We start from the raw sequence: 56145 nt of genomic DNA, 5'->3' as shown, positions 1-56145 counted from the left end.
GCGTTGCCTGGCAATCGCGCAAGGCCAAGCTCAAGAAGCGCATTCGCGATATGGCGGCCCAGCTGATCAAGGTCGCCGCTGCCCGAGCCATGCGCCAGGGCACCGTTCTGGCACCGCCTGACGGGCTCTATGACGAGTTTGCCGCGCGCTTCCCCTATGAGGAGACCGAAGATCAGCTCGCGGCGATCGAGGCTGTGATCGCCGATCTTTCGGCCGGCACGCCAATGGATCGGCTTGTCTGCGGCGATGTCGGCTTCGGCAAGACAGAGGTGGCGCTACGCGCCGCTTTCGTCGCAGTGATGAGCGGCAAGCAGGTGGCGGTGGTGGTTCCAACGACGCTGCTGTCGCGGCAGCATTTCAAGACCTTCACCGCCCGCTTCGCCGGCCTGCCGGTCCGCGTCGAACAGGCCTCGCGCCTCGTCTCGGCCAAGGATCTCGCCGAGACCAAGAAGGGCATCAAGGAAGGGCAGGTCGACATCGTCGTCGGCACGCATGCCTTGCTCGGCAAGGGGATCGAATTCAAGGATCTCGGCCTGCTCGTCATCGACGAGGAGCAGCATTTCGGCGTCAAGCACAAGGAACGGCTGAAGGAACTGAAAGCCGATGTCCATGTGCTGACGCTTTCGGCGACGCCGATCCCGCGCACGCTGCAACTCGCCCTGACCGGCGTTCGCGAGCTGTCGTTGATCACGACGCCCCCGGTCGACCGCATGGCGGTGCGCACCTTCATTTCGCCCTTCGACGCGCTGGCGGTGCGCGAGGCGCTGCTGCGCGAGCGCTATCGCGGCGGCCAGAGCTTCTATGTCTGCCCGCGCCTCGCCGATCTTGCCGAGCGCAAGGAGTTCCTCGACAAGTTCGTGCCAGAGGTGAAGGTCGCCATCGCGCATGGCCAGATGCCGGCGACGGAGCTCGACGACATCATGAACGCCTTCTATGAGGGCGCCTATGACGTGCTGCTCTCGACGACGATCGTCGAATCCGGCCTCGATATCCCGACCGCAAATACCCTCATCGTCCATCGCGCCGACATGTTCGGCCTTGCCCAGCTCTATCAGTTACGCGGGCGCGTCGGCCGTTCCAAGACCCGCGCTTACGCGCTGTTCACGGTGCCCGCCGAGAAGAAACTGACGCCGATGGCCGATCGACGGCTGAAGGTGCTGCAATCGCTCGATACGCTCGGCGCCGGTTTCCAGCTCGCCAGCCATGACCTTGATCTCCGCGGCGCCGGCAACCTGCTCGGCGAGGAGCAATCGGGCCACATCAAGGAAGTCGGCTACGAGCTTTACCAGCAGATGCTTGAGGAGGCTGTCGCGGCGCTGCGCCAGGGCGGCGAAGACGAGGCGGAGGCGGACGGCCGCTGGTCGCCACAGATCACGGTCGGCACGCCTGTCATGCTGCCGGAGAGCTACGTTCCCGACCTGCCGTTGCGTCTCAGCCTCTATCGACGCCTCGGCGATCTCGACGAGCCCGAACAGATCGATTCTTTCGGCGCCGAGCTGATCGACCGTTTCGGTCCGCTGCCGGACGAGGTCGAGCACCTCTTGAAGATCGTCTACATCAAGGCGCTCTGCCGCAAGGCGAATGTCGAGAAGGTCGATGCCGGCCCCAAGGGCATCGTCATCTCGTTCCGCAACTCAACCTTCTCCAATCCGGCCGGGCTCATCCGCTATATCGGCGAGCAGGGAAGCCTCGCGAAGGTTCGTCCCGACCAGAAGATCGTGCTCATCCGCGACTGGGAAGACCCCGAGAAGCGCCTGAAAGGCACGGCAGTGGTGCTGACGCAGCTGGCGCGTCTTGCGGCCGGTGACGGCAAGAAGGCTGCGTAGCGGCAAAGACCATCGCCAGATTCGGGCAACGAGACGACAGCCTCACCGGTTACTGGCGCCGTTTGGCATGCCCGGTTGCGGCCCTGATACGGTAGGCTCCGTCAGCATCGGCGTCCGCTGGTGCGCTTGCCTGCGGGGTTACGGTCTTGAAACAGCGGCATCCAGTCGGGAAGGTCCGCGCGAAACGCGGCGCGGCAGAGACGTTCGGATTTCACCTGAAGCGTGCCTTCATCGATGGTGTGGTGATCGTTGTTCCCATCGCCACGATCGTCCTGCTGACGCTGAGCGTCGTCCACCGCCTTGAGGATGCGACCCATCCCTTGGTCGGCCGCGTCGTGCACCCGTTGATTGTCGCGATTGCGGCCCTGGTGTTGATCGTGCTTGCCTTCGGCCTTCTCGTCCGCTCAGCGCCCGGTCGCTGGGTCCAACGCCGGATGGAGGCGTGGATCTTCGAGCGCGTGCCCGGCTACAAGCTGGCCAAGGCTTTTGCCTCCGATCAGATTCTCGGCGAGGGAGATGGAAGGACAATCCGACCGGCTCTCGCGACCATCGAGGACGGGCAATGCCCGGCCTTCGTCATGGACGAACTCGCTGATGGAAGGCTGCTGGTCTTCGTGCCCGGATCGCCGGCGCCGATGGCTGGCGCGCTCTATATCTTCACCGCTGAGAAGGTGGAGATTCTCGACATTCCCCTGATGCCGTTCGTCCAGGCGATCTCGTCCTGGGGACTTGGCATGGCCGATCTGCTCCAAGGCGCGTCCTTGGCAAAGCAGTCGATCGAGCCGCCAGTCGCGTCCAGCTGATGCGCTTCGGGTTCCATGACGGCGGCGGTCATTTCGCCGGAGCGGCATACCAGGTCGACAGCGTATAGCCATTGACCGATTGCGTCTTCGGATGGTCGACGCGGGCCCAGCGGGCGACCCATTGATCGGGCAGGTAATAGAGCGGCACGACATAGTGACCGGAGATCAGAACGCGGTCGAGCGCGCGCACGGCTGCGACAAAGTCTTCCTGGCTCTCGGCCGCAAGCACGGCCGCCAGCATCGCGTCGATGGCTGGGCTTTTTGCTCCGACATAGTTGAACGAGGCGGGCACATCGACATTGGTGCTCGACCAGCGATTGCCCTGCTCATTGCCGGGCGAGAGCGAGGCCGGCCACGACGTCATGATCATGTCGAAATCGAAATCCTGCACACGGCGCTGATATTGGGTTGAGTCGACCGTTCGCACCGTGGCCTTGATGCCGATCCGCTGTAGCGTCCGTGCAAAGGCGAGCGCGACGCGCTCCTGATTGCGGTCCTGCAGCAGGATTTCGAAGCCGAGCGGCTGGCCGGTCTTCTCGTCGATCAGCGCATTGCCGTCGAGCTTGTAGCCGGCCGCCTGCAGCAGATCGAGCGCGCTTCGCATCACCTTCCGGTCGCCGCCGGAGCCGTCTGAGACGGTGGGCTGGTAGGTGCCGTCCATGACATCGGGCTCTACGGCATCCGGGAAGGGAGCGAGCAGGGCTTTCTCGGTCGGTGACGCCGGCACGCCGACGGAGGAGAGGATCGAATCCTGGAAGAAGCTGGCATCCCGGCTATAGGCGCCCGAGAACAGGTTCTTGTTGACCCATTCGAAGTCGAACAGCATTGCGAGCGCCTTGCGGACGCGAATATCGGCGAAGGCTGGTCGCCGCGTGTTCATGGCAAAGCCCAGCATGCCCTTCGGCAGCCCGTTCTTGACGGTTTCCTTGACGACGCGACCGTCCGTGACGGCGGCGAAGTTGTAGCCTTCCAGCCAGCGCGCCGGATCGGCCTCGGGATTGATGTCGTAGAGGCCCTTCTTGAAGGCTTCGAACATGGCATTGCCGTCGCGATAATAGTCGATGCGGATCTCGTCGAAATTGTCGAAACCGCGCTTTGCGGGCAGATCCTTGCCCCAATAGTTCGGATCACGCTTCAGGACGAAACGCTCGCCGGGCTTGATGTCCGCCATCACATAGGGCCCGCTGCCGATCATCGGCTTCAGCGTCGATTGGTCGAAGGTCTCGGGATCGATGGCATGTTTCGGCAGGATCGGCATCAGGCCGATCAGCATCGGCAGCTCACGATTCTCGCCATCCTTGAAGGTAAACTTGACGCCGCGCTCGCCGATCTTCTCGGCCTTCTCGACCTGGCCGTACCAGGTCTTGTAGATCGGGCGGCCCTTCTCCTTGAGGATGTCGAGCGAAAACAAGACATCATCGACGGTCACTGGCTGGCCGTCGGAGAACTTCGCCTTCGGATTGATCGTGAAACTGATCGAAGTCCGATCCTCCGGCATCTCAACCGAATCGGCGAGCAGCCCGTAGAGGCTGAAGGCCTCGTCGCGATTGCGGACCAGGAGGCTTTCGAAGACGTTGTTGCCGAGCGAAGCGTCCCAAATGCCACGCGATGTCGTCGTAGCGCTCTTCACGATGAAGGGGTTGAGGCTGTCGTAAGTGCCGACAAAGGCATAGGTGATCGTGCCGCCTTTGGGCGCGGCCGGGTCGGCATAGGGAAAGTGGTCGAAATCGGCCGGCAGCGCCGGTTCGCCATGCATGGCGATGCCATGCATCGGTGCGGCAAGGACAGTGCCGCCGGCGAACCCAGTCATGACGAGCGCAGCCAGCGCGATCATCGGTCCGAGGGCGCGATTCAACATCGACTCAACCTCCCACTCATCCGGCTTATCACCGGCGGGGGCAAAAAAGCTCAGCCAGCCGGACTTGGCAACCGCTTGGCGCTGGAAAAACAACAGATGAGCGGCTAATGATGCCCCGCCACCCGCACGTCACCGTGTCGCCTCAATTGCTGGTCATCCAGCCCCGATCAGTGTCGCCGGAGACGGGGCAAGCATCGCCCTTCGCCTGTGGCAGCGCAAGGCAGACGAAAACTCAAGGACACGCTCGATGTCGTATCGTTGGAATATTGGTTCGGTTCGCGCGCCTCTTCTGGCGGCTGCCGCGCTGATGATGATCGGCGCCGCGCCGATGGCCTATGCACAGGATGCGCCGGCTCCGAAGACGCCGGTCGCCAAGCCGGCCGCGCCTGCAGCCGCTCCTGCAGCAGCCGATGCTGGCGCGGGTGCGCCGCCAACCTCGCCCTGGATCAAGGAATGCGGTCAGGACCCGCAGTCCAAGAAGAAGCTCTGCATCACCTCGCAGGAACTTCGCGCCGAGACGAATCAGTTCATCGCCTCGCTGCAGCTGCGCAAGCTCGAGGGCGATCCGAAGATGGCGCTCACGGCCATCGTGCTCACCGGCCAGCTGATCCAGCCGGGTCTCTTGATCCAGGTCGACCAGAACAAGGCCGTGCCGCTCAAATACGTGATCTGCGACCCGACCGTTTGCTATGCGCAGGCCGAGATCGACGACAGCTTCATCAGCTTGCTGAAGAAGGGCAACAAGGTCGCTGCGATCACGATGAACCCGCAGGGCAAGCCGATGGTGTTCCCCTTCGGGCTGAGCGGTTTCACCAAGACCTTTGATGGCGAAGGCCTCGACCGCGCTGCCGGCAAGGCGCGTCGCGACGCGCTGCAGGAGCAGCTGCAGAAGAACGCCGAGGATAACCGTCAGAAGCTCATCGAGCAGCAGAACAAGGAACGCGGCACCGAGACGCCGCCGGCCCAGTAGTCACGGGGTTCGATAGCAACTCACGAACGGCGCGCTTCGGGCGCGCCGTTTTCGTTTTCAGTGCTTTTCAGCGATCAGCGATCAGTTGAGCCCGCGGCGATGGGAGACATAAATGTCGCCCTGCCGTTCGCCGAAATAATCCGGAAGCTGCGGATGACGCAGCGGTTCGTCGGAACGGTCGACGAGCAGGTTCTGCTCCGAGACATAGGCGACGTATTCGCTTTCGTCGTTCTCGGCGAGCAGGTGATAGAACGGCTGGTCCTTCGACGGACGCACCTCTTCCGGGATCGACAGCCACCATTCCTCGGTGTTGTCGAAGATCGGGTCGACATCGAAAACCACGCCACGAAACGAGAAGTGGCGGTGGCGGACGATCTGACCGATCTGGAACTTTGCTTCGCGTGAATGACCCATGACGTGACCCTGAACTGACCGGTCAGCCAAAAGCCATGCCATGCCCCGCCAAGTCAAGGCGGCGCATGGTCGCCGTCAAAGATGCGGCGCGAGCGCCTGGCGCATGGCGAAGCGCTTGAGAGCGGGAAGGCGGTCGAGCGCGAAAAGGCCGATGCCCCGCGCCGCCTGCGCCGGCAGGAAGCTCGTCAGCAAGGTGCGATTGAGGGCGTCGACGGCCGTCGTGCGGGAGAGGACGTCGCCCGAGCGTCGTCGGTCGTAGTCTGCGAGCGCGTCGGGTGCCCCTGGGTCGACCCGATGCGCTGCGGCGACGGACGCAAAGACGGCTGCATCGCGCAGACTGAGATTGAGCCCCTGAGCGCCGATCGGCGGGAAGACATGCGCCGCCTCGCCGATGAGGGCGATCCTTCGGGCCGCGAATTGGCGGGCCATCTGGCCGGTCAGCGGGAAACGCTGCCGCGCGCCGTCGATCTCGATATCTCCGACGAGAAAGCGTGACTTCTCCTCGAATACGCGCGCCAGTTCCATGTCGGAAACGGCTGCGAGTCGTTCGGCTTCTTCAGGCTTCACCACGCAGACGACCGCCGAGCGCTTGCCTGGCAGCGGCACCAGCGTGAACGGCCCGGTCTCGGTGTGGAATTCGGTCGAGACATCGTCGTGCGACAGGCTGTGGCGGATGTTCACGACGAGCGCGGTCTGTGGATAGGACCAGCGGCGAACCGCGATCCCCGCGGCCTCGCGCGCTGGCGAATTGCGGCCATCGGCGGCGCCGACGAGGCGCGCTTCGATCCGGCCAGCGTCGCCGACGTCGATGATCACCCGATCCTCGCCCGGCGCGATCTCGCGGGCGAAACCATCCAGCCGAAGGACGCCGGCGGCCTCCGCCTCGGATTCGAGCGCGGCTATGAGCGCGGCATTCGGCACATTGTAGCCGAAGGCCGGGCGGCCGATTTCGCTGGCGTGGAATTCGACCAGCGGCGCGCGCACAAGTCGGCGCGTCGCATCGACGATGCGCATCGTCGCAAGCGGCGCAACCGTGTCGGAGAGCGACGCCCACACGCCGGCTTCCTCGAGAATATCGACCGAAACGCCGAGCATTGCGACAGTGCGCTTGTCGTTCGGCAGAGCGCGCGGGGCAACCAGCGCCACAGAGAGGCCGCGGCTGCGCGCCAGGAGCGCCGCGACGAGGCCGGCAGGACCTGCACCGACAACGGCGATATCGGCGAGATCAGTCACGGTTCAACCTCCTGCGCGATGCCTGCGGTGGCGCGTTGCACACGCCGCCGCCACAGATGGACGACGGCCACGCCGAGTAGCATCGATACCAGAAACAGGATGATGGCAGGCGACGCAAACACAAGATCGGCGACAGCAGGGCCGGGACACAGCCCGGAAAGCCCCCATCCAACGCCGAAAAGCGCCGCGCCGATCGCTAACTGCCCCTCGATCCGCTTTGTATGAGGCTGCGAGAACGACAATGCCGCCAGTGGGCGACGACGACGATGGCCGATCCGCACCGCCATCATCGTGACGATCACGGCCGCCGCCATCACGAAGGCGAGGCTCGGATCCCAGCCGCCCGAGCCGATGCGCGACACATCGAGGAACGCCTTGACCTTCTCTGGATAGATCATCCCCGAAACCGCCAGTCCGAGGCCGAAGACCGTGCCCGAGACGAGCGCGGCGGCATGAAACAGGACGCTGCGGCGGCGGTCCCGGTCTGTCATGGCCATTGCTTCGCGAACAGGACGGTCAGCACGGCCGTTGTCATGAAGATCGCAACCGCGAGAAACGACCTGACCGAAAGATTGGCGAGACCGACAACGCCATGACCCGATGTGCAGCCCCGCGCCAGCGCTGTCCCAACGCCCACGAGAAAGCCCGCGACGGCGATCAGCGCCGGTGGCAGACCGAGCTTCGGCAGGGCGCCCGACATATCCGAGATGAGATCGGGCCCGAATTCCAGTCCGATTGCTGCACCGAGCGGGAGGCCGACCAGGAACAGCAGGCGCCAGGGCAGATCAGCGAGCGCGCCGAAGATCAGACTGCCGAAGATATTGGAGACGCCCGCGACGCGACCGTTGATGATCCAAAGCAGTCCCGCGCCGAGCCCGATCAGGGCACCGCCAATGGTCGCGGAAACGGGCGAGAATCCGATCATCAAATGCTCCGGACGGTTGCGCTTGAAATTGAACACCGAAGCGCGGTGCCGCAACCCGGGGCGATGTCGCAGGCGACAGGACGCCGCACTCTTCGCCGTCCTGCTCTTGCCAGCCCGGCGAGGAGACCCTATCGACAATTCTGCCCGCGCCGCAACGGGACCGGCCATCCGCCGGGTGGCGGCGGGCGAGGGCGCGAACCGGCCTGTCCGGTCCAGCGTGGGGAAAGCGGAAGCGATGATCAAGGCCTGGCCGCGGACGAGCAGCTGGATCGTCCATATGCTGACGACGAGCGGCGCGGCGTTTTCGCTGCTGGCGGCGATCGCGGCCGGACGTGGCGACTTCGTCGAGACCTTCCTTTGGCTCGGCGCGGCGCTTTTCGTCGATGGGATCGATGGGCCGCTGGCGCGCCTGGTCCGCGTCGAGGAACGCGTGCCGTGGTTCGATGGCGCGATCCTTGATCTCGTCATCGACTATTCGACTTATGTGTTCATTCCCGCCCTGATCCTTGCGCGCTCCGATATCCTGCCGCCGCAGCTGGCCGTTCCCGGCGCGGTGCTGGTCGTCGTGGTGGGCGCGATCTATTTCGCCGATACGCGCATGAAGACGGCCGACTACGGCTTTCGCGGCTTTCCGGCTGTTTGGAACATGGTGGTCTTCGTGCTGATGGCCTTCGCTTTGCCGCAAGCTGCCGCGGCGGCCGTCATCGTTCTGTTCGCTGTCCTCACTTTCGCGCCGATCGAATTCGTGCACCCGTTCCGCGTCAAGCGGCTGCGGCCGCTGACGCTTGCCGTGACCTTCGCCTGGGCGCTGCTTTCGGTCCTGACCGTGATTGCCGGTTTCAAGCCCGGAAGCCTCGTCCTCGCCGCGCTTGGCGTGACCACAACCTATCTGACGGTCATCGGCGCCCTGCTGCAGGCGACGCGGCCGCGCGTGGTCGGGCCTTGAGTTCGGAGCGGGAACAAACAGCCGGCATGCGGATTGCGACGGTCAACATCCGCCGGCAATCCGCCGCCGGAATTCTCTTTCACGGGGCGAGGGCGACACGATGAATCTGGATCTCCTGTTCGAGGCGAGCGCCTGGGCGAGCCTGCTGACGCTGACCGCCATGGAGATCGTCCTCGGCATCGACAACATCGTGTTCATCTCGGTGCTGGTGAGCCGCCTGCCGGCCGCTGAAGGCAAGCGGGCGCGGCAGATCGGCCTCGCGCTCGCACTCGTCTTCCGCATCGCGCTGCTGCTGATCCTCTCCTGGCTGATCGGATTGACCGAACCGGTCATCACCATCCTCGGCAAAGGCCTGTCCTGGCGCGACCTCATCCTGCTCGCGGGCGGCCTGTTCCTTATCTACAAGGCGACGCACGAGATTCATCAGGGCGTCGAAGGGCATGGAGAGGACGGCTCGAAGCCCGTCACGGCCGGCTTCACGGCGGTCATCGCGCAGATCATCGTCATCGATATGGTGTTCTCGGTCGATTCGATCGTGACCGCGATCGGCATGGCCGAGCATGTCGAGATCATGATTGCCGCTGTCGTGATCGCGATGGGCGTCATGTATCTCGCATCCGGCGCCATCGCCGGCTTCATCGAGCGGCACCCGACCACCAAGATGCTCGCACTGGCCTTCCTGCTGATGATCGGCATCGCGCTGGTCGCCGATGGCGTCGGCTTCCATATCCCGCGCGGCTACATCTATACGGCCATGGCGTTCTCGGCTTTCGTCGAAATTCTCAACGTCTCGGCGCGCCGGAAACGAAGCCACTGAATCGGTTCAGATCGCGTCGGCCGGTGATTGCCAGCCGACGCGACTGCCTGTAGAAAAGGCAGATCTCGAAAGGATCGGCGAATCCGTCAGCAGCGGACTTCAGCCCCGGTCGCGCAAGCGGCTGTTTCCGCACACCGCCGGCAGATTTCAGATGGCACTTTCGTTCGCTTCGGCACGCCTCATCATGGGGCTGTTCTTCATCTATTCCTTCGCGCTTTCGAATTGGCTCATTCGCATTCCCGATGTCCAGCATCGGCTTGATCTCGCGCCGGGCGCGCTGGCACTTTGTCTGCTCGGCCTGCCATTCGGACTTGTCTGCTCGATGGTGTTCGCGGGTCCGCTCGTGGAAAAGTTCGGTCCGCGGCGGGCGATCCGCTATGGCTTCGTGTTCTACGCCTTGCCGTTGATGCTGCCGGGCTTCGCGTTCTCTCCGGTCATGCTGTTCATCGCGCTGATGCTCGTCGGGCTTGGCATGGGGCCGCTCGAAGTCGGCATGAACGTCGCGGCCGATCGCATCGGCGCGGCCATCGGGCGCACGGTGATGTCGCGCTGCCACGGTTTCTGGAGCGTTGGCCTGATGGCGGGCGGCGCTGCCGGAACGGCCGCCGCGACCTTTGGATTGCCGCCGGGCGAGCATATTGCAGTTGTGATCGTCCTTGTGCTCATCGCCAGCCAGTTGACCGCCCTGCGCCTGCCGGCTCTTGGCGCGCTGCCTTCAGCCGAGCCTGGCGAGAAGGGACCCGTCTTCGCGCTGCCGCCGCGCAACATTATTGCGCTCTGCTTCTTCGCGTTCGGCATGCTGCTGGTCGAAGGCGCGATCACCGACTGGAGCGCGATCTATTTGCGCGATGTGTTTGGGCAAACGCCGCCGGTGACCGGTTTTGCCTTCACCGCCTTCGGCTTCCTGATGGCGGCCGGCCGCCTCGCCGGCGACTGGCTCTCGACGCGGTTCGGGGCGGCCATGATGGCGCGCGTCTGCTGCTCCGTCGGCCTTGCCGGCTTGCTCGCCATGATCCTCGCCGCTGATCCTGCTCTGGTGATCATCGGCGCGGCCGCCGCAGGCTTCGGCGTGTCGATCATATTCCCGCTCGCCGTCACCGCTGCTGCGTCGCGTGACGGCTCACCCGCCGTCAACGTCGCCGCGCTGTCGCTGCTGGCCTTCTCCGGCTTCATGGTCGGGCCCGTCGTGATCGGCTTCGTAGCCGAGGCCTTCGGCCTCAGGCTTGGCCTTTCAACGCTGCTCATCGCAGCCGGCGCGAGCCTGCTACTTTCCGGCGAGGTCCGGGTTCGCCCGAAGAAGGATCCGCCGCCGCTGCCGGCCGCAAAGGGCGGCATAGCGGCCATCTGAAACGCCTAGCCCGATCATCCCAGCCTCCCGAGACGAGCCATGTCTGACAGCCGCCGCATCATGGCGATCTTCTTTATTCAGTCGATTGTCCTCGGAAGCTGGTTTCCGCGCATTCCCGAGATCCAGGCAGCGCTCGGCCTCGGCCCGGCGCAACTGGCTCTGGCGCTGCTTGGCATGCCCATCGGTCTCCTGATGACGCTGCCATTTGCTGGTCGCGTCGTCGCGAAGATCGGCGCGCGGGCAGCGATCATCGGCGGCTTCGCGGTGTTCCTGCTGCTGTCGCCGTTGCCAGCCTTCGCGTGGAACCTGCCCAGCCTTTTCTTCGCGCTCCTGATTGTCGGAACGGCCGTCTCGGGTCTTGAGCTCGGCATGAATGTCGCTGCCGACGCGATCGAACATGCCGCCGGCCGCAAGATCATGAGCACCTGTCACGGCTTCTGGAGCCTTGGCCAGATGGTCGGCAGCCTGATCGGCGTTGCCTTCGCGGCGCTCGCCGTCGAGGTCAACGCCTCGCTCGGCCTTGTCTCGCTGGTGCTGCTCGTTCCGGCGCTCTGGCTCGGCTTCACGCTGCCGCGGCTACCGGATGCGGCAGCGCATCCGGCGGAGCCACGCCGCAACTGGTCAGGGCCATCGAAGGCGCTGATCGGGCTTTGCGTCTTCGTGTTTGGCATCGCGATGGCCGAAGGCGCGGCGGCCGACTGGTCGGCGGTGTTCCTGCGCGACATCATCGGCACGCCACTTGCCCAGGCCGGTTTCGGCTACACTGCCTATGCGTTCGCAATCGCCGCCGGACGGTTCCTCGGCGACCGGCTTTCGACGCGATTCGGTCCGGTGATGCTGGCGCGCTTCTGCGGCGCCGTGACGATCATCGGGATCGGCATCGTCGTCACGAGTACCGGTGCATCCCAGGCGATGATCGGCCTCGCAGCGCTTGGCTTCGGCTGCTCGGTCGGCTTCCCGCTCGGGGTCACCGCGGCGGCGCGGCTCGGCGATCGGCTTGCGGCGCCGAACGTCGCGCTGCTGTCGCTGTTCGCGCTGTTCGGGTTCCTGGTCGGCGCGCCGATGATCGGCTTTGTGGCGCAGCATCTCGATCTGCGTTTTGGTCTCGCCATGCTGCTGCCGCCGCTCCTGCTCAGCCTTGCCCTGGCCGGCGGCTTGCGTCCGCGCCGCACGACTGGTGAACTTGCACCCGCCGCCGCCTGACGGCGGGATCATCGGAGGAGAATCTTCATGACCCGAGCGATCCGCATCCATGCACAAGGCGGCCCCGAGGCGCTTCGCTTCGAAGCCATTGAGGTCGGTGCTCCGGGCCCGGGCGAGGTTCGCCTTCGCCACACTGCGATCGGCCTCAATTTCATCGATGTCTATCATCGCTCGGGCCTCTACCCGCCGCCGCAGCCGCTGCCCTTCGTGCCGGGCAGCGAGGGTGTCGGCGTCGTGGAGGCGGTGGGCGAGGGCGTCGCGGATATCACGGTCGGCGACCGCGTCGGTTATGCCGGCCCCACCGGCGCCTATAGCGAGGTGAGGCTCGCCCCCGTCGAGCGGATGGTGCCGATCCCCGAAGGTATCGATGATGCCGTGGCCGCGTCAGTGCTCCTGAAGGGCCTCACGGCCCGCTACCTGCTGCGGCAGACCTATGTCGTCACACCGCAGACCGTCCTGCTGTTCCACGCCGCGGCCGGCGGCGTCGGCTCGATCGCTTGCCAGTGGGCCGCGGCGCTTGGCGCGACGGTCATCGGCACGGCGGGATCTGCCGAGAAGGTCGAGCGCGCCCTTTCGCTCGGCTGCGACCATGTGATCAATTATCGCGAAGAGGACTTCGTCCAGCGCGTCGCGGCGATCACGGAGGGCGCCAAATGCGACGTCGTCTATGATTCGGTCGGCAAGGATACGTTCATCGGCTCGCTTGACTGCCTGAAGCCGCGAGGCATGCTGGTGTCGTTCGGCAACTCGTCAGGCGCCGTGCCGCCCTTCGAGATGAACCTCTTGCAACGCAAGGGCTCGCTTTACGCGACGCGGCCGACGCTCGGGCATTATGTCGCGAAGCGATCCGAGCTCCTCGAAGCGGCTTCCGATCTCTTCGGGATGATCCTTTCAGGCAAGGTCCGCATCGACGCGCCAGAGCGCTTTCCGCTGGCCGACGCGGCAGCAGCGCAGACCGCGCTCGAGGGCCGCCACACGCAGGGTTCGGTCGTCCTCATTCCGAAGCATTGATCGCGCGAGCGGACATTCTGCCGCCATTGCGTGCAGCGCCGGATTGATTGTACGATTTGATTAAGGCTTGTGCAGCTTCAGCTGCGCGGGCCCAGGCAATCCTTGCAGGGAGTTCGAATGGGCCGCCTCACGACGCATGTTCTCGATACGGCGGCGGGCCGACCGGCGGCTGGCCTCAAGATCGAGCTCTATCGCCTTGATTCCGAAAGGGTCCTGGTTCATTCGGCCGTGACCAATTCCGACGGGCGGGTCGACGGTCCACTCCTCGAAGGCGACGCCTTTTCGGCGGGGGTCTATGAACTCGTCTTCCATGCCGGAGACTATCTGAAGCAAGGTGCAATCGACCTGCCGGAGCCGGCATTCCTCGACGTCGTCCCGATCCGCTTCGGGATCGCGGAGCCCGGCCAGCATTATCATGTGCCGCTGCTGATCTCGCCCTTCGGCTATTCAACCTATCGCGGCAGCTGACCCCATGCGCGACACCATTCGATTCATCCGCCGTGGTGGCATTGTCGAGGTCGGCGATTTCGACCCGATGACGATGCTCCTCGACCATCTTCGCCTTGACGAAGGCGCCAAGGGGACCAAGGAAGGCTGCGGCGAGGGCGATTGCGGTGCCTGCACGGTCGCAATCGGCCGCTGCCGCAATGGCGAGGTCGTCTACGAGCCCGTGAATGCCTGCATCCAGCTTCTCGGCATGGTGGATGGCACCGAGGTGGTCGCAATCGAGGACCTGGCCGACGGCGACACGCTGCATCCGATTCAGCAGGCGATGGTCGACCGGCATGGCTCGCAATGCGGCTTTTGCACGCCCGGCTTCGTCATGAGCCTGTTTGCGCTGTTCCATGCCAGCGAGGGCCCGGTGACGCGTGGCGAGATCAATGACTGGATCGCCGGCAATCTTTGCCGCTGTACCGGTTATCGGCCGATCGTCGATGCGGGCCTCGAGGCCTCGACCGCGCCCCGCGCTGACAAATTCCACCGGGCGAGCGCCGATACCGCCGGAATTCTGCAGTTCCTTGCCGACGATCGGGACCTCTTTATCGGCGACGAAGAGCGGTTCTTCGCTGCCCCGGCCTCCGTCGATGCGCTGGCGGCGCTCTATCAGAGACATCCGACGGCGGTGATCGTCGCCGGCGCCACCGATGTCGGCCTTTGGATTACCAAGCAGCTCCGCGACATTCCCAAGATCATCCATATCGGCCGCGTCGCCGGGATGAACCGCATCGAGGACACCGGCCGCGAGATCCTGATCGGTGCCACCGCGACTTATGCGACCGCCGAGCCCTATATGCGCGCTATCGATCCCGATCTCGGCGAGCTCTTCCGCCGCATCGGCTCCAAGCAGGTTCGCGCCAGCGGCACGGTCGGCGGCAATGTCGCCAATGGTTCGCCGATCGGCGACACGCCGCCGGCGCTGATCGCGCTCGGGGCGACCATGGAGCTCCGGCGCGGCGATCGGGCGCGGGTCATTCCGCTGGAGGATTTCTTCATCGATTACGGCAAGCAGAACCGCGCCTCCGGCGAATTCGTCACCGGATTGCTGGTGCCTAGGCTGCGCGAAGATCAGGTGTTCCGCTGCTACAAGGTAACGAAGCGCTTCGACCAGGACATCTCGGCCGTCATGGGTGCCTTCCGCTTCACGCTCGACGCCGACGGCCTCGTTCGCGAGGCCCGGATCGCCTATGGCGGCATGGCGGGGACGCCCAAGCGGGCGAAAGGCGCCGAAGCAGCGCTGAATGGCTCGGCGATCCGCGATTCCGCGGCATGGTCGAATGCCTTTGCGGCGCTGCGCGAGGATTACGCGCCGCTCGACGATCACCGCGCCAGCGCCGCGTACCGCGCCGAGATCGCGCATGCCCTGCTCGGAAAGGCGCTTCTGGAAGCGGCCGGGACATCGACGGCGCGGACCCGCCTTGTCGGTCGCCGCGAGGAGATCGTTCATGCCGCCGAGTGACACCATGATCCCCGACGCCGAACTGCAGGTCGTTCGCAAACCGCTGCCGCATGACAGCGCGCCGCGCCATGTCACAGGCTCTGCCGCCTATATCGACGACATCCGCGAGCCCTCGGGCACGCTGCATATCGCGCCCGGCTATGCGCCGATCGCTGCGGGCCGCATCACGGCGCTCGATCTTTCTGCTGTTCGTGCCGCTCCGGGCGTAATTGCCGTAATGACTGCCGAGGACATTCCGGGCGCCAACGACATCTCGCCGAAGCTTCTCGGCGATGATCCGGCCTTGGCCGGCAGTGAGATCCGCTTCCATGGCCAGGTGGTGTTCATCGTCATCGCCGAGACGCGAGACCTCGCCCGTCGTGCGACGCGCAAGGCGAAATACACCACCGAAGCGATGGTGCCGGTCGTCGATGTCAGCGAGGCGAGCGAACTGGTCCTGCCGGAATATGCCTTCGTGCGGGGCGATCCCGACGCGGCGATTGCATCGGCCCCGGTGAGCTTTTCCGACACGTTCCGCATCGGCGGGCAGGAGCATTTCTATCTCGAAGGCCAGATCGCCATGGCGGTGCCTGGAGAGGCAGGCGAGATGTTCGTCTACTCCTCAACGCAGCATCCGAGCGAGGTTCAGCACCTCGTCGCCCATGCACTGCATCTGCCGTCGAGTGCCGTGACCGTCGAGATTCGCCGCATGGGCGGTGCCTTTGGCGGCAAGGAAAGCCAGGCCTCGCAATGGGCCGTGCTGGCGGCGCTCGCCGCCTGGAAGACCGGCGCGCCCTGCAAGATGCGGCTCGACCGCGACGACGACATGATGATGACCGGCAAACGGCACGACTTCCGTGTCGGCTACCGCGTCGGTCATGACGAGGCGGGCGTGCTGCAATCGGTCGATGTCGCTTTCGATGCGCGCTGCGGTCATTCCGAAGACCTGTCAATGGGCGTCGTCGACCGGACGATGTTCCACGCCGACAATTCCTATTTCTATCCGCAGACCCGCATCCTGACGCGGCGCTATCGCACCAACACCTGCTCGAATACCGCGTTTCGTGGCTTCGGCGGACCGCAGGGCATGGTGTTTGCCGAGCGGATGATGGACCAGATCGCCTACCGCCTCGGCAAGGATCCGCTCGACGTCCGCAAGGCGAATTTCTATGACGGCCGTGGGCGCGACCTGACACCCTATGGCCAGCAGGTGTCGGACAATCTGCTGCATGAGCTCGTCGCCGAGCTGGAAGTGGATTGCGATTATCGGGCGCGCCGCGCCGAGATCGCCGCCTGGAATGCTGACAGCCGCATTTTGAAGCGAGGCCTGGCGCTGACGCCGGTGAAATTCGGCATCTCCTTCACGCTGATGCCGCTCAACCAGGCCGGCGCGCTGGTGCATCTCTATCGCGACGGCTCGCTGCACCTGAACCATGGCGGCACCGAGATGGGGCAGGGGCTCTTCCTCAAGGTGGCGCAGGTCGTCGCGGAAGAGTTCGGCGTCGACATGGGCAAGGTCGCGATCACCGCGACCCGCACCGACAAGGTGCCGAACACCTCGCCGACGGCGGCCTCGTCCGGCACCGACTTGAACGCGATGGCGGCGCTCGCCGCCTGTAACGAGATCAAGGACCGGCTTTTCGCGTTCATCGAGCAGAAATGGCGCGTCCAGCGGGAACAGGTCCGCTTCCGCGACAATCACGTCTTCATCGGCAACCAGTCGATGAGCCTTGGAGAGCTTGCCAGCGCCGCCTATGCCGAGCGCATCCAGCTGTCCTCGGCCGGCTACTACCGCACGCCGATCATCGCCTGGAACCGCGACAAGGCCGAGGGACGGCCCTTCCTTTATTATTCCTATGGCGCGTCCTGCTCCGAGGTCACGATCGACACCATGACCGGCGAGATGAAAGTCGATCGCGTCGACGTGCTGCATGATGTCGGCAAGTCGCTCAATCCGGCCATCGATATCGGCCAGATCGAGGGCGGCTTCGTGCAGGGCATGGGCTGGCTGACGACGGAGGAACTGGTCTGGGACAAGCAGGGGCGGCTTCGGACCCATGCGCCTTCGACCTACAAGATCCCGACATCGTCCGACATACCGGAGCATTTCGTCGTCAATCTGTTTCAATCGGAAGGGGCGCGCGAAAAGACGATCTATCGTTCCAAGGCGGTCGGCGAACCGCCCCTGATGCTTCCGATCTCGGTCTGGTGCGCCATCGCCAATGCGATCGCTTCGCTCGCCCCCGGCGTCGTTCCCGATCTCGACGCGCCCGCGACGCCGGAGGCGATCATGAAAGCGGTGAGGGGAGCGCGCTCGGGAGGGCATTGATGCTGGTCTGGCAACGTCTCCTCGATGCGATCGACCGTCACGGCAGGGCTGCCATGGCGAGCCTGGTGGAGACACGCGGATCAGCGCCCCGCGAAGCGGGCGCGCGGCTCGTGGTGCTGCCGGATGGCGGCTTCAGCGGGACGATCGGCGGCGGAACCCTCGAATGGCGGGCGATCGCCGAGGCGCAACGCCTGCTAGCGCGCGAGAAGCCCTCTAGCCTGCAGCTTTCCTCGATCGCGCTCGGGCCTGAACTCGGCCAATGCTGCGGCGGGCGGGTCGAACTCGCGCTTGAAGTCTTTGGTGCCGAGCGACGCGAGGAGGTTCGCGCCCTTGCCGAGGCGGAAATCGCCGGCCCGTTCCGAACCCGCGCCGCGCTTGCCAAGGAGAGCGACAGGCTGACGCGCCATGTCGTCGGGGGCAGCACCGTTCCGATCGGCGCGGCGCGGATCGAAGACGGCATGCTGGAGGAAGGCTTTGGTGAGGAGCGTCGGGCGCTGTTCCTGTTCGGCGCGGGTCATGTCGGCCGCGCGCTGGTGCTCGCGCTCGCGCCGCTGCCATTCACCGTCACATGGATCGACCCAAGGCCGGACGCCTTTCCCGCTCTTGTTCCGGCCAATTGCCGCTGTGTTCAGCAATCTGACACGCCCGAAGCGCTTTCAGCGGCGCCGGATGGCACATTCGTGCTTGTGATGACTCATAGTCATGCCCTTGATCTCGCCATTCTGCACAAAGCATTGGCAGCGGGACGCTTTCCCTATGTCGGCGTGATCGGCAGCGCCTCGAAGCGGACGCGTTTTCGGCGGTTGCTTGGCGAGGCGGGCATTGGCGAGGCCGAGATTGCCGCGATGGCCTGCCCGATCGGCATTCCGGGCATTCGTTCCAAGCTGCCAGCTGTGATTGCAGCGTCGGTGGCATCAGACTTGCTAATTCGTGACGAGGCGGCGCGCGGGGCGATCCCGATCGAAGCGGATCCGCATCGTCTGGCATCGCTCCGTTCGCCGAGGGGAAGCTGAATTGGAAACAAAAAGCGCTGGCCGCCGAACGCGGCCGGAGAGCGGCGCCCTCATCCAGGCGATCGGCATCAGCAAGCTGTTCGGCAGCTTCAAGGCCAATGACGCCGTCGATCTGACGATCCGGCCCGGCGAGATCCATGCCCTGCTCGGTGAGAACGGCGCCGGCAAGTCGACACTCGTCAAGATCCTCTATGGCTCGCTGCAGCCAAGCGCCGGCGAAATCCGCTGGAAGGGCCAGTCGGTGCGCATCCCGAGCCCATCGGCAGCGCGCAAGCTTGGCATCGGCATGGTGTTCCAGCATTTCTCGCTGTTTGACGCACTGACCGTAACCGAGAACATCGCGCTCGCCCTCGCGGATCGCAGCAACCGGGCGGCGCTCGCCCGCGAGATCGAGAAGGTCTCGCTCGAATATGGGCTGCCGCTCAATCCGTCCTCGCGCATCGTCGATCTCTCGGTCGGTGAACGGCAGCGGGTCGAGATCGTGCGCTGCCTGCTGCAAAATCCCGAACTGCTGATCATGGACGAGCCGACCTCGGTGCTGACACCGCAGGAGGCGGACGACCTCTTCCAGACGCTCGACCGGCTCACGGCGCGGGGCTGCGCGGTGCTCTATATCAGCCACCGTCTCGAAGAGGTGAAGCAGATCTGCCATCACGCGACGATCCTGCGGCTCGGCAAGGTCGTCGCCGAATGCGATCCGCAGCAGGAGACGGCGTCGAAGCTGGCCAGCCTGATGGTCGGCGCCGACGTGCATGTGCTTTCCGCCGACACACCGCCGCCGACATCCGCCAAGACGCGACTTTCGGTGCGCAATCTGTCGCTGCCCGAGCCGCATCCCTTCGCGGTGGCGCTGCATGACATCTCGCTCGATATCCAGGCCGGTGAGATCGTCGGCATCGCCGGCATCGCCGGTAATGGCCAGGGCGAGTTCTTCGACGCGCTGTCGGGCGAGCGGCCGGCAATCCGGCCTGAGACTGTGACGATCGACGGCAAGCCGGCCGGCAAACTCGGCGTCACCGCGCGGCGGCGGCTCGGCGCGGCCTTCGTGCCGGAAGAGCGCATCGGCCATGGCGCGGTGCCGCGGCTGCGCCTGTCCGACAATGTCCTCCTGACGCGCCATGCCACGGGTGATCAGCTGCTGCGGGTCGGCGTGATCGATTTCAGCGGCATGAAGACACTTGCCGATCGCATCGGCCGCTCGTTCGATGTGCGAAAATCCGCTGTCGACCCGGAAGCGGGATCGCTCTCCGGCGGCAATCTTCAAAAATTCATTGTCGGCCGCGAGATCGACCGGCAGCCTTCGGTGCTTGTCGTCAGCCAACCGACCTGGGGCGTCGATGCCGGCGCCGCGGCGGTCATCCGCCAGGCGCTGATTGATCTCGCGCGGTCCGGTTCGGCGGTCTTGATCATCAGCCAGGATCTCGACGAGATCTTCGAGATCGCGGACCGCGTGGCCGTGATCTCGCGCGGCTATCTGTCGGAACCGGTGCCGGCCCGCTCGCTCTCCCGCGAGCAGATTGGACTGATGATGGCCGGCCTCGGCGAAGGCAAGAGCATGGCCCAGAAGGAGACCGCGCATGCGCATCGTGCTTGAGCGGCGCCTGACGCCCAGCCGAAACATGCAGTATCTGTCGCCGCTGCTGGCGATCGTGCTGTCGCTCGTCACCTTCTTCATCATCTTCGTGCTGTCGGGCATCGACCCGCTCAAGGCGCTCTACATCTATTTCGTCGAGCCGCTGACGGCGGTCTGGTCGATCGAGGATCTCCTGGTGAAGGCCGTGCCGATCATCCTGATCGCGATCGGCCTCGCCTTTTGCTACCAGTCCGCCGTCTGGAACATCGGCGCAGAGGGGCAGCTTGCCGCCGGCGCGCTCGCTGGCTCGATCATCCCGGTGATGTTCCCGTCCCTGCAGGGACCGGCCGTCATTACCGCCATGATCCTGATGGGTATCGCGGGCGGCATGGCCTATGCCGCGATCCCGGCCATCCTCAAGATCCGCTTCAATGCCAACGAGACGCTGACGACGCTGATGCTCGTCTATGTCGCCAATCTCTTTCTCGACTACATGGCGCGCGGGCCGTGGCGTGATCCGGCCGGCTTCAACTTCCCCAACAGCCGCCCCTTCAGTGAAGGTCAGATCCTGCCGGTGATCGCGGGCGACTCCGTCCGCCTCTCCATCGTCTTCATGCTCGTTGCGGTGGTCGTTGCCTGGTTCCTGACGACCAAGACGATGACAGGCTTCAAGATCCGCGTGCTCGGCCTTTCGCCGCGCGCCGGTTCGTTCGGCGGCTTCTCGCGCGACAAGATGGTGATGCTGACCTTTCTCATCTCCGGCGGTCTCGCCGGGCTTGCCGGCATCTGCGAGGTGGCTGGCCCCATCGGCCAGCTCCGCACCACCGTGTCGCCCGGCTATGGTTTCACGGCGATCATCGTGGCCTTTCTCGGACGTCTGCATCCGTTCGGAATCCTGATCGCCGGCCTGTTGCTGGCGCTCTCCTATATGGGCGGGGAGGGGGCGCAGGTGGCGATTGGCCTCTCCGACCAGACGACGCAGGTCTTCCAGGGGATGCTGCTCTTCTACGTCCTCGCTTGCGACAGCTTCATCTACTACCGCCTCAAATTCGTGCGCGAGCCCGTGCTCGATGCGGCAACGGTTCGGTGACGTCATGACGATGCTGGAAGGAATCCTGCTCACCATCGTCACCGCCGCGACGCCGCTGCTGTTCGCCGCGATCGGCGAACTGGTGGCCGAGCGCTCGGGCGTGCTCAATCTTGGCGTCGAGGGCATGATGGCCGTCGGCGCGGTCTGCGGCTTTGCCGCCGCGAGCACCACGGGCAATCCGCTCATCGGTGTCCTCGCAGCGATCATCGCCGGCATGCTGGCGGCCAGTCTCTTCGGCATCGTCGCGCTGTTCTTCGTCGCCAACCAGAATGCGACAGGCGTCGCGCTCACGCTGTTCGGCCTCGGCCTTTCCGGGCTGATCGGCGACAGCTTCGTCGGAACGCCCGGCATTCCGATTCCAAAGGTCGACATCCCCGTTTTCAGCGATCTGCCGGTCGTGGGACGGCTCATCTTCGGCGAGGACCCGTTCGTCTATGCAGCCGTCGTGCTGGCCATCGCCACCTGGTGGTTCCTGTTCAAGACGCGCGGCGGGTTGATCGTGCGCGCGGTCGGCGACAACGCCGCTTCGGCGCATGCGCTCGGCTTCTCCGTGCTTCGGACCCGTTTTCTCGCGGTCCTGTTCGGCGGCGCCTGCGCCGGGCTCGGCGGGGCCTATCTCTCGCTCGTCTATACCCCGCAATGGACGCAGGCGATGACCGCCGGCCGCGGCTGGATCGCGCTGGCTCTTGTCGTCTTCGCCTCCTGGCTGCCTGGCCGCCTGGTCGCCGGCGCGCTGCTCTTCGGAGCCGTCAGTATCCTGCAGCTGCACGCGCAGGCGATCGGCATCGGCATCCCCTCGCAGTTCCTGTCGATGCTGCCTTACATCGTCACCGTGATCGCGCTGGTGGTGATTTCGCGCAACCGCGCGCTGCTCTCGGTCAACACACCCGCCTGTCTCGGCCGCCCATTCGTCGCCGACACCTGATCCGCTTTCCGCGCGGGCCGTTTGCCCGCGCGGCACACGCTAGAACTCGTCGATCCAGAGGAAGGACAATAACAATGCGCAGATACATCGTAGCCCTTGGCGCCGCCGCAATGGCGGCGGGCATGATTTCGGGAGCCCAGGCGGCCGACAAGGTGAAGGCCTGCTTCGTCTATACCGGCCCACATAATGACGGCGGCTGGAGCCAGCAGCACGACATGGCGCGCCTCGCCGTCGAGAAGCATTTCGAAGGCAAGGTCGAGACGGCCTATGTCGAGAATGTCGCCGAAGGTCCGGATGCCGAGCGCGCCATCGAGCGTCTCGCCCGCTCCGGCTGCAATGTCATCTTCACGACCTCGTTCGGCTTCATGGACCCGACCCTCAAGGTCGCCAAGAAGTTCCCCGACGTGAAGTTCGAGCACGACGCCGGCTACAAGATGGCGGACAACGTCTCGATCTATAATCTGCGCTGGTATGAGGGCCGCTACGTCCAGGGCCAGATCGCCGCGAAGATGTCGAAGACCGGCGTCGCCGGCTATATCGTGTCCTTCCCGATCCCCGAGGTCGTGATGGGCATCGACGCGTTCATGCTCGGCGCGCAGTCGGTCAATCCCGATTTCAAGATCAAGGTCGTCTGGGCCAATACGTGGTTTGATCCGGGCAAGGAAGCCGACGCTGCCAAGGCGCTGATCGACCAGGGCGCCGACATCATTGTCCAGCACACGGATTCGCCCGCCGCGATGCAGATCGCCGAGGAGCGTGGCCTGCATGCCTTCGGCCAGTCGGCCGACATGTCGAAGTTCGGCCCCAAGGCCCATCTCGCCTCGCTCATCGACAACTGGACGCCCTATTATATCGAGCGCGTCCAGGCGGTCCTCGATGGTACGTGGAAGTCGACCGACACCTGGGAAGGCCTGAAGGCCGGCCTCGTCGTGCTCGGTCCGCTCACAAATATGCCCGACGACGTCAAGGCGATGGCCGAGGATTCGATGGACAAGATCAAGTCCGGCGAACTCGTCGTCTTCAAGGGCCCGATCACGAAGCAGGACGGCTCGGTCGGTATTGCCGACGGCGCCGTTGCCGACGACAAGACCCTGCTCGGCCTCAACTGGTACGTGAAGGGCATCGACGACAAGCTGCCGCAGTAGCTTCGATGGCGCGGCGCACCATCGCGGCGCGCCGCTGAAGATCGCTCGTTTCGCGTGGCCGGTGCCCCTCGAGGGTGCCGGCCATCACCACACCGGGGCCGAATTCCGCAAAGATGTCCGCATTCGTCGTCGACTGGCTCAATCTCCTCATCCGCTGGTCCCACCTCATCGTGGGCATTGGCTGGATCGGTACCTCGTTCTATTTCATCGCGCTCGATCTGAGCCTCAAGAAGCGCGAGCAGATGAATCCGGGTGTCTACGGCACCGCGTGGGAGGTGCATGGCGGCGGCTTCTATCATGTCGAGAAATATCTGGTCGCGCCGCCGGCGCTGCCTTCTGATCTGATCTGGTACAAGTGGGAGGCGTATCTCACCTGGGTTTCCGGCTTCCTGCTGCTGATCGTCCAGTACTATTGGAACGCCAATTCCTTCCTGATCGACCGCTCGGTGATGCCGCTGTTGCCTTCGCAGGCGATCGTCATCTCGATGCTATCGCTCGTCGGCGGTTGGCTGATCTATGACCGGCTGTGCAAATCAGCGCTCGGGCGTTCGACGCCGGTTCTTGCCGTCTGCCTGTTCGTCCTGATCGTCGGTGCCGCCTATCTGTTCACGCATGTGTTTTCGGGCCGCGGCGCCTTCATCCATGTTGGCGCCTTCATCGGCACGATCATGGCCGTCAATGTGTTCGGCATCATCGTCCCGAACCAGCGCAAGATCGTTGCCTCGCTCATGGCGCATGAACCGCCCGATCCACGCCTCGGCGCCATCGGCAAACAGCGCTCGGTGCACAACAATTACCTGACGCTGCCAGTACTGGTGATGATGGTCTCGAACCATTATCCGTTCCTGACCAGCCATCCGCAGAGCTGGATGATAGTCGCCTTCATCCTGCTGCTCGGCGGCTCGATCCGGCATTTCCTCAACCGCCATGAGGCGCATGACCCGTTCTTGAAATTCGCCTGGACGTTGCCGGTCGCCATCGTCGCGCTTGGCGTCCTCATCGCCATGACCGCGCCAAAGGAGATGGCGCTTCAGCCGGGCGTGACGGTTTCCGATGCCGATGTTCTGGCGCTGACCGCCAAGCATTGCACCATGTGTCACGCTACGCGCCCGACACATGATGGCTTCGACGCACCGCCCAAGGGCGTGATGCTCCAGACGACCGCCGAACTGGTGCAGCACAAGGACCAGATCATCGCGCAGGCGGTGCAGGGCAGGGCGATGCCGCTCGGCAATGAACACGGCATGACCGACGAGGAGCGCAAGAGGCTTGGCGCCTGGCTCCAAAGCCATTAGACACCAGCCGGTCGCAACAAGGCCTGCCGGAACGACAATGCCAAATCCGCCGCTCTCCCTCGACGCGGTCAATGCCATGAACGAGACGGCTTTCGTCGCCTCGTTCGGCGATATCGCCGAGCATTCGCCGTGGGTCGCCCGTGCAGCCTATGCCGGCCATCCCTTTGCCGATCACGACGCGCTGGTCGCTTCATTCCACGCCGCGATCGCAGCGGCGCCGCATGAGACGCAACTGGCCCTGCTTCGCGAACATCCCGACCTTGCCGGCCGGGCCCGCATCGCTGAGCTGGCAGCCGAGTCGCAGGTCGAGCAGCTTGGTGCGGGCCTCGATAGGCTGACGGCGGACGAGTTTGCCGAGTTCACCCGGCTCAACGAGGCGTATCGCGCGCGCCACGGCATTCCGTTCATTCGTGCGGTCAAGGGGTCGACGAAGGAGCAGATCATCGAGGCGTTCCGCGAGCGCCTGCCGAACTCGCCCGAGGCCGAGTTCGCGATGGCGCTGACGCAGGTCCAGCGGATCATCCGCTTCCGGCTCGAGGATCGGGTCGCGTCATGACATCATTGCCAGCGACCGGGCCGCTGACGACACGCCAGATTGGCGAGCGCGCGCAGGCCATGGTCGATGCGCTCGCGACCGTTTCCGCCGACGAGGGGGCGCTGACGCGGCTCTATCTGACACCGGAGCATCGCCGCGCCGCCGAGATGGTGAGCGGCTGGATGGATACTGCCGGTCTTTCGGCGCGCATGGATGCGGCCGGGACCGTGCGCGGCGCGCTCCCGCCCGGCGCTGCCGGCCGCAACAGCAACAAGGTGCTGCTGATCGGCTCGCATATCGATACGGTCATCGACGGCGGCCGATTTGACGGTAATCTGGGTGTCATTGCCGGCATTCTTGCGGTCGAGCAGTTGAAGGCGCGCGGGATCGCCTTGCCGTTCGGCCTCGAAGTCCTCGCCTTCGGCGATGAAGAAGGCGTTCGCTTTCCTGTGACGCTGACCTCATCGGCGGTCGCCGCCGGTGTCTTCGATCCCAATTCGCTGGACGTCGCAGACGCGCAGGGTGTCACGCTGCGCGAGGCCCTCGTCGCCTTTGGCGGCGATCCGGAGCGGCTGCGACAGGAAGCCTATCAGCGCCCCGCTGTCCTCGGCTATCTCGAGGTGCATATCGAGCAAGGGCCGGTGCTTGAACGCGCCGGAGAACCGCTCGGTGTCGTCAGCGCCATCGCCAGCCAGAGCCGGCACCGCATCCGGATCCGCGGTGAGGCGGGCCATGCTGGCACCGTGCCGATGGAAATGCGACACGACGCGCTCGCAGCTGCCGCCGAGATTATCCTGGCCGTCGAGGCAATCGCTCGAAAAGGCAAGAAGCATGCGCTTGTGGCAACGGTTGGTCATGTCGAGGTGATGCCCGGCGCCTCCAATGTTATTCCGGGCGATGTGCGCTTCTCGCTCGATGTCCGTGCTGCAACGGACGACGCCCGCAAAGCGGCGGTCGAGGAAATCACGCTGTTCGCGCGGAGGATCGACAAGCGCCGCCAAGTCGTGGTCGGCGTCGAAACGGTGATGGAAAAAGGGGTCGCGACCTGTGCGCCGCGCCTTGCCAAGGCCATTGCGGCTGGCGTCGGCGCGGTTCAGGCCAAGCCGGCGCGCAGCCTGATGTCGGGCGCCGGCCATGATGGCCTGTCGATGGCGCAACTCGGCGATATTGGGATGATCTTTGTTCGCTGCCGGGCCGGCATCAGTCATAATCCCAACGAGTGGGTGTCGATCGACGATATGGGCGCTGCCGTCGAGGCGCTTGTAGCGACGATCGAGGAACTGGCACGGCAGGAAAGGGCAGGGCGATGATCGGAGCGGCGGTCGATGCCTCGTTCGAACGCGAGGTGGCGTTTCTGAAAGCCATGATCCGCGTCCCGAGCGACAATCCGCCGGGCGATTGCGCGGCGCATGCGGAAGCGGCGACTGCGGCGCTCGAGGCACTCGGATTCACCGTCGAGCAGCATCCAGTACCGGAGCCGTTCTCGCGCCAGCACGGCCTCCGCAGTATCGTCAATCTGATTGTGCGCAGGACTTTCGGCAGCGGGAGCGGGCCTGTCATCGCCCTTGCCGCACACGGCGACGTCGTGCCGCCTGGCGATGGCTGGACGACCGATCCGTATGGCGCCGAGGAACGCCACGGCGCTGTCTATGGCCGTGGCGCCGCCGTCTCGAAGGCTGACTTCGCCGCTTATGCCTTTGCGCTTCTGGCGCTCGAACGATCCGAGGCGGCGCTCGATGGCGGCGTCGAGATCCATTTCACCTATGATGAGGAGACCGGTGGCTTCGTCGGCCCGAAATGGCTGCTGGAGCATGGCCTCTCCAAGGCCGATTACGCGATCACGTCGGGCTTTTCCCATGCCGTCGCGACGGCGCATAGCGGGGTGCTGCATCTCGAAGTGGTGGTGCGAGGGCGGCAGGCTCACGCGGCTGTCGCGCAGCTTGGCGCCGATGCGCTCGAAGCCGCGACCCCCATCCTCGCAGCCATTTATGGAGAACGGCGCCGGCTGGGAGCCATTCGCTCTGACGAGGCGGGGATTGGCGGTCCGCAGATCACGGTCGGCCTGATCTCAGGCGGCATCAATACCAATGTCGTGCCTGATCGCATCGTGCTCCGGATCGATCGCCGCATCATTACCGAAGAAGATGGCGAAAGCGTCGAGGCTGATTTGATTGGGCTGATCGAGGCCGCGGCACCCTCGACGCCGGGCATCGAAGTCGAATGCCGGCGCATCCTGCTGGCCGAACCGCTGCGGCCATTGCCCGGTATCGAAAGGCTGGTGGAGGCCATCCGGGAGCCTGCCGAAGCGCTGTTCGGCGTGCCGATCGATGTCACCGGTGTGCCGCTCTATACCGATGCGCGCCATTATGCGGCGGCCGGCATCCCGACGGTTCTTTATGGCGCAGGACCGCGCTCGATTGTCGATGCCAACGCGCATTCCGCCGACGAACATATCCGCCTCGACGATCTGCGCGCTGCCACCGAGGTCATCGCCCGAGCGCTGGAAAGCCTGCTCGCGCGATAACCTAATCCGGCGCCAATGTCAGCGTGCGGGTCCTGGCCAGACTGATGGCGTGGGGTTCTGGCCCAGCGCCCGCCGCTCGCCGAGCGCGCCATCTTCGACGCGGATGCGATAAGCGAGAAGCGCGATGTTGAGTGCGCCGAACAGCACGGCAAGCCAAGGCAGTCCGAGCGCATAGGGCAGGAGCGGAATCTCGATCGCCACGATCAGATAATTCGGGTGCCTTATCAATCGATAAGGTCCGCGGCGTCGGAGCGGCTGGCCGTCCACGGTGATGATCCGGGTCGTCCAGAACGATCCGAGGCTGGCGATGGTCCAGACGCGCAGCACCTGCAGCAGGGCATAGATGCCGAGAAGTACCCAGGGCACGGGAATTCCGGGTTGAACAAACAGCAGCATGGCGCCGAGCCAGGCTCCATGCAGCAGAATGAACAGCGGATAATGCCCGGCGCCGATCTCGCGTCCGCGCCGCAGCATCAAGGCGCGGCGGTTTCTCTCCGACCACGCGAGTTCGATGATGCGCTGGATGAGAACGAAGCCGAGCAGCAGATAGGGCCAGAGCACGCTCATGCGCGGCTCGGCCCGACATGCACGAACTGGAAGGCGGCGGTGAAGCCTGGTCCGAGCGCCGAGAGCAGGAGGGAGCCCGTGTTGCCGCGCTGGATCAGTTCGTCGAGCACAAAGAGGACCGTCGGCGCCGACATGTTGCCGTTCTCGCGCAGCACCTTGCGCTCCGCGTCGAGGCCCATCGGCTCATAACCGAAGACCTTCTCAAGCTCGTCGACGACTTTGGCGCCGCCGGGATGGCAGCAGGGTCGATCAATATCGGCCCGCGAAAGTCCGCCGCGTTGCAGAAAGCCATCAAGCGCAGCCGGCAAGTCGCGCGAGACGATGTCCGGAATGCTCTGCTTGAAGATGACATCAAGGCCCTGGCCGTCGACATCCCAGCCCATGACGTCGAGCGTGTCGGGCCAGCAATGTTCGCCACCGCTGCCGATCGTCACGGCGCCGTTTGCGTCACCACCGCTTTCAAGCACCGCCGCGGCTCCGCCATCGCCGAACAATGCGCAGGCGACGAGGTTGCTCTTGGTCAGACGATCATAGCGGAATGCTAGCGACGAGAATTCGACGACGATCAGCAGGCACCGGCTTCCAGGCACCGCGCGTGCCATCTGTGCGGCGCGGCTGAGGCCGAGCACGCCGCCGGCGCAGCCGAGGCCGAAGATCGGCAGCCGCACGACGTCGCGCCGGAACGGCATTTCGTTCATGACGCGCGCTTCGATGCTTGGCGTCGAAATGCCGGTCGAGGAAACGAACACGATCTGGCCGATGTCCTCGGCCTTGAGCCCTGCTGCATCGAGCGCCTTTTCCGCTGCCTTGCGGGCGAGGGCGGTCGCGTTCTTGACGTAGAGCTTCGTCTTTTCGCCGAAATCGGCGTCGCGCATGAACCATTCAACCGGCAGGCACGAGTGCCGCGTATCGATGTCGGCGTTATCGAATACCTTCTGCAACTGGTCGAAGAACGGCATGCGGCCGCCAAAGACCTCCCGCGCCCGCTCCCGCGCCACGATCTGCGGCACATGATGGTCGGGGGTGACGGTGACGAGCGAGCGAAGGGTCACCGACGGCGGCACGATGTGCTGCGCCGTCGCCAGATCGAGAGGACGCTGAAGCGTCATGAGATCAGTCTTTCTGCTCAGGGGCGGCTATTCGTGCCCGGTTGCGAGGAAGTTGGCGAGATCCTGGTATTGTTCGCAACTGGTGTTGCCACAGAGCTTTTCCAGTGTGGCGAGCTCGGCCTTCGCCTCTTCGACGCGGCCGGCGGTCGCATAGCCCTCGCCGAGATATTCGCGCGTGTTCAGATTGTGCGGCTCCAATGCGAGCGCCTGCTTGTAGTAGCCGATGCCGACATCGACATCGCCCATCTTGCGATGGCTGTAGCCGATATAGGTCAGGACCGTCGCATCCTTCTTGTTGCCGACGGCATCGAGCACCGCGAGTGCATTGTCATAATAGCCCGCGAGGGCTAGGGCGCGGCCCTGCTGTGTCAATTCCTTGTCCGAGAGGCTGCCGGACTGTGCCTTGACGCAGCGCTCCAGAGCCTTCGACCAGACGAGGCCCTTCTTGCAGACCTGGTTGGCCGGCACTCCGCCGCTGCCGCTGCTTCCGCCGCTGCTGCCACCACCACCGCCGCCGCCGCTGGCTGCCGCTGCGGGCAGGGCGGCTAGCACCGAAAATCCGACCGCGACAGCGGTTCGCATTGCAAAGCCGAACATGTTAGTCATCGTAACCTCCAGCGTATCCTCGCCGCGATCGGCGGGGTCGGCGCATGAACACGCGCTCCCGGCCGCCTATTCGCTTCCCGATGAACAACAGCAGTAACGATGATGTGAGATTGGGGCTCAGGCAATATCTGCCGGCCCTCTGGCGGTTCGCTCTCGTGCTTTCGAGAAATCGCGATACCGCCGATGATCTCGTGCAGGGAACCTGCATGCGCGCACTGGAGCGGGCAGGGCAGTACGAGCACGGAACGCGGCTCGACCGCTGGCTGTTCTCGATCCTGCATTCGATCTGGATCAACGAATTGCGGTCCCGCAAGGTCCGCCAGGGCAGCGGCGTCGTCGACGCGGAGCTCGCATTGGTTTTTGACGGCGGTCGCGCGATCGAAACGAATATTCTGGCCGCTCAGATGTTAGCTGCAATCGGGAAACTGCCTGATCCGCAACGCGAGGCGGTGCTGCTCGTCTATGCCGAGGGATTCTCTTATCAGGAGGCAGCGACGTTTCTTGGCGTTCCGATCGGAACCATCATGAGCCGGTTGGCCGCGGCGCGTGGACGGCTGGCAGAGTTCAATGACAACAGCGGGGACGGCAATGGCCGGAACTGAGCACAAGGACGACGAGACGCTTACCGCCTTCCTCGATGAAGAACTGGCGCCGGCTGACCATGCCGCCGTGCTCGACAGGCTGGGCAGCGACGACGCCCTGCGCCAACGCCTCGAAGGACTGCAGTTCTCTGGACGCGGCCTTGATGCTGCCTTTGGCGCCATACTGACCGTTGCGCCACGCGCCGATCTCGACGCGATGCTCGACCAGGCCCTTGCCCGCGTTCCGGAGCCGCGCCGCGTTCCGGCAGCTCGATCGCGGCTGAACAGGATCTGGCAGCCGCGCTTCTTGGCAGCGCTTGCCGCCATGCTGGTCGTTGCCTGTCTCGCAGGCGGGATTGGCTACCAGCTTGGCGGCGCTGACACACCGCGTCAGGCGGAGGGTTGGCATGAGGCCGTGGCTGAGTACTGGTCGCTGACGACCAAAGCGACGCTGAACTTGGCGCCGTCGCCGGGGACAGCAACCCAGCAGCTCGCGCTTGCCAGCGACGCGCTCGGTATTCCGATGACCGTATCCGCCGTCTCGCTCGAAGGCCCGTCCTTCCGAGGCGCGCAGCTCTACGAATTCAATGGCAAGCCGCTGGTACAGATCGCCTATCTCGATCCCGACTATGGCCCGATCGCCTATTGCGTCATTCGCAACGGCAAGCCCGGCGAGACGCAGCCGAAGGCGGCGGAGATCGATGGTTTCAATGTCGTGCACTGGTCCGGCGCCGGCTTCGGCCGGATGGTGATCGGGCGCGCACCGCCGGAGCGACTGGCGGATTTCGCCGCGAGACTGGCGGCCGAGGCCGGGCAGGGCGCCTGAAGCGCCCTGTCCTGCTCAGGCCTCAGACGACCTGGCCGTAGAGGTCATAAGCATCGGCCCGGTCGATCTTCGCCGTGACGATGTCACCGACCCGGATCGGGCGACGCGATCTGAGATGGACGTTGCCGTCGATCTCGGGCGCATCCCAGACCGATCGCCCCTTGGCTGAAAGCCCGCCGCTCTCGTCGACAATGACCTGAATGCGGCGGCCGACGCGCTTCTGCTGCCGCGCGGCGCTGATCGCCTGCTGCTTCTTCATGAAGCGGTTCCAGCGCTGCTGCTTGATCTCGTCCGGCACCGGATCGGCCAGCGCATTGGCCGGCGCGCCATCGACTGGCTCGAACTTGAAGCAGCCGACGCGGTCGAGCTTCACCTCGTCCAGCCATTCGAGCAGGAACTCGAAATCCTCGTCGGTTTCGCCGGGAAAGCCGACGATGAAGGTGGAGCGTATCGCGAGATCGGGGCAGATTTCGCGCCAGCGATGGATGCGCTCGGCGGTCTTTTCCTGGTTGCCGGGCCGGCGCATTGCCTTCAGGACGCGCGGGCTCGCATGCTGGAATGGGATGTCGATATAGGGAAGAATCTTGCCCTCGGCCATCAGCTCGACGACGGCGTCGACATGAGGGTAGGGGTAGACATAGTGCATCCGCACCCAGGCGCCGAGTTCGCCGAGCGCCGCTGAGAGGTCGAGGAACTTCGCCCTCACCTCGCGATCGCGCCAGCGGCTCGCCTCATATTTGATGTCGACGCCATAGGCGCTGGTGTCCTGCGAGATCACCAGCAGTTCCTTGACGCCGGCCTTCACGAGGCGCTCGGCCTCGCGCAGCACGTCACCAGCAGGCCGGCTGACGAGATCGCCGCGCAGCTTCGGAATGATGCAGAACGAACACCGGTTGTTGCAGCCTTCCGAAATCTTCAGATAGGCATAGTGGCGCGGCGTCAGCTTGATGCCTTGCGGCGGCACGAGATCCACGAAGGGATTGTGTGCTGGCGGGACCGCCTGGTGCACGGCGCCGAGCACGCTCTCATATTGCTGCGGACCTGTGATCGCGAGCACGTTCGGGAAAGCGTCGCGGATCTGCTCGGGCTCGGCGCCCATGCAGCCGGTGACGATGACCTTGCCGTTCTCCTTCATCGCCGTGCCGATCGCCTCGAGCGATTCCGCCTTGGCGCTGTCGAGGAAGCCGCAGGTGTTGACGATGACGACGTCAGCGCCGTCATGGTGCCGCGACAGTTCGTAACCCTCGGCACGCAGATGCGTCAGGATGCGCTCGCTGTCGACGAGGGCCTTGGGGCAGCCGAGGCTGACGAAGGAAATGCGCGGAGCTTCGCCGGAAGGCGCTTCGGGGTTCATGAACTTCATCCGAGAACGAGGGCGCGGCGGCATCGATCATACCGCCGGATCGCCCGGTCTACGGGCGTTTGGCGCCTATCTGTCCAAGCGCCCCGAACATGTCAATGGCGAATGGCCGGAGGCCCCAGTCCACGTCGTCACGACGAGATGCCGTTGACGGCGCCAAGCGCGAAGATCGAAGTCCGAGAACTCAGGGAGATCGGATGCGCAAACAACCGGGCGCGGCCCGTCAGGGTGCCGGCGTGGGTCTCCGGGAAACGAGGGGCGGGCAGCGAGCGGCGGAGAATGGCGTCGCTATCCGTGCTGTCATCAACAATTCGCATAAGGAAGATTATGGAACCAAATCGGATATGTTGAACTGAGGCGACGTGGCTGCGATCGTGCCGACTTGGTCCAACCATGAGGCTGCCGATGCATACGGGATCTTGCCTCTGCGGTGCTGTCCGGTTCGGGGTGCCCGGCGAGCTGCCGCAAGCCTCGGCTTGCCACTGCTCGAAGTGTCGGAAACATACCGGGCACTTTGAGGCTGGTGTCGACCTGCCGCGATCCGCCATCACGATTTCAGGCGCGGAACGGCTGACTTGGTTTCATTCGTCCGAAAAAGTCCGGCGCGGATTCTGCTCGGTTTGCGGTTCCTCGATGTTCTTCGATCCCATTTATCTCGATTGGATCGGCATCATGATGGGCGCTTTCGATGGACCCACCAACACCCGGATTTCATTGCATATTTTCGTGGCCGACAAGGCGACTACTACGAGATTGCCGACGGGGTTCCGCAGAACGCGCAATGAGGTTCAAAACCGCGGGGCGGGGCATCGAAGTCGTCGAGGAAGGAAACCAATCGGCCGCCTGAACGTATCGACTGGGAGGCGCAGTCCAGAATGGGCCGCCCATGGATACGCCGGGAAACATCAATGCGTATAGCTGCCCGAACGGGCGAAACTGACGCGGCCGCCAGGGCTGCAGCGTTCTGCTGGCTTGGCACGGCTTTGGCGTACTTCATCGCCGAGACGATCGCCGCAAGAGCGTTTCGCGGCTACAGCTTCACAACGCACATGATCAGCGATCTCGGCATCCCCTACCCGACCGTCATCAATGGCCGCAGCATCGATTCTCCGCTTGCTGTGGTGATGAATGCCGGCTTTGTGGTGCAGGCGCTGCTTTATGCCTCGGCCGCGCTCGTCATTGGGCGCGCGCTGCCAAAGCGCGGCGCGGCTTATGCGGTCTTTCTCGGCGCCGCGCTTGCCGATGCGCTGGGGCTGGTGCTGATCGCAGTCTTTCACAGCGGCACGCGCGAGATCGCCGACGGAACGATTGTCTGGCATCTGGTCGGCGCCAGTCTTTCGATTGTCGGCGGGAATCTCGTTGCGATGTCCTCGGGCTTCGCGCTTGCTCCGCTCGGCATGCCGCGTTTCTATCGCCCAGCCGGCATCGCGCTCGGCCTGTTCGGGATCAGCAGCATCGCCTTTCTGATCACGGGTCCTGCCTGGTTTCCGCTTGGCGCCGTCGAGCGCGCCAGCGTCTATACGATCACCGCATGGGAACTGATGACCGCCGCACTGCTTCTGGGGCGCCAGCGCGGCTGGTCTTTCGCGCAGCGTCAGGGCAGGGCTTAAAACGTCAAGTCGCGAACGCCGCGCACGAGCCCGCCGACGGCCGCGCCGGAAAGAGTCCAGGCCGTGCCGACGATTTCGGAACCGCCACTGACCACGGCCTCGCCGCTGCGACGGAGGAACCCGTGCCGTGCCCCCTCGCCTGTTGCCGAACCGATGGGCAATGGCGGAACCGGGCCAATCGCCGAGACGTCGGCGACGTCATATTCCGCTTCCGCAGGCGCCGGATCGGCAGCCGCCTGCGCCGCCGGTTCGACTGTCGGTGCAGGTGCCGCAAGCGGCGCGGCGCATTCGATGCATGGCCGCCGCAACGGCTTCGGCGGCAGCGCCGCCAGCTTCTCGAGCCGATCGATGGCAACAGGCTTCGACGTTTCAGCGATCGGCGCGTCCTTGGCGGGCTGCACGGCCGCAGCGCGTATCGGAGCCGTGGGCTCGATCATGCCGGCGATGCGATCCGGTCCGGTCACTTGCGTGCCGCTGACCACGAGAACGGGCTGCGCCGCATCGCGCGGCGTCAGCGCCACCGTGCTTGCGACCGCAGCGGCGCCGAGGGCGATGGCGATGGCAGCGCCATAGAGCACCAAGGGGAACCGGGAGGACGGCATTTCCGAATGGAAGCGATTGTCCATGATGATCTCTGGCCTGAGCGATTCTCTTTGCATGCGTCGCAGTTTCACTGCCTTTTCGGGCTGCATGCCGACAGGATCGGGGCGCGAATGCGTCTTTTGTAACGGAGGATTGCGGCGGCGGCGCCGTTGCGACGGCAGATTTCGGGTTTTCGACTGCGTGTCATATGGTAATACCAAAGACGCATCCGGTGGCTTTTCGAAGCCCCGGCAAAGACCCGACATCCCGGAGGATCGCCTTGGCCTATAGTGACCATCCGCGCCCGCAGATCGAGCGCGCCCGCTGGCTCTCGCTCGATGGAGCGTGGCAGTTTGCCTATGATGACGACGCCCGCTGGATCGGCCCGGCCGACGCTGCGTTCGACCGTACCATCACTGTGCCCTATGCGCCCGAAGCGCCCCGAAGCGGCATCCATGACGAGGGATTTCATCCCGTCGTCTGGTATCGCCGAACGCTGGAGCTGCCGGCTGATCTCGCGCCCGACGCGGCGCATGACACGATCCTGCATTTCGGCGCCATCGACTACAAGAGCGATGTCTGGATCAACGGCCAGCATGCCGCCTCGCATGTCGGCGGCCACACGCCCGTCCGCGTCCGTCTTGCGCCGTTCATGACCGGGGGCACGCTGGATATCGTGGTTCGCGCCGAAGACGATCCGCTCGATATGATGAAGCCGCGCGGGAAGCAGGATTGGCTCGCAGAGCCGCACGGCATCTGGTATCCGCGCACGACGGGCATCTGGCAGACCGTGTTCGTCGAACAGGTCGGCCGCAGCCATATCGAGAGGCTGCAATGGACCCCGGACTTCGCGAAGTTCGAGATTCGCCTCGATACGCGCATCGCCGCGCCGGAGGGTCATCGCCTGCGTGTCCGGCTCTGGCTCGCCGGCCGCGTGCTGGTTGAGGATGAGTATGGCTTGAAGGGCCGGGACACCAGCCGCGTCATCGCCCTCCCCGACCCCGGCATCGACGATGCCCGCGCCGAATTCGTCTGGTCGCCCGAGCATCCGCAACTGATCGATGCGGAACTGTTCCTGGTCGACGGGAATGGCGAGGTCGTCGACGAGGTCAAGAGCTATACGGCGCTCAGAGCCGTCTCGACCGCCAACGGCCGCTTCGTGATGAACGGGCGTTCGTATTTCCTGCGCCTCGTTCTCGACCAAGGCTATTGGCGCGAAGGCGTGATGACGGCGAGCGACGAGGAGCTGCGCCGCGATGTCGAGCTGACCAAGTCGCTCGGCTTCAATGGCGTGCGCAAGCACCAGAAGATCGAAAACCCGCGCTTCCTCTACTGGGCCGATGTGCTGGGCCTCCTCGTCTGGGAGGAAATGCCGAGCGCTTATGGCTATTCGAACGAGACTGTCACGCGGCTCGCCGCTGAATGGCAGGAAGCGATCGAGCGTGACTATTCACATCCCTCGATCGTCGCCTGGGTGCCGTTCAACGAGTCATGGGGCATTCCTGAACTGCCGCACAGTCCGGTCCAGCGCAGCTATCAGCAGGCGCTCTACCATCTGACCAAGACGCTCGATCCGACGCGGCCGGTCAGCGGCAATGACGGCTGGGAGCAGATCGCGACTGACATCTTCGCGGTCCATGACTACCACCACAGCGGCGCGATCCTGCACGAGCGCTATGGCTCCGAGGCTGGGTTCCGCGACACGCTGACGACCTTCCGTTCGGCAGGCCGTGCGCTCGCGATTGATGGTCATCCCTATGCCGGTCAGCCGGTAATGCTGACCGAGTTCGGCGGGATCGCCTATTTCATGGGAAACGAGGCCGGCTGGGGCTACAGCACCGCCAAGGACACCGAGGATTTCGTCGAGCGCTATGCTGACGTTCTCGCCGGCGCCACGGATTCCGATCTGCTTGCTGGCTACTGCTATACGCAGCTGACCGACACCTATCAGGAGCAGAACGGCGTCCTCACCATGGACCGCAGGCCGAAGGCCGATATCGCAGCGATCCGAGCCGCCAATCTTGGCGTTCCCATCGCGCGTCTGCCGGAGCATCCGCTCGGCTACAATGCGCGCTGGGTGAGGACACAGGCCGAGCGCGGAAACTGAGCGTCGCCTCGCAACGGGCGAAGACGGATCGGAGGGCAGGGGTGATCCCCTGCCCTTTCGCGTTTCAGCTCTCCTTCCGGCCGAGCTGGGTCTTCTCGAAGGCAAGCACGATGAACAGCGACAGAGCGAACGGGATCAGCAGATAGAGCAGCCGGAAGACGATCAGTGCCGCGAGAACGTCATTCGGGTTCATTTCGGGTAGCGCCGCCAGGAACGTGACCTCTAGAACGCCTAGACCGCCCGGCGCATGCGAGAGCAGCGCCAGCGTGAACGAAGCTAGGAAGATCCCCAGAATGATGAGATAGCCCGGATTTCCAGCCTCTGGCAGCGCGAAATAGATGATCGCAGCCGCGCCGCCAAGCTCGATCGGTCCGGCCAAAAGCTGCCGCGCCACGATCGGAAGGCGCGGATATTGGACGTGGAATTTGCGGATGTGCCAGGGCGGCAGGTGTCGCCAGGATCCGAACACATAGAGCAGGACGAGGAACAGCAGCAAGAGACCGAGAATGAGACCGGTCAGCGGCGGCACGTCGATGAAGCGGGTGATGAGATGCGGCTTCAGCACGAGCACGATCCCGCTGGTGAGCACCGTGCCGAGCGCAAAGGTGAACGAACAGAAGACGATGAGCAGGCCGATTTCCTGAGCCGTCAGCCCGCGGGTCGAATAGGCCCGATAGCGGACCACCGCGCCCGAGATCACCGAGGCGCCGATATTGTGCGACAGGGCATAGGTCGTGAACGAGCAGAGCGAGATGAAGAGCCAGGAGATCTTCTTGCCGCCGATATGGGCAATAGCGATTCGGTCGTACCAGGCGAGCGCGCCATAGGCGCAAAGCGTTGCCAGAACGGCCAGGATCCAGTTGTGGGCGCTGATCGCCGCCAAACTGTCCGCGACCGCCGCGAACGAGATACGGCGGAATTCCCGATAGAGAATGAAGATCGAGACGACGACCGCCACGATACCGAAGATCGACCATGCCGCGTTGCGGAGCTTCATTGACGCCTTTTTCCTTTCGCACCGATCTCCGCCGGCGCTGCCACAGCTTCGGGAAGATTGGCACGCTGCTTCCGGGACGGCCAGACCCAAAGAAGGGCCCTGCCCACCACCAAGGCAGCCGCTTCGCCGCTACAAAGCGTGCTCGATGATCATGCCGTCAAAGGCCGGTTCGATATCGCCCGGCAGCATCGCGACCAGCGTGCGGTAGTCCAGATCGCCATGCATATGCGTGAAGATCGTGCGACGCGGGCGCAGCCGATCATGCCAGGCAATCGATTCATCGACGCTGAAATGGCTCGGATGCGGCCGCCACCGCAAGGCGTCAACGATCCAGAGCGAGAGATGCTGCAAGTCGGGCAGCGTTTCGTCGGGAAGCGCGCTGACATCGCTCGAATAGGCGAAATCGCCGATCTTGAAGCCGAGGCTGTCGATGTCGCCATGCACCTGCCTGAACGGCAGGATCGTCAGGCTGCCGCCTGGCCCATCGACGGAAAAGCGTTCTCCGGCGACGATCCGCTCGCGGCCGAGGATCGGCGGGTAGCTGCCGCCGGCCGGCGTCTTGAAGCAGTAGCCGAAGGCCTCCTCCAGCCGTTCCTGCGTATTGTCGTCCGTATAGACCGGCACCAGCTTCCGGCTATCGAGCCAGAAGGCGCGAAGATCATCGATGCCATGCGTATGATCGGCATGGGGATGCGTGTAGAGGACGGCATCGAGCCGGTCGACACGCGCGTCGAGCAGCTGGTTGCGAATATCGGGGCCGGTATCGACCAGAACTCGCGTCGGATAGGGGCTGTCGCTGCGAAAACCGTCGATGAGGATTGCGGCCCGCGTGCGACGGTTCCTCGGTTCGGACGGGTCGCAGGCGCCCCAGTCATTGCCGATCCGCGGCGTACCAGGGGAGGCGCCGCAGCCGAGAATAGTGATGCGGATACGCTCGGCGGCCGGCGCCTTCATCCTCGCCTCACCCATGTTTGCCTCACCCATGGGCCGCAGCTGCGTTTTCGAAGGCCGAATTCGGCACTTTGGTGAACAGCCGGCGGAAATTGCCGGTCGTGATCGTCGCGATCTGCTCTTCGGAAAGTCCGCGCACGCTGGCGAGCACGGCCGCCGTATCGCGGACATAGGCTGGCCGGTTGGTGTGCCCGCGATGTGGCACGGGAGCCAGATAGGGCGCGTCGGTCTCCACGAGAAGTCGGTCCTCGGGAATGTCCCGCGCGATGGCGCGAATGTTTTCAGCGCTCCGGAATGTCAGGATGCCGGAAAACGAGATGTAACAGCCGAGCGCGACGCCGACTTCGGCAAGGCGCGCACCCGACGAAAAGCAGTGCAGAATCGCCGGAAAGGCGCCCTCGCCGTTTTCCTCCGTCAGGATTGCGATCATGTCCTCGTCGGCTTCGCGCGCGTGGATGACCAATGGCAAGCCGGTGCTGCGCGCTGCCGCGATGTGGCGCCTCAACCCCCTCGCCTGCTCGGCCTTGTGTTCGGCGCCGTAGACGTAGTCGAGGCCGGCCTCGCCGATCGCGACGACCTTCGGATGAGCGGCAAGCGCGACGAGTTCAGCGGTCGTGACGTCGGTCTCCTCATGGGCGCTGTTTGGATGCGTCCCAACAGAGCAAAATACAGAGGGATATCGCTCGGCGATGGCACGCACCTGTTCGAACCGGCGAACGCGGGTCGAGATCGTTACCATAAGGCCAACGCCCGCCCGGTGAGCTTCGTCGATGAGCCCCTCGCGATCGGCATCGAACTCCGGAAAATCGAGATGGCAATGGCTGTCGACGAGCATGGGTTCCGGAGGCAATTTGCGTGACGTGTCCTCGACGCGAGGCACGGACCTGAAGAAGTGAGTAACCGCTTCGCGCGGCGCTGTCGACCGTTCTGGACACGCTCCGGCTGTCGCTTCTACACTTGCATGCAAGCCCCATTCCGGACGGGATTCGATATTGCCTTCCCTGCAGGTTTCCCTATTCGGACTGACGCCGAAGCGCCTCAAGGAAGAGGTGATGTTGAGGCGGCTCGGGACAGGCATTTCCGAGATGCAAGCCTTTCCGCCGAGCCTTGCCTTTGAGCACAACAGCGAGCGCCGACGCCACCGCCACCAGGTTGGCTTCGAACGGATCGGCAACCAGATCAACATCGTGCTCGACCGCGACCGGCTCGCCGCCGACTGGCCGCTCTACCAGATGATGTGGCGCCGGTTGCCGACTTTGGTCCGGCTGGTTTCGCGCACCGCGCCGGAGGTCACTTCCCTCATCGGCAATATCTCGGACGGCGGTGGCAACGAACCGAACGAGCTTTCGTTCTGCAGCGACGAGCCACAAGCCGTTCTCGTGCCTGATCCCGGCTTTATGACGGCGCGCCTCTACCAGCCGTTTCGCGAACTGGCCGACAGTCGTCCAGGCCAATGGGCGCGGCGCAAGGAGACGCTGCTCTGGCGCGGCGCCATCACCGGCCCGGGCCATACCATCACCGAGGGGATGGACATGGACGATCCGAGCCTCAAGCAGCGCGTTCGTCTCTGTTTGGCCCTGCGCGGGCTCGCCGATGTCGATGTCAAGCTGACCTCGACGGAGCGCGAACCGGCCGCCCATCAGACGCGCGAGGCGATCCGGATGCATGGACTACTCGGGGAGTTCGTGCCGCCATCGCGCTGGATCAACGTCAAGTTCGCGCTGGATATCGATGGTCCCACAAATAGTTGGGGCAATATGTTCACGCGACTTCTCATGGGATGCTGCATGCTGAAAGTCGCGTCGTCGCACGGCTTTCGCCAGTGGTATTACGATGATCTCGTGCCGTGGACGCATTATGTGCCTATAGCGGCCGATCTCTCCGACATCGTCGAAAAGATCGAATGGTGCCGCGACCACGACCAGGCGTGTCGCGAGATAGCCGCGGCGGGTCAGGATTTTGCCCTCCGCCGCACGGTGGAATCAGAAACCGTCGCCAGCGTTCAGAAAATCAACGAGATTTTCGCTGGAGCCTGAACGCCCGATCTCGAAAAACGAGAAGCGCGCGGCGTCGCGACGACTGCTTCTCGTGCCTCGTTGGCGCCAAATCGGCCTACCGGCTAAGCCTGCGGGCTCTCTTCGGCAACGTAGCGCGGGAACACGCCGCTTGGCGCTGGCAACGGGCTGCCTCCTGCGAGGCGGCCCGCTTCGCCGAGAGCCGCAAAGGTGCGGCGATCGGTTGGAACTCCCAGCAGATCCAGCAGCTTGGCGCTGGATGCTGGCATGACAGGCTGCGACAGGATGGCAATCTGGCGGACCAGTTCGGCCGTGACATAGAGCACGGACCCCATGCGCTCAGGGTCCGTCTTCTTGAGCTGCCAGGGTGCCTCACCGGCGAAATAGCGATTGGCGTCGGCAACCACCGTCCAGATGGCGTTGAGCGCCTGGTGGATCTGCTGCGTGGCGAACGCGGCGCGGCAGACCGGCAGCAGCGCGTCGGCCGTGGCGAGGATCGCGCGGTCGGCGTCAGTCAGGGCGCCGGGCACCGGCAAGGCGCCGTCGCAATTCTTGGCGATCATCGAAAGCGAGCGCTGGGCCAGATTGCCGAGGTCATTGGCGAGATCGGCATTGATCCGGTTGACGATCGCCTCATGGCTATAGCTTCCATCCTGCCCGAATGGCACTTCGCGCAGGAAGAAGAACCGAACAGGATCAAGGCCATAGGTCTCGATCATCGAGAACGGATCGACGACATTGCCGACCGACTTCGACATTTTCTCGCCGCGGTTGAACAGGAAGCCGTGCGCGAAGACCCGTTTGGGCGGCGGCAAGCCGGCCGAGAGCAGGAATGCCGGCCAGTAAACGGCATGGAAGCGGACGATGTCCTTGCCAATGACATGCAGATCGGCCGGCCAGTAGCGCTTGAAACTTTCACTCTCGACATCGGGATAGCCGACGCCGGTGATGTAGTTGGTCAGCGCGTCGACCCAGACATACATCACATGCTTGGGGTCGCCGGGAACCGGGATTCCCCAGTCGAATGTCGTCCGCGAAATCGAGAGATCGCGCAGACCGCCACGCACGAAGCTCGCGACCTCGTTGCGGCGCTCGTCGGGTCCGATGAAGTCCGGATTGGCTTCGTAATGGGCGAGCAATCGGTCCTGATAGGCCGAAAGGCGGAAGAAATAGCTCTCTTCCTCAACCCACTCGACCGGTGAACCGAGCGGTTCGCGGCGAACCCCGTCCGAGCCGACCGTTGTTTCCTTCTCGTCGAAGAATTGCTCCTGCCGAACGGAATACCATCCGGCATATTTATCGAGATAGATGTCGCCGTTCGCGGCCATGCGGCGCCAGATTTCTTCGCTGGACCGATGGTGGCGCGCTTCCGTCGTGCGAATGAAATCGCTGGGCTCGGCTCCGACCGCCGCCACCAGTTTCTGGAACGCGGCCGAATTCTGGTCAGCCAGGGCAAGCGGCGTCAGGCCGGCCTTCTCAGCGGTCTGCTGCATCTTGAGACCGTGCTCGTCGGTGCCGGTCAGAAAGAACACGTCCTTGCCGTCCAGCCTTTGAAACCGCGCCAGCGTGTCGGTCGCGATCACCGTATAGGCGTGGCCGATATGGGGCACGCCATTCGGATAAAAGATCGGAGTCGTGATGTAGTATTTCGGCGTCGTCATCGCCTTCTCGCCTCTTCTTCGATTGCGACATCAACAAGGGCCCCGAACTTGGTCCGGGGTCGCGGAGCGTCACATTCGGGTTGCGCGGGCGAGCATGTCGATTGTCGTGAGCACGTATTGCTTGCGGTCAAGATTGAGTGCCTCGACCTCGGCCGAGGATTGGCGGACTTTCTCCCACACCTCCGCCCAGCGCGCAAGCGGAACGGCGGCCACGACAGGCGGCAGGGCGCCGAGCGTCTCGGGCTCGGGCAATCCGCGCGCTCGTCGTGCAAGCCAGTCGAAAACCAGATCCTGGAAGCTCTCGAAGGCATCGTCGGCCCCGCGCTGCGCGACGATATCGCCGAGGCGGTGCGCAGCGCCGGCGTCCAGCGCTGGGAAGCGGCCGACCGCGCGGCCGAAGGCGCTGCCGATGGCCATCACCTCCTCGTCGAGGAAGCGGACGGCTCGGCGAATGCTGCCTTCCCCCGCCAGCGCAGCGAATCGTCGCTCGTCAGGGCCGGCATCGGAATGGCGCTCCAGTGCACGCTCGATGACGTCGCTGCCGAGCGGCGTGAGGTCCAGCCGTCGGCAGCGCGAGCGAATGGTCGGCAGCAGGCGGCCGGGTGCGTGGCTCAGCACGAAGAACAGCGCACCACGCGGCGGCTCCTCGAGGACTTTGAGCAGAGCGTTGGCGGCACTGGCATTCATGTCATCCGCGGCGTCGACGATCGAGATCCGCCAGCCCGCCTCGCCTGCCGTAGCGCCAAAGAACGGAATGGTGCGGCGAACTTCGTCGACGGTCACCGATTCCTTGAACCGCTTGTTCTTGTCGTCGTAAGGCCGCGCCAGGGTCAGGAGGTTCGGGTGGGCATGCGCCGCAATCTTGCGCGCGGCCGGATGGCCAGGATCGATCGCGAGGCTTTCGGCGGCCGGCGCGCGCGCAGCGTCTGGATGGGCCAGCGCAAAGCGCGCGAAGCGGTAGGCAAGCGTCGCCTTGCCGCTGCCGCGCGGGCCTGTGATCAGCCAGGCATGGTGCATGCGACCACCGCGATAGGCGTCGACGAGAAGCTTTTCGTCGGACGCGGCCCCGTACCAGTCGGTCTGCTCCTCGGGGCTCGGCCAGCCTTCGAGGGCGTCGAGCTGAGGCAGATCGGGCGAGACGGCCATCGGGATCCCTTCAATCGGCTTGCGTCAGCAATCGGCTCATGACGGCCTGCCAGATATCGGCGGCGACGTCATCCTCTGCCTGCATCGCGTTGATGACGACGCACCGCTCAGGTTCACGCGCCGCGATGCCGAGGAATATCTGTCGCCGCGCTTCGTGCCGGTCGATCGTTTCGCGTTCGAATCTATCGGCTCCGTCGGCGCCGCGCCGCGCCGCCGCTCGCGCCAGTCCGATTTCAGCTGGCACGTCGAGCATCAGCGTCAGATGTGGCCTCATATCGCCAATGGCAAGCGCCTCAAGCTGGTCGATCAGCTCCGGATCGACGCCGTCGGCGCCCTGATAGGCGCGGGTCGAATCGATGAAGCGGTCACAGAGCACGAATGCGCCACGGAGGATCGCCGGCCGGATGACGCGGTCGACATGATCGGCGCGCGCCGCGGCGAACAACATCGTCTCGCCTTCTGCGCCGAGCGGTTCGGCGGCGCCGGAGAGGACGTAGCTGCGAATCGCTTCGGCGGTCGGCGTCCCTCCGGGCTCGCGCGTCACGACGATCTCGATGCCTTGGTCGCTCAGCCGCTCGCCGAGACGGCGGAGCTGCGTCGACTTTCCTGCGCCCTCGCCGCCTTCGAACGTGATGAAGCGCCCTGCCCGCACCAGCGGCGATCGCGACGAATGGTCAGGTTCTTCGGTTCGCATCAAAGCCAGCCAACCAGCAATTCACCAATCGCATCGAAGGCCCGCCGCTCCATCGTTCCCGCCGCGACATCCTCCATCGTGACGACGGGTTTTTCGACCAGCAGGTCGTCGCCGACATAGACGCGGACAGTGCCGACCTCCTGCCCTGCCTTGACGGGAGCGATCAGCGGCCCGGCATAGACGAGACGCGCCCTGATGCGGTCGCGCGCCCCTCGCACCAGGAGGACATCAAGCGGCGCCTTGGTCGCGAGCGGCACACCGCTCGCCGCGCCGCCATAGACGCGTGCGTCAGCGATCGTTTCGCCTGCCCCGAAGAAGCGTATACGTTCGAACGCCGCCCCGGCATAGTCGAAGAGCTTCGAGGCCTCCTCTGCACGCGCCTTGTCGGTCGGTAGCCCGCTGACGACCGCCGTCAGCCGGTGGCCGTCGCGCAGAGCCGAGGCCGTCAGGCCGAAGCCCGCAGCCTCGCTGTAGCCGGTCGAAAGTCCGTCAACACCAATGCCGGCTGCCAGCAGCGGATTGCGGTTGCGCTGGGTGATCTTGTTCCAGGTAAACTCTGGCTCTGAATAGATCTTGTAGAGGTCGGGGTGGCTCGTCGCGAGATAGTCCGCAATCGTGGCGAGATCGGCGGCCGTCGTCTTCTGCTGCGGATCGGCGAAGCCTGTGACGTTGCGAAAACTCGAGCCGGTAAGCCCAAGTGCGGCCGCTTTCTTGTTCATGCGCACCACGAACGCCGCTTCCGATCCGGCAATGCCTTCGGCGAGGATCAAACAGGCGTCATTGCCGGCCTGAACGATCGCGCCGCGCAGGAGGTCCGACAACGGGACCTCGGATTTCAGCGCCGCGAACATCGTGGCGCTGCGCGATGGCGCGCCGCCGGTCCGCCAAGCGTTCTCGCTGACCTTGAAGGTCTGGTCGAGCCGGATCTCGCCGGCCTTCAGCGCATCGAACACCACGGCCATCGTCATCATCTTGGCCATCGCCGCAGGCTCGAACGGATCGTTCTCAGCCTTTCGATAGAGCGTTGCCCCGGAATCGACATCGACCAGAATCGCGCGCAAGGCCTTGCTGTCAAAGGCCTGCTGCGCCGGAGCCACAGCAACCGACAACAGCATCACGGCCATAGCGATCAAAGGTCGACGCGCATGAGGCGACATGGACAGGACCCGTTCGGAAATGCCCAACATGCGAGATGCCGTCGCCGCAGTCCCGCCGTCAAGCGGCAGCGAGTTGCCGCTCGTCAGCGCGTGACGATGAACGCGTCGCGGGCACCGGCTGCCGTGACGGCTGCGACCGCCTCGCTGTCGGAGACGCTCCGATTGGTGACGAGAAGCGTCAATCGTTGCATCGTCCGGCCGCCAACGACCATTTCGGTCGACCGCGCGCGGCCAAGCCAAGCGAGCCGCCCGGCCATGGCCGCCGCGTTGGCGTCGCTGGCGAAAACGCCGACGGCGATCTCCGTCGCGTCGGCGCTGCGTTCGGCGGCTGCGCGGGCGACAGCCTGCTGCAGCGCAAGATTGAGGCCGGCATGGGACGATCGTGCCAGACCATCGGCGGCGCGCTGCGCCTCCGTGAAGTCCGGATCGGACGCATAGGACGAGCGCGCTGAACGATAGACCGGCTGCTGATCTTCTTCGGTGAAGGCGGCGGGATTGTCGACCGTAAAGGTGCCGAGCGTCCGCTCGCCATAGGTCGTGCCGCCGGTGGCCGACGCACGTACCACGGTCGGCGCGGCAACGCTCTCGGGTTCGGCGATCGCAACCGCAGCCGGAGCCCGATAGACGGGAGCGGCGGCTGGAGCCTCGTTCTGGGCGGCCTGAATTTCATAGTTGTAGGGGTCGATCGGCGTCCCGCCCTCGACAAAGATATCGGGACGCGCACGCGGGATCGGCGCCATCGCAAGGACGATCTGCGGGCTCGCGGCCGGGGCGCGCATGGCAACGGCGACGGTCGCGGCGGGCGCCGGCTGGCGCATCGCGACGGCGATCGTCGGTGCTGCCGGCTGCGGCTGCGAACGCATGGCGACGGCAACCGCGCTCGCGCGCTTCACCTGGTTCATGGCAACCATCACATTCGGGTTGCCCATCTCGGTATTGCTCGGGGCGACATAGGTCGCCATCAGCATCTGCTTGTCATGGCCTTCCATCTTGGCCGGGCCGATATACTCGACCTTGACCTTGACGGCGCCGTGCCGCTTCACCTCGAGCAGTTCCGCCGTCTTGGCGGAGAGGTCGATCAGCCGGTCGCGCTCATATGGACCGCGATCATTGACGCGGACCACGACCGAAGAGCCGTTCTTGAGGTTGGTGACGCGGGCATAGCTTGGCAGCGGCATCGTCGGATGCGCAGCCGAAAGCGTGTCCATGTCATAGACTTCTCCGTTTGCCGTATAACGCCCATGGAAGGCGGAGCCATACCAGGACGCATAACCGACGGCCGTGTATTTCTTGTGCTCGAACGGCTTGTAGACGCGGCCCTTCACCGTATAGGCCTTGCCGACCATGTAGCGTCCGCCGCCCTGCGGCACCGGCTGGCCATATTGGACAACCCGCGGACTGGCCTTCACCCCATATTTGCTTTCAGGAAAATACTCGGACGAGCGCTTCTTGGAAGGCGGCGGCGCCGATGCGCAGGACGCCACGAGAGAAGCGGCCGCTGCCATAAACAGCGCTGCCACGAACGGCCTAGCAGCCGATCGGTCCAGTCGCGATACGCGCGGGCTGTGTTTACTCGACGTCCCCATCCTGCCTCTCTGATAGCAGCAACTGCCCGCCTTGTCGACCAAGCAGCCGGATCGTGTCGCATTGCCGACACGCCGACGACACGGACAAGGCGAGAACCGCCCGGCCATCCCATCGTCCATAGGCAGGCACTTCCGTTGACAGCTGGTTAAGAACACGTCAATCGGCCGGGCGAAATTCGCGGCAATGAGAACGGCATGCCGCCGCGTCAACTCGCAGCCGGCCACCGCCAGGCAATCCGCCGAGACGCCGCTGGCTCGTCGCGGCCGGTAACGTCTTGCCCGCTTCCGAGGTACAGGTCTCTCTGGTTTCAAAGTTGATGGCCGCACGCCGCTCGATATCTCCGGCGCATTACCCGGATGCGTCGTGCGATCCGGTCGGGCGTGTTGACGCGACGATCCGAGGCGCGGTAAAGCCGAGGCCCTCTAGCCGTTCGGCATTCGTCCGCCAGCAATCGCCCTCGCGCGACGCGCAGGCCCGGGCGAAAAGGCCAGCGTCTTCAAGGCTTGGATGGGTGGCCGAGTGGTTTAAGGCAGCGGTCTTGAAAACCGCCGAGGGTGCAAGCCCTCCGTGGGTTCGAATCCCACCCCATCCGCCAGCTTGCCCACGACGGTCGTTTCCAGGTCTATGCCAAGCGGCAGGTCGCGATAACGGTGTCGCGGAGCCAGCGATGGGCGGGGTCGGCATCCATGCGCGGATGCCACATCGCGGACACCGCAATGGCCGGTGTGGCGACCGGGAGTTCGAAGCCGATCAGGCCGACGGAGAAAGAGGCGCCGATGTCAGTTCGCAGGCACGATCGCGGTACAAGCGCGACAAGGTCGGATCGACGCGCAATCTGTAAGGCATCTGGAAAGCCAGGTACGACCGCGACGATTTCGCGCTGAAGCCCGAGCGTCTGGAGTGCCTCATCGACAGGCCCCCTGAAGTGGCCCTTGCGTGACACCACGACGTGCCCGGAGGCTGCGTAGCGTTCAGGCGTAATCGAGCCGGAGAGCAAAGCGTGCCCGTCCCGCACCGCGCCAATGAAAGTGTCGCGGAAAAGCAACTGGGTGCGGACCTCAGGCGCGAATGCACCGAGCACCCCGATCTCGAGATCGACAGTGCCCTCCCGCAGCGGTCCAGCGTCCTTGGCGGGTTTCGGAGCAAAGCAGAGGCGCACGCGCGGCGCGGCCTTGGTGACCGCGTCTACGAGCGGCGCGGAGAACAGCCCGATGAAGCCCTCATTCGCGCGAATGACGAAGGTTCGATCGAGCATCGCCAGATCGAGACGGTCGTGCTGCGGGCTGAGGACGTCCCTCGCCTCGCGGGCCAGTTCATGCACGCGTGCGCGGAGAGCGGCGGCGTGCGGCGTCGGAACAAGTCCGCGTCCGGCGCGTACGAGCAACGGATCGCCCGTCGCAGCGCGCAGGCGCGCGAGCGTCCGGCTCATGGCCGAGGAACTGAGACCGAGGCGCCGTGCCGCGCCGGTTACGCTCCCCTCGGTGAGCAGCGCATCGAGCGCGGGGAGCAGGTTGAGATCGATTGGGTCCATGGACGCATATTAGGCTGGGGGTTCTTCCTAACCTAGCGTCGGATGCAACACGTGTTTGCGTTGCGTGCGTCTGGCGCCCGTCGTTAGCAAGGACAATCATCCTCGGACCATTGCAGGGGACGAGGATTTATGGATGTCAGAAAGCAACACTGAAGCGGCAGGCACGATCCTGCTGATCGGCGCTTCGCGGGGCCTTGGCTACGCTATGGCGGCGGAATTGCTGCGGAGGGGCTGGAAGGTCATTGGCACGGTTCGCGGTCCCCAGCGAACATTGCTGCACGAGCTCGCAGACGGCTATCCGGACCGCGTCGAGATCGAGCAGCTCGACGTGACCGAGCCGGATCAGATCGCGGCTTTGCGCAGCCGCCTCGCGGGCCGCAGTTTCGAGATCCTCTTCGTCAATGCGGGAACGGCCAATACCGATCAGGACGAAACCATCGCCGAAACTTCGACGGAGGATTTCGTCCGCGTCATGGTCACCAATGCACTGAGCCCGATGCGGGTGATCGAGGCGCTGCAGGATCTCGTTTCACCCACCGGCATGATCGGCGTCATGTCGTCAGGCCAGGGCAGCATCGCCAACAACACTAGAGGTGGCCATGAGGTCTATCGTGGCTCCAAGGCGGCGCTGAACCAGTATATGCGTTGCTATGCTGCGCGGCAGGGTGGTCAGGCACGCGCTCTGCTTTTGCTGGCGCCCGGCTGGATTCGTACGGAACTCGGTGGTCCAAACGCGCCGGTAGCCCTCGAGGACGCGGTGCCCAAGGTCGTCGACGTGCTGCTGGCGCAGCAAGGCCAGCCCGGCCTCCGCTATGTCGATCGCGAAGGACGCACCGTTCCCTGGTAAGCACCCCGCGGATGCGGCTGCCGGATTCAGTGAGATGCCGCGGCGATGCGCTCAGCTGCTCTCTCGCCGATCATCACGGCCGGCGCGTGCGTATTGCCTGAGACGATGGTCGGCATGATCGAGCAATCGGCGATGCGGAGGCCGTCCAGGCCACGCACCTTCAGATCCCCATCGACGACGGCGTCCGCGTCGCTGCCCATCTTCGCTGTGCCCACCGGATGGAAAATCGTGGTTCCGATCTCGCCGGCCAGCCGCGCCAGAGCGTCGTCATCCTCGGGTCCTGGTCCTGGCCTGATCTCCACCGGACGATAGGGCGCGAGCGGCGACTGAGTCATCAGGCGGCGCGCATGACGAATGCTGTCGGCGGCGACGATACGGTCCGCCTCGGTGGAAAGGTAGTTCGGCTGGATTGACGGCGCGGCCTGCGGATCGGCGCTCGCCGCATGGCTCGATCCGCGGCTGGCGGGGCGCAAGTTACAGACCGAAACCGTGAGCGCCGGCGTCCGATGCAGGGGCTGGCCGAACGCGTCCAGCGACAGCGGCTGGACGTGATATTCGATATTGGCGCGGTTATGCGCCGGTCCGCTGCGCGTGAAGATGCCGAGCTGGCTCGGCGCCATGGCCATCGGGCCGCTCTGAGTCAGCGCGTATTGAAGCGCGATGCCCGCTTTGCCATGCAGCGTCGCGGCGCGGTCGTTCAAGGTCTTCGCGCCGGTGACCGAAAAGATGGTGCGGATCTGCAGGTGGTCCTGCAGGTTTTCTCCGACGCCGGGCAGCGCATGGACGAGCGGGATGCCGATGCGCTTGAGAATGTCGGGCCTGCCGATGCCTGACAGTTCCAGGATTTGCGGCGATCCGATCGCGCCAGCCGACAGCACGACGTCCTGCCGGGCCTTCGCCTCGAACAGGCTGTCGCCGCGCGAGAACACGACGCCCGTGACCCGGCGGCCGTCGAGACAGAGACGCTGGACATGGCATTCCGTCAGGATCGCCAGATTGGGCCTTCGACGGGCGGGATCGAGGAAGGCCTTGCGGGCGTTCCAGCGGATGCCGCGCTTCTGGTTGACCGGGAAATAGCCGACCCCTTCATTGTCGCCGGCGTTGAAATCCCGCGCCCTCGGAATGCCCATGGCCTCGGCGGCCTTCGCGACCTCGTCGAGGATTGCCCAGCGGAGGCGCTGCGGCTCGACGCGCAATTCGCCGGTCGTCCCATGCGCCTCGTCGGCGGCGCCGAAATGATGCTCGGACCGGCGAAAGAGGGGCAGCACGTCGGACCAGCCCCAGCCGGGATTGCCGGCATCGCGCCAGCCATCATAGTCCTGCGCCTGCCCACGCATATAGATCATGCCGTTGATCGATGAGCAGCCGCCGAGCACCTTACCGCGCGGATAGAGCAGGCTGCGGCCGTTGAGGCCGGGCACGGGCTCGGTCTTGAACCCCCAATCGAGGCGTGGATTGCCGATGGCGAACAGATAGCCGACCGGAATATGCACCCACGGGTGATTGTCGCTCTTGCCGGCCTCGATCAGGAGCACCCTTCGCCCCGGATCGGCGGAGAGACGATTGGCGAGGACGCACCCGGCTGATCCAGCCCCCACGATCACGACATCGAACGTGCCGAAATCGGCGGGCTGACGGGTAGAGGTCATGCGGTGGTCCGTCGTCGCGTTGAGAAAAGGGCGGCTTACATGAACCGCGAGGAATCGACGAGATTGACCGCGTCATCGAGTTCCTTATGCAGGCGGTGCCAGCGCCGGTCGAGATAAACCAGCGAGTGCGCCTCCGGTGGATCTTCCATCGGATGCGCCTCCCCTTCCAGCAACTCCGCCGCGACGAGAGTCGCGCCCTCGATGGGCAAGAGGCCGAGGCGGCGGGCCCGGAACCAGGTCGCGACGCTGGTATAGCGCGGCTCGCCGGAGGGCAGCCGCTGCCAGGCGACGTCTGGCCCGAAGCGGTTGGCACCGCTCGACGCGCAGAGCTGTGCGAGATCGATATCCGTGTAGCGCAAAAGATGGATCACCATCGTCTCCGCTCTTAACAAAGGCTCTGAAGATGCGGACTTCGTCGAAAGCGAGAAGGCGACGATCGGCGGCGCCGCGCTGACCGAGATCAGCGAGGATACGGTCATCGCCACCGGCCGGTCGCCCGGATCGGCTGTGATCACGGCAACGCCGGCCGGATGGCGGCGAAAGGCCTCGCGAAAGGCGGCTGTCATCGGGTTCGGATGGCTCATCGATCTACCTTCTACGGCGAAAAAGGGCCGGACCGTCGCGCCCGGCCCCTTCAAGACTACTTCTTTTCGATCAGGTCGTAGAACTGCCACACGCGCCCGCCCCACAGGCCGCCAAGATCGCGGCCGGCCGAGGTGACGATCGACGGCGCGATGGTGAAGTGGTTGGCCGCCACCATCATCTCGCGGAAGGTGCGCTGGATCACCCCGGCGCGAAGCGAGGCGCCGCCGCCGGCACGATAGGCGAAGTTGCAGATCTCGACGCCCGCCTCGTGGATTTCTGACTTTGCCAGATGGACGAGGCTGATCTGCCGCGTCGAAACGCTGTTCCCGGCCTCGACGGTCGCTTCGATGTCGCTCCATGTCTCGAACACGAAGGCGCGGGCGGCGCGGTAGCGAGCTTCGGCGCGACCATAATCATACCAGAACTTCTCGCTCTCGCCGATCAGGCCGGCGCGGCCGGATTTGGAGCGCGCGAATTTGGCAATCTCGTCCAGCATGCGCCGCGCGGTGCCGAGCGCCCAGCCGGTATGGCCGATGGCGGCGAGGCCCACGACGCCGAGGCTGAACAGTTCCTTCAGCCGCTGCGGCGGCGCGGTCAGGATCGGGAACACGAGATCGTCGGGGATGAAGACATTCTCGGCCGCATAGTCAATGCTGCCGGTGCCGCCAAGGCCGAGCACGTCCCAATTGCCGAGCTGCTTGTGCTCGGGAATGGGCGCGTGGGCGCACATCACGATGACGTTGCCCTTTTCGTCCTTGGCCGGCTTGCCGGTGCCGTCATCGACGAAGGCGGCGCTGTGTGAATAGGTGGCATGGCTAAACCCGCTGCCATAGCTCCATTTGCCGGTCAGGCTGTAGCCGCCCTCGACCTTCTTCAGCATGCCGAGCGGCGCGCCCTGCCCCGAGAAACGGTTGTCCGTCCCCGGCCCGAACAGCCGTTCGACGGCGCTGTCCGGCAGGAAGGCGGCGGACATGGCGCCGATGCAGGCATGCACCATCGAAACCCAACCCGCCGAACCCGAATGCCAGGTGATCGCCTGCAGCAGTTCGAGGACCTGCGTGGGGGGCAACTGCGCGCCGCCAAGCGCTTCGGTCGCCAGCACATGCGACATGCGCAACGGCTTCAGCGCCTCGAAGCTCTCAGCCGTCAGCTCGCCGTTCTTCTCGTCGGCATCGGCATTAGCTTCGAGGATCGGGCCGATTTCCTCGATCTTCTTCAGCATGTCGCGATAGTCGATCGTGCTGCCCCAATAGCTGTGCTTGATGGGCTTGTTCATGATGGTTCTCCTCCTTGAATCACGTTCAGCCGGCGAGGAAATCGCCGATCCTGTTCAGCGTTTCGGGCTTTTCCTGCATGACGAAATGGCCGGCATCCTCGACCAGCAGCAGCCTTGCGTCGGGCAGGGCCTCGACGAAGAGCGGCGCCTGGCTCGCCGGCAACAGGCGGTCCTCAGTGCCCCAGACGACCAGGGCGGGATTGGTGATGCGCGCAAGGAAGCGGCGAAGGTTCGGATGGCCCATGCCGAAGGGTGTCAGCAGACGGCCGAGCGTCGCCCCTTCGCGCGCGCGGTCGGCGCCGAAGGCTTCCGCGAAAGCTGCGTCAGTCCCATCGGGGAAATAGCGAAGCGCTGCCGAAACGTCATGCGCCAGATAGGCTGGCAGTTCCTGCGGGGCGACAGCTCCGAGGTTGGTGGCCGGATGGGCGGGATCATTGAGGCCGGCCGGTGCGACGAGCACCACCTTGTCGAAGCGCTCGCGGGCTATAGCCGCCAGCTCGATCGCCATCCATCCGCCCATGGAGAAGCCGAGGAGATGCGGCTTTTCGCCGAGATCCATCGCGTCGAGAAGGTTGAGGTAATGCAGCACCATGTCGGACATCCCGGCAATGTGTGGCGCATCGCCGGAATGGCCGAAGCCTGGATGGCTCGCCGCCAGAATGCGGAAACGGTCGGCAAGACCTTCGGCGAAGTCAAAGCCTTCCAGCGTCGAGGCACCATGGAGGAAGAGCACGGGCTTGCCCTTGCCGACAGCCTTCACCACGGTCTTCACGCCGCCGACATCATATTCCAGCGTCTCGAACGACACGGTCATCTTCATTGCTCCTCAAGCGAGTTCTGGCTGGATCAGCACCTTGCATTGCGTGGTGCGGCGGCGAAGGCTCTCGAAAATCTGCGGGACGGGCGACAGGTCGATGCGATCCGTGATGAGCGCCTGCGGCGCGAACGGGCCGCCGCGCAGCGCATCGAGCGCGACGCCGAATTCGTTGCGCTGATGGAAGAAGACGGAGAACAGCAGGCTCACTTCCTTGCTGAGCGCCACGAACGGATCCCATTCGTCGCCGCCGATGCAGAGCCCGACGCCGACGACCGTGCCCTGCAGGCGCACGGCATCGACCGCCGCCGCGAGCAGGCCGCGCTTGCCGACGCATTCGAAGACGATGTCCGGTGCGCCCTCGCAGAGTTCCGCGAGGTTTTCGGTGAGATTGCTCCCCGAGAGCGCGAAGCCGGTGGCGCCGAGCGCCAGAGCGCGCTCCCGCTGATGTGCGTGGATGTCGGCGACCACGATGCGCGATGCCCCCATGCGCCGCGCCCAGAAGGCGACGAGCAGCCCGATCGGCCCGGCGCCAAGAATGGCGACGCGGTCGCCGGGCTTCATGCCCGAGCGGACGATGCAATGAAGCGCCACCGACAGCGGCTCGGCGAGCGCCCCATCCTCCAGCGCCACGTCGTCGGGCAGGATGTGACATTGGCGTGCTGCGACGGCGACGAATTCCGCATAGCCGCCGCCGATCAGGGACATCTCGGCGCAGCGTCCGGGATCGCCGCGTCGGCAGGCCTCGCAATGGCCGCAACCGCGCATCGGAACCACCGCAACGCGGTCGCCGATCGCAAAGTCGGTCACCTCGGCGCCGAGCGCGACGATGGTGCCCGCGAATTCGTGACCGAGCACGAAGCCGGCTCCGACGCCGAACGGCATCGGGTCTTCGGTGATGTGCAGATCGCTGCCGCAGATGCCGCAGGCGGCGACGCGGATGACAACCTCGTCCGGTGCCGGCGTTGGATCAGCGACGGTACCGATCCTGAGCGGAGCGCCGACTGCCTCGAAAATGGCCGCTTTCATGGTGCCCTTCTCCCTCAGAGTTTCCGATGGACGAGCTTGCGGCGGATCGGGAACCACGGGGCGTCCCATCGCTTCGAGACGAGGCCCCAGATGCCGGTTCGCGCATAGAGCGCCACCAGCAGCGTCATCAGACCGAGCACGACGAAGTAGGTCGCGCCATATTCTCCGAACCAGCGATCGGCGATGAAATAGATCAGCGAGCCGATCAGCACGCCCTCGATCGAGCCGATGCCGCCGATCATGACGATGAAGATCGCGACATTCGCCCACATCGGATCGAAGGCCGAGCCTGGGGTGATGCGCAGTTGCGCCATGAAGTAGATCGAGCCGGCGAGACCGCAGCCGACGGCGGCGGCGACATAGATGAGGAAGCGCAGCTTGGCGACATTGACGCCCTGGCTGGCCGCCGCGATCGGATTGTCGCGCATCGCGATCAGCGCCAAGCCGAAGCGCGAGCGCAGCAGCCAATAGCTGCCGCCGAGCGTCACAAGCAGCATGAAGGCGCAGAGCAGCGACATGGCGACGTTGCGCTCGAAGGACGAGAAATCCTTCATCACGCGTAGCGACATACCAGCACCCGAATTGACGATCGGCATGTTGGACGCGGTCAGGCGGAAGACCTCCGCGACCACCCAGGTTCCGATCGAAAAGTAAGGACCGTCGAGGCGGTGCAGCAGGAAGTAGATCGGGACGGCGAGCACTGCCGGCACCAGGAGCGACAGGAAAATCGCCACGAACGGGTTGATGCCGTAGGTCTGCGCCAGAACGAACAGCGCATAGCCGGCCGCGCCCATGAAGGCCTGCTGGCCGACCGAGACGAGGCCCGCATAGCCGGCAAGCAGGTTCCACATCTGCGCGACCGCGATGTAGCAGCAGAGCTCAAGCACCGAGCGGATCGTGCCGGTCGATGCCCACCACGGCATGACGGCGAGGCCGATCAGTCCAAGTACCGCAAGCGTCATGGCGACGCGGCCCGAGCGCGATTGCCGCTCGACCAGCACGTCCGGCGCCTCGGTGTCGGCATAGGGGATTGCGGTCATGGTCATGCCCTTCCGAACAGGCCCTGCGGGCGGGTCGCCAGCACGATCAGGAAGACGATATGGCCGGCGAGGACGCCAAAGCCGGGATCGATGCGAAAG

At 64.7% G+C, this 56145-nt stretch carries 53 protein-coding genes and 1 tRNA gene (2 of these 54 only partly in view); 28 read left to right on the top strand and 26 right to left on the bottom strand.

Annotated features, from left to right (window positions below; translation table 11 throughout):
* On the top strand, nt 1-1826 hold the 3' portion of the coding sequence (mfd, locus tag LB518_RS16210) for a transcription-repair coupling factor (protein WP_224578564.1). It extends 1678 nt beyond the left edge of the window; the window shows 1826 of its 3504 coding nt (coding positions 1679-3504); its start codon lies beyond the left edge, outside the window; the stop codon is at nt 1824-1826.
* Nucleotides 1827-2068: 242 nt separating this feature from the next.
* The gene (locus tag LB518_RS16205) at nt 2069-2629 is read left to right on the top strand and encodes a DUF502 domain-containing protein (RefSeq protein ID WP_224578563.1); all 561 of its coding nucleotides are present in this window, start codon (nt 2069-2071) and stop codon (nt 2627-2629) included.
* A 28-nt stretch (nt 2630-2657) separates the two neighbouring features.
* Here LB518_RS16205 and LB518_RS16200 read toward each other — a convergent pair whose 3' ends face one another.
* Nucleotides 2658-4487, bottom strand: a complete 1830-nt coding sequence (locus tag LB518_RS16200; protein ID WP_224578562.1) for an extracellular solute-binding protein — start codon at nt 4485-4487, stop codon at nt 2658-2660.
* A gap of 247 nt (nt 4488-4734) precedes the next feature.
* On the opposite strand from LB518_RS16200, the gene LB518_RS16195 reads away from it, so the two are divergent.
* Nucleotides 4735-5457 (top strand): invasion associated locus B family protein, encoded by a 723-nt coding sequence (locus LB518_RS16195; RefSeq protein ID WP_224578561.1) that lies wholly within the window; start codon nt 4735-4737, stop codon nt 5455-5457.
* 81 nt (nt 5458-5538) lie between these two features.
* Here the strand turns inward: LB518_RS16195 and hspQ are convergent, their stop codons facing one another.
* From hspQ to LB518_RS16175, 4 genes are all read right to left on the bottom strand, one after another.
* On the bottom strand, nt 5539-5871 hold the full coding sequence (gene hspQ / locus LB518_RS16190; protein WP_224578560.1) for a heat shock protein HspQ: 333 nt from the start codon (nt 5869-5871) through the stop codon (nt 5539-5541).
* Between the two features lie 75 nt (nt 5872-5946).
* On the bottom strand, nt 5947-7104 hold the full coding sequence (locus LB518_RS16185; protein ID WP_224578559.1) for a UbiH/UbiF family hydroxylase: 1158 nt from the start codon (nt 7102-7104) through the stop codon (nt 5947-5949).
* Entirely contained in the window at nt 7101-7595 is a 495-nt protein-coding gene (locus tag LB518_RS16180) for a DUF6691 family protein (RefSeq protein WP_224578558.1), read from the bottom strand. Before LB518_RS16180 ends, LB518_RS16185 begins: the two co-directional genes overlap by 4 nt.
* Nucleotides 7592-8029, bottom strand: coding sequence for a YeeE/YedE family protein (locus LB518_RS16175; protein ID WP_224578557.1), 438 nt, complete (start codon nt 8027-8029; stop codon nt 7592-7594). The genes LB518_RS16180 and LB518_RS16175 overlap by 4 nt, the downstream gene beginning before the upstream one ends.
* A 235-nt stretch (nt 8030-8264) precedes the next feature.
* On the opposite strand from LB518_RS16175, the gene LB518_RS16170 reads away from it, so the two are divergent.
* The 17 genes from LB518_RS16170 (at nt 8265) to LB518_RS16090 (ending at nt 27719) form a co-directional block, all read left to right on the top strand.
* Nucleotides 8265-8975, top strand: coding sequence for a CDP-alcohol phosphatidyltransferase family protein (locus LB518_RS16170; RefSeq protein WP_224578556.1), 711 nt, complete (start codon nt 8265-8267; stop codon nt 8973-8975).
* Nucleotides 8976-9075: 100 nt separating this feature from the next.
* A complete protein-coding gene (locus LB518_RS16165; RefSeq protein WP_224578555.1) occupies nt 9076-9792 on the top strand; it encodes a TerC family protein in 717 nt (238 codons plus the stop codon).
* Nucleotides 9793-9943: 151 nt separating this feature from the next.
* Nucleotides 9944-11140 carry an MFS transporter gene (locus LB518_RS16160; RefSeq protein WP_224578554.1) on the top strand — a complete coding sequence of 399 codons (1197 nt, stop codon included), beginning with the start codon at nt 9944-9946 and terminating at the stop codon, nt 11138-11140.
* Nucleotides 11141-11179: 39 nt separating this feature from the next.
* Nucleotides 11180-12343, top strand: a complete 1164-nt coding sequence (locus LB518_RS16155) for an MFS transporter (protein ID WP_224578553.1) — start codon at nt 11180-11182, stop codon at nt 12341-12343.
* A 27-nt stretch (nt 12344-12370) separates the two neighbouring features.
* Nucleotides 12371-13354, top strand: a complete 984-nt coding sequence (locus LB518_RS16150) for a quinone oxidoreductase family protein (protein ID WP_224578552.1) — start codon at nt 12371-12373, stop codon at nt 13352-13354.
* A 117-nt stretch (nt 13355-13471) separates the two neighbouring features.
* Nucleotides 13472-13822 carry a hydroxyisourate hydrolase gene (uraH, locus tag LB518_RS16145; protein ID WP_224578551.1) on the top strand — a complete coding sequence of 117 codons (351 nt, stop codon included), beginning with the start codon at nt 13472-13474 and terminating at the stop codon, nt 13820-13822.
* A 4-nt stretch (nt 13823-13826) separates the two neighbouring features.
* A complete protein-coding gene (gene xdhA / locus LB518_RS16140; protein ID WP_224578550.1) occupies nt 13827-15311 on the top strand; it encodes a xanthine dehydrogenase small subunit in 1485 nt (494 codons plus the stop codon).
* Nucleotides 15298-17619, top strand: coding sequence for a xanthine dehydrogenase molybdopterin binding subunit (gene xdhB, locus LB518_RS16135; RefSeq protein WP_224578549.1), 2322 nt, complete (start codon nt 15298-15300; stop codon nt 17617-17619). Before xdhA ends, xdhB begins: the two co-directional genes overlap by 14 nt.
* Nucleotides 17619-18632 (top strand): xanthine dehydrogenase accessory protein XdhC, encoded by a 1014-nt coding sequence (gene xdhC / locus LB518_RS16130; RefSeq protein WP_224578548.1) that lies wholly within the window; start codon nt 17619-17621, stop codon nt 18630-18632. Before xdhB ends, xdhC begins: the two co-directional genes overlap by 1 nt.
* Before the next feature lies 1 nt (nt 18633).
* Entirely contained in the window at nt 18634-20226 is a 1593-nt protein-coding gene (locus tag LB518_RS16125) for an ABC transporter ATP-binding protein (RefSeq protein WP_224578547.1), read from the top strand.
* Nucleotides 20210-21295 carry an ABC transporter permease gene (locus LB518_RS16120; RefSeq protein ID WP_224578546.1) on the top strand — a complete coding sequence of 362 codons (1086 nt, stop codon included), beginning with the start codon at nt 20210-20212 and terminating at the stop codon, nt 21293-21295. The genes LB518_RS16125 and LB518_RS16120 overlap by 17 nt, the downstream gene beginning before the upstream one ends.
* Before the next feature lie 10 nt (nt 21296-21305).
* A complete protein-coding gene (locus LB518_RS16115) occupies nt 21306-22220 on the top strand; it encodes an ABC transporter permease (protein ID WP_224578668.1) in 915 nt (304 codons plus the stop codon).
* A 74-nt stretch (nt 22221-22294) separates the two neighbouring features.
* Nucleotides 22295-23365: a BMP family ABC transporter substrate-binding protein gene (locus LB518_RS16110; RefSeq protein WP_224578545.1), complete on the top strand. Its 1071-nt coding sequence runs from the start codon at nt 22295-22297 to the stop codon at nt 23363-23365.
* Between the two features lie 113 nt (nt 23366-23478).
* On the top strand, nt 23479-24660 hold the full coding sequence (locus tag LB518_RS16105; protein WP_224578544.1) for a urate hydroxylase PuuD: 1182 nt from the start codon (nt 23479-23481) through the stop codon (nt 24658-24660).
* 37 nt (nt 24661-24697) lie between these two features.
* Nucleotides 24698-25216, top strand: coding sequence for a 2-oxo-4-hydroxy-4-carboxy-5-ureidoimidazoline decarboxylase (uraD, locus tag LB518_RS16100; RefSeq protein ID WP_224578543.1), 519 nt, complete (start codon nt 24698-24700; stop codon nt 25214-25216).
* Entirely contained in the window at nt 25213-26505 is a 1293-nt protein-coding gene (locus LB518_RS16095) for an allantoate amidohydrolase (RefSeq protein WP_224578542.1), read from the top strand. Before uraD ends, LB518_RS16095 begins: the two co-directional genes overlap by 4 nt.
* Nucleotides 26502-27719: a M20/M25/M40 family metallo-hydrolase gene (locus LB518_RS16090; RefSeq protein ID WP_224578541.1), complete on the top strand. Its 1218-nt coding sequence runs from the start codon at nt 26502-26504 to the stop codon at nt 27717-27719. The genes LB518_RS16095 and LB518_RS16090 overlap by 4 nt, the downstream gene beginning before the upstream one ends.
* 18 nt (nt 27720-27737) lie before the next feature.
* Here LB518_RS16090 and LB518_RS16085 read toward each other — a convergent pair whose 3' ends face one another.
* Genes LB518_RS16085 through LB518_RS16075 form a run of 3 tightly spaced genes read right to left on the bottom strand, consistent with a single transcriptional unit; the run spans nt 27738 to nt 30001 of the window.
* Entirely contained in the window at nt 27738-28286 is a 549-nt protein-coding gene (locus LB518_RS16085; RefSeq protein WP_224578540.1) for an isoprenylcysteine carboxyl methyltransferase family protein, read from the bottom strand.
* Nucleotides 28283-29395, bottom strand: coding sequence for a type III polyketide synthase (locus LB518_RS16080; RefSeq protein ID WP_224578539.1), 1113 nt, complete (start codon nt 29393-29395; stop codon nt 28283-28285). The genes LB518_RS16085 and LB518_RS16080 overlap by 4 nt, the downstream gene beginning before the upstream one ends.
* A 27-nt stretch (nt 29396-29422) precedes the next feature.
* A complete protein-coding gene (locus LB518_RS16075; RefSeq protein ID WP_224578538.1) occupies nt 29423-30001 on the bottom strand; it encodes a tetratricopeptide repeat protein in 579 nt (192 codons plus the stop codon).
* A gap of 44 nt (nt 30002-30045) precedes the next feature.
* Here LB518_RS16075 and LB518_RS16070 point away from each other — a divergent pair, with 44 nt between their 5' ends.
* On the top strand, nt 30046-30603 hold the full coding sequence (locus LB518_RS16070; protein ID WP_224578537.1) for an RNA polymerase sigma factor: 558 nt from the start codon (nt 30046-30048) through the stop codon (nt 30601-30603).
* A complete protein-coding gene (locus LB518_RS16065; protein ID WP_224578536.1) occupies nt 30590-31408 on the top strand; it encodes an anti-sigma factor family protein in 819 nt (272 codons plus the stop codon). The genes LB518_RS16070 and LB518_RS16065 overlap by 14 nt, the downstream gene beginning before the upstream one ends.
* Before the next feature lie 22 nt (nt 31409-31430).
* Here the strand turns inward: LB518_RS16065 and rimO are convergent, their stop codons facing one another.
* Nucleotides 31431-32762 carry a 30S ribosomal protein S12 methylthiotransferase RimO gene (gene rimO, locus LB518_RS16060; RefSeq protein WP_224578535.1) on the bottom strand — a complete coding sequence of 444 codons (1332 nt, stop codon included), beginning with the start codon at nt 32760-32762 and terminating at the stop codon, nt 31431-31433.
* A 399-nt stretch (nt 32763-33161) separates the two neighbouring features.
* On the opposite strand from rimO, the gene LB518_RS16055 reads away from it, so the two are divergent.
* A complete protein-coding gene (locus LB518_RS16055; protein WP_353619962.1) occupies nt 33162-33686 on the top strand; it encodes a GFA family protein in 525 nt (174 codons plus the stop codon).
* Nucleotides 33677-34378 carry a DUF998 domain-containing protein gene (locus tag LB518_RS16050; RefSeq protein ID WP_224578534.1) on the top strand — a complete coding sequence of 234 codons (702 nt, stop codon included), beginning with the start codon at nt 33677-33679 and terminating at the stop codon, nt 34376-34378. Before LB518_RS16055 ends, LB518_RS16050 begins: the two co-directional genes overlap by 10 nt.
* Here the strand turns inward: LB518_RS16050 and LB518_RS16045 are convergent.
* Nucleotides 34375-35004 carry a hypothetical protein gene (locus LB518_RS16045; protein WP_224578533.1) on the bottom strand — a complete coding sequence of 210 codons (630 nt, stop codon included), beginning with the start codon at nt 35002-35004 and terminating at the stop codon, nt 34375-34377. The genes LB518_RS16050 and LB518_RS16045 overlap by 4 nt on opposite strands.
* A 236-nt stretch (nt 35005-35240) precedes the next feature.
* Here LB518_RS16045 and LB518_RS16040 point away from each other — a divergent pair, with 236 nt between their 5' ends.
* Nucleotides 35241-37067 carry a glycoside hydrolase family 2 protein gene (locus LB518_RS16040; protein WP_224578532.1) on the top strand — a complete coding sequence of 609 codons (1827 nt, stop codon included), beginning with the start codon at nt 35241-35243 and terminating at the stop codon, nt 37065-37067.
* Between the two features lie 64 nt (nt 37068-37131).
* Here the strand turns inward: LB518_RS16040 and LB518_RS16035 are convergent, their stop codons facing one another.
* The 3 genes from LB518_RS16035 to LB518_RS16025 form a co-directional block, all read right to left on the bottom strand.
* A complete protein-coding gene (locus LB518_RS16035; RefSeq protein WP_224578531.1) occupies nt 37132-38064 on the bottom strand; it encodes a lysylphosphatidylglycerol synthase transmembrane domain-containing protein in 933 nt (310 codons plus the stop codon).
* Between the two features lie 129 nt (nt 38065-38193).
* Entirely contained in the window at nt 38194-39033 is an 840-nt protein-coding gene (locus LB518_RS16030; protein WP_224578530.1) for an MBL fold metallo-hydrolase, read from the bottom strand.
* Between the two features lie 7 nt (nt 39034-39040).
* The gene (locus tag LB518_RS16025) at nt 39041-39850 is read right to left on the bottom strand and encodes a TatD family hydrolase (protein WP_224578529.1); all 810 of its coding nucleotides are present in this window, start codon (nt 39848-39850) and stop codon (nt 39041-39043) included.
* 157 nt (nt 39851-40007) lie between these two features.
* Between LB518_RS16025 and LB518_RS16020 the strand changes: the two genes are divergently transcribed.
* Entirely contained in the window at nt 40008-41051 is a 1044-nt protein-coding gene (locus LB518_RS16020) for a glycosyl transferase family 90 (protein ID WP_224578528.1), read from the top strand.
* A gap of 83 nt (nt 41052-41134) precedes the next feature.
* On the opposite strand, the gene metG is transcribed toward LB518_RS16020, so the two are convergent.
* The 5 genes from metG to LB518_RS24900 all read right to left on the bottom strand — a co-directional run bounded on the left by metG (nt 41135) and on the right by LB518_RS24900 (nt 47097).
* Nucleotides 41135-42691, bottom strand: a complete 1557-nt coding sequence (gene metG / locus LB518_RS16015) for a methionine--tRNA ligase (protein ID WP_224578527.1) — start codon at nt 42689-42691, stop codon at nt 41135-41137.
* Between the two features lie 69 nt (nt 42692-42760).
* The gene (locus LB518_RS16010; RefSeq protein ID WP_224578526.1) at nt 42761-43837 is read right to left on the bottom strand and encodes a DNA polymerase III subunit delta'; all 1077 of its coding nucleotides are present in this window, start codon (nt 43835-43837) and stop codon (nt 42761-42763) included.
* A 10-nt stretch (nt 43838-43847) separates the two neighbouring features.
* Nucleotides 43848-44531 (bottom strand): dTMP kinase, encoded by a 684-nt coding sequence (gene tmk / locus LB518_RS16005; protein WP_224578525.1) that lies wholly within the window; start codon nt 44529-44531, stop codon nt 43848-43850.
* Nucleotides 44531-45655: a D-alanyl-D-alanine carboxypeptidase family protein gene (locus tag LB518_RS16000; RefSeq protein ID WP_224578524.1), complete on the bottom strand. Its 1125-nt coding sequence runs from the start codon at nt 45653-45655 to the stop codon at nt 44531-44533. The genes tmk and LB518_RS16000 overlap by 1 nt, the downstream gene beginning before the upstream one ends.
* Nucleotides 45656-45771: 116 nt before the next feature.
* Nucleotides 45772-47097: a septal ring lytic transglycosylase RlpA family protein gene (locus LB518_RS24900; RefSeq protein ID WP_502845840.1), complete on the bottom strand. Its 1326-nt coding sequence runs from the start codon at nt 47095-47097 to the stop codon at nt 45772-45774.
* Between the two features lie 683 nt (nt 47098-47780).
* Between LB518_RS24900 and LB518_RS15990 the strand changes: the two genes are divergently transcribed.
* Nucleotides 47781-47870: transfer RNA gene (locus tag LB518_RS15990), tRNA-Ser, on the top strand.
* A 27-nt stretch (nt 47871-47897) separates the two neighbouring features.
* Here the strand turns inward: LB518_RS15990 and LB518_RS15985 are convergent.
* Nucleotides 47898-48806 carry a LysR family transcriptional regulator gene (locus LB518_RS15985; protein WP_224578523.1) on the bottom strand — a complete coding sequence of 303 codons (909 nt, stop codon included), beginning with the start codon at nt 48804-48806 and terminating at the stop codon, nt 47898-47900.
* A gap of 133 nt (nt 48807-48939) precedes the next feature.
* Between LB518_RS15985 and LB518_RS15980 the strand changes: the two genes are divergently transcribed.
* A complete protein-coding gene (locus LB518_RS15980) occupies nt 48940-49653 on the top strand; it encodes an SDR family oxidoreductase (RefSeq protein ID WP_224578522.1) in 714 nt (237 codons plus the stop codon).
* Between the two features lie 26 nt (nt 49654-49679).
* Here LB518_RS15980 and LB518_RS15975 read toward each other — a convergent pair whose 3' ends face one another.
* The 7 genes in view from LB518_RS15975 to LB518_RS15945 are tightly spaced (at most 56 nt apart) and all read right to left on the bottom strand, a layout consistent with a single transcriptional unit that may run on beyond the window.
* On the bottom strand, nt 49680-51302 hold the full coding sequence (locus tag LB518_RS15975; RefSeq protein WP_224578521.1) for a GMC family oxidoreductase: 1623 nt from the start codon (nt 51300-51302) through the stop codon (nt 49680-49682).
* A gap of 35 nt (nt 51303-51337) precedes the next feature.
* The gene (locus LB518_RS15970) at nt 51338-51886 is read right to left on the bottom strand and encodes a flavin reductase family protein (RefSeq protein WP_224578520.1); all 549 of its coding nucleotides are present in this window, start codon (nt 51884-51886) and stop codon (nt 51338-51340) included.
* A 56-nt stretch (nt 51887-51942) separates the two neighbouring features.
* Nucleotides 51943-53163 (bottom strand): acyl-CoA dehydrogenase family protein, encoded by a 1221-nt coding sequence (locus LB518_RS15965; RefSeq protein WP_224578519.1) that lies wholly within the window; start codon nt 53161-53163, stop codon nt 51943-51945.
* Nucleotides 53164-53188: 25 nt separating this feature from the next.
* Complete coding sequence (locus LB518_RS15960; protein WP_224578518.1) at nt 53189-53977, bottom strand: alpha/beta fold hydrolase; 789 nt, start codon at nt 53975-53977, stop codon at nt 53189-53191.
* A gap of 12 nt (nt 53978-53989) precedes the next feature.
* Nucleotides 53990-55006: a zinc-dependent alcohol dehydrogenase gene (locus LB518_RS15955; protein ID WP_224578517.1), complete on the bottom strand. Its 1017-nt coding sequence runs from the start codon at nt 55004-55006 to the stop codon at nt 53990-53992.
* 14 nt (nt 55007-55020) lie between these two features.
* Complete coding sequence (locus LB518_RS15950; RefSeq protein WP_224578516.1) at nt 55021-56052, bottom strand: branched-chain amino acid ABC transporter permease; 1032 nt, start codon at nt 56050-56052, stop codon at nt 55021-55023.
* Nucleotides 56049-56145: the final stretch of a branched-chain amino acid ABC transporter permease gene (locus LB518_RS15945; protein WP_224578515.1), read on the bottom strand. Its footprint extends 761 nt past the window's final position; only the last 97 of its 858 coding nucleotides appear in the window; its start codon lies off the right edge, out of view; its stop codon occupies nt 56049-56051. Before LB518_RS15945 ends, LB518_RS15950 begins: the two co-directional genes overlap by 4 nt.

Source organism: Mesorhizobium sp. BR1-1-16 (assembly GCF_020165495.1).
In the GTDB taxonomy this organism is placed as follows: Bacteria; Pseudomonadota; Alphaproteobacteria; order Rhizobiales; family Kaistiaceae; genus Kaistia.
The sequence above is the reverse complement of the archived record's forward strand: the minus strand, read 5'-3'. Positions and strand labels throughout refer to the sequence as shown.

What these genes read in the sequence shown, in the direction of transcription:
- LB518_RS16200 (WP_224578562.1), bottom strand. Translation starts at nt 4,487, where the DNA reads ATGTTGAATCGCGCCCTCGGACCGATGATCGCGCTGGCTGCGCTCGTC.
- LB518_RS16195 (WP_224578561.1), top strand. Translation starts at nt 4,735, where the DNA reads ATGTCGTATCGTTGGAATATTGGTTCGGTTCGCGCGCCTCTTCTGGCG.
- hspQ (WP_224578560.1), bottom strand. Translation starts at nt 5,871, where the DNA reads ATGGGTCATTCACGCGAAGCAAAGTTCCAGATCGGTCAGATCGTCCGC.
- LB518_RS16180 (WP_224578558.1), bottom strand. Translation starts at nt 7,595, where the DNA reads ATGACAGACCGGGACCGCCGCCGCAGCGTCCTGTTTCATGCCGCCGCG.
- LB518_RS16175 (WP_224578557.1), bottom strand. Translation starts at nt 8,029, where the DNA reads ATGATCGGATTCTCGCCCGTTTCCGCGACCATTGGCGGTGCCCTGATC.
- LB518_RS16170 (WP_224578556.1), top strand. Translation starts at nt 8,265, where the DNA reads ATGATCAAGGCCTGGCCGCGGACGAGCAGCTGGATCGTCCATATGCTG.
- LB518_RS16165 (WP_224578555.1), top strand. Translation starts at nt 9,076, where the DNA reads ATGAATCTGGATCTCCTGTTCGAGGCGAGCGCCTGGGCGAGCCTGCTG.
- LB518_RS16160 (WP_224578554.1), top strand. Translation starts at nt 9,944, where the DNA reads ATGGCACTTTCGTTCGCTTCGGCACGCCTCATCATGGGGCTGTTCTTC.
- LB518_RS16155 (WP_224578553.1), top strand. Translation starts at nt 11,180, where the DNA reads ATGTCTGACAGCCGCCGCATCATGGCGATCTTCTTTATTCAGTCGATT.
- LB518_RS16150 (WP_224578552.1), top strand. Translation starts at nt 12,371, where the DNA reads ATGACCCGAGCGATCCGCATCCATGCACAAGGCGGCCCCGAGGCGCTT.
- uraH (WP_224578551.1), top strand. Translation starts at nt 13,472, where the DNA reads ATGGGCCGCCTCACGACGCATGTTCTCGATACGGCGGCGGGCCGACCG.
- xdhA (WP_224578550.1), top strand. Translation starts at nt 13,827, where the DNA reads ATGCGCGACACCATTCGATTCATCCGCCGTGGTGGCATTGTCGAGGTC.
- xdhB (WP_224578549.1), top strand. Translation starts at nt 15,298, where the DNA reads ATGCCGCCGAGTGACACCATGATCCCCGACGCCGAACTGCAGGTCGTT.
- xdhC (WP_224578548.1), top strand. Translation starts at nt 17,619, where the DNA reads ATGCTGGTCTGGCAACGTCTCCTCGATGCGATCGACCGTCACGGCAGG.
- LB518_RS16120 (WP_224578546.1), top strand. Translation starts at nt 20,210, where the DNA reads ATGCGCATCGTGCTTGAGCGGCGCCTGACGCCCAGCCGAAACATGCAG.
- LB518_RS16115 (WP_224578668.1), top strand. Translation starts at nt 21,306, where the DNA reads ATGCTGGAAGGAATCCTGCTCACCATCGTCACCGCCGCGACGCCGCTG.
- LB518_RS16110 (WP_224578545.1), top strand. Translation starts at nt 22,295, where the DNA reads ATGCGCAGATACATCGTAGCCCTTGGCGCCGCCGCAATGGCGGCGGGC.
- LB518_RS16105 (WP_224578544.1), top strand. Translation starts at nt 23,479, where the DNA reads ATGTCCGCATTCGTCGTCGACTGGCTCAATCTCCTCATCCGCTGGTCC.
- uraD (WP_224578543.1), top strand. Translation starts at nt 24,698, where the DNA reads ATGCCAAATCCGCCGCTCTCCCTCGACGCGGTCAATGCCATGAACGAG.
- LB518_RS16095 (WP_224578542.1), top strand. Translation starts at nt 25,213, where the DNA reads ATGACATCATTGCCAGCGACCGGGCCGCTGACGACACGCCAGATTGGC.
- LB518_RS16090 (WP_224578541.1), top strand. Translation starts at nt 26,502, where the DNA reads ATGATCGGAGCGGCGGTCGATGCCTCGTTCGAACGCGAGGTGGCGTTT.
- LB518_RS16085 (WP_224578540.1), bottom strand. Translation starts at nt 28,286, where the DNA reads ATGAGCGTGCTCTGGCCCTATCTGCTGCTCGGCTTCGTTCTCATCCAG.
- LB518_RS16080 (WP_224578539.1), bottom strand. Translation starts at nt 29,395, where the DNA reads ATGACGCTTCAGCGTCCTCTCGATCTGGCGACGGCGCAGCACATCGTG.
- LB518_RS16075 (WP_224578538.1), bottom strand. Translation starts at nt 30,001, where the DNA reads ATGACTAACATGTTCGGCTTTGCAATGCGAACCGCTGTCGCGGTCGGA.
- LB518_RS16070 (WP_224578537.1), top strand. Translation starts at nt 30,046, where the DNA reads ATGAACACGCGCTCCCGGCCGCCTATTCGCTTCCCGATGAACAACAGC.
- LB518_RS16065 (WP_224578536.1), top strand. Translation starts at nt 30,590, where the DNA reads ATGGCCGGAACTGAGCACAAGGACGACGAGACGCTTACCGCCTTCCTC.
- rimO (WP_224578535.1), bottom strand. Translation starts at nt 32,762, where the DNA reads ATGAACCCCGAAGCGCCTTCCGGCGAAGCTCCGCGCATTTCCTTCGTC.
- LB518_RS16055 (WP_353619962.1), top strand. Translation starts at nt 33,162, where the DNA reads ATGAGGCTGCCGATGCATACGGGATCTTGCCTCTGCGGTGCTGTCCGG.
- LB518_RS16050 (WP_224578534.1), top strand. Translation starts at nt 33,677, where the DNA reads ATGCGTATAGCTGCCCGAACGGGCGAAACTGACGCGGCCGCCAGGGCT.
- LB518_RS16045 (WP_224578533.1), bottom strand. Translation starts at nt 35,004, where the DNA reads ATGGACAATCGCTTCCATTCGGAAATGCCGTCCTCCCGGTTCCCCTTG.
- LB518_RS16035 (WP_224578531.1), bottom strand. Translation starts at nt 38,064, where the DNA reads ATGAAGCTCCGCAACGCGGCATGGTCGATCTTCGGTATCGTGGCGGTC.
- LB518_RS16030 (WP_224578530.1), bottom strand. Translation starts at nt 39,033, where the DNA reads ATGGGTGAGGCGAGGATGAAGGCGCCGGCCGCCGAGCGTATCCGCATC.
- LB518_RS16025 (WP_224578529.1), bottom strand. Translation starts at nt 39,850, where the DNA reads ATGCTCGTCGACAGCCATTGCCATCTCGATTTTCCGGAGTTCGATGCC.
- metG (WP_224578527.1), bottom strand. Translation starts at nt 42,691, where the DNA reads ATGACGACGCCGAAATACTACATCACGACTCCGATCTTTTATCCGAAT.
- LB518_RS16010 (WP_224578526.1), bottom strand. Translation starts at nt 43,837, where the DNA reads ATGGCCGTCTCGCCCGATCTGCCTCAGCTCGACGCCCTCGAAGGCTGG.
- tmk (WP_224578525.1), bottom strand. Translation starts at nt 44,531, where the DNA reads ATGCGAACCGAAGAACCTGACCATTCGTCGCGATCGCCGCTGGTGCGG.
- LB518_RS16000 (WP_224578524.1), bottom strand. Translation starts at nt 45,655, where the DNA reads ATGGCCGTGATGCTGTTGTCGGTTGCTGTGGCTCCGGCGCAGCAGGCC.
- LB518_RS15985 (WP_224578523.1), bottom strand. Translation starts at nt 48,806, where the DNA reads ATGGACCCAATCGATCTCAACCTGCTCCCCGCGCTCGATGCGCTGCTC.
- LB518_RS15980 (WP_224578522.1), top strand. Translation starts at nt 48,940, where the DNA reads ATGTCAGAAAGCAACACTGAAGCGGCAGGCACGATCCTGCTGATCGGC.
- LB518_RS15975 (WP_224578521.1), bottom strand. Translation starts at nt 51,302, where the DNA reads ATGACCTCTACCCGTCAGCCCGCCGATTTCGGCACGTTCGATGTCGTG.
- LB518_RS15970 (WP_224578520.1), bottom strand. Translation starts at nt 51,886, where the DNA reads ATGAGCCATCCGAACCCGATGACAGCCGCCTTTCGCGAGGCCTTTCGC.
- LB518_RS15965 (WP_224578519.1), bottom strand. Translation starts at nt 53,163, where the DNA reads ATGAACAAGCCCATCAAGCACAGCTATTGGGGCAGCACGATCGACTAT.
- LB518_RS15960 (WP_224578518.1), bottom strand. Translation starts at nt 53,977, where the DNA reads ATGACCGTGTCGTTCGAGACGCTGGAATATGATGTCGGCGGCGTGAAG.
- LB518_RS15955 (WP_224578517.1), bottom strand. Translation starts at nt 55,006, where the DNA reads ATGAAAGCGGCCATTTTCGAGGCAGTCGGCGCTCCGCTCAGGATCGGT.
- LB518_RS15950 (WP_224578516.1), bottom strand. Translation starts at nt 56,052, where the DNA reads ATGACCATGACCGCAATCCCCTATGCCGACACCGAGGCGCCGGACGTG.